The sequence below is a fragment of the Sphingomonas aerolata genome, assembly GCF_003046295.1.
In the GTDB taxonomy this organism is placed as follows: Bacteria; Pseudomonadota; Alphaproteobacteria; order Sphingomonadales; family Sphingomonadaceae; genus Sphingomonas; species Sphingomonas aerolata.
Genome location: NZ_PZZN01000001.1, coordinates 1,095,280 through 1,151,234, shown reverse-complemented (window position 1 = coordinate 1,151,234; position 55,955 = coordinate 1,095,280). Strand labels below are relative to the sequence as shown.

The 55,955-nt window shown below is 67.8% G+C and carries 53 protein-coding genes and 1 tRNA gene (2 of these 54 only partly in view); 30 read left to right on the top strand and 24 right to left on the bottom strand.

The genetic code is table 11. The features are described 5' to 3' along the window. Positions 1–678 carry the 5' portion of an aldo/keto reductase gene (locus C8J24_RS05270; protein ID WP_107930783.1) on the bottom strand. 315 nt of this gene lie to the left of the window's left edge, so 678 of the gene's 993 nt are visible here — the first part of the coding sequence; its start codon is at positions 676–678; its stop codon lies off the left edge, out of view. Beyond that, a complete protein-coding gene (locus tag C8J24_RS05265; RefSeq protein ID WP_056406869.1) occupies positions 653–1,927 on the bottom strand; it encodes a dicarboxylate/amino acid:cation symporter in 1,275 nt (424 codons plus the stop codon). The genes C8J24_RS05270 and C8J24_RS05265 overlap by 26 nt, the downstream gene beginning before the upstream one ends. Positions 1,928–1,996: 69 nt before the next feature. Between C8J24_RS05265 and glmM the strand changes: the two genes are divergently transcribed. From glmM to C8J24_RS05230, 7 genes are all read left to right on the top strand, one after another. Then, a complete protein-coding gene (gene glmM, locus C8J24_RS05260) occupies positions 1,997–3,337 on the top strand; it encodes a phosphoglucosamine mutase (RefSeq protein ID WP_056406872.1) in 1,341 nt (446 codons plus the stop codon). After that, a complete protein-coding gene (locus tag C8J24_RS05255; protein WP_031395385.1) occupies positions 3,337–3,552 on the top strand; it encodes a DUF1272 domain-containing protein in 216 nt (71 codons plus the stop codon). Before glmM ends, C8J24_RS05255 begins: the two co-directional genes overlap by 1 nt. Before the next feature lie 213 nt (positions 3,553–3,765). Further along, entirely contained in the window at positions 3,766–4,557 is a 792-nt protein-coding gene (gene thiD, locus C8J24_RS05250) for a bifunctional hydroxymethylpyrimidine kinase/phosphomethylpyrimidine kinase (protein WP_107930782.1), read from the top strand. Further along, positions 4,545–5,183, top strand: a complete 639-nt coding sequence (locus C8J24_RS05245) for a ribonuclease HII (protein ID WP_107930780.1) — start codon at positions 4,545–4,547, stop codon at positions 5,181–5,183. Before thiD ends, C8J24_RS05245 begins: the two co-directional genes overlap by 13 nt. A 177-nt stretch (positions 5,184–5,360) precedes the next feature. Continuing rightward, positions 5,361–6,503: a site-specific DNA-methyltransferase gene (locus C8J24_RS05240; RefSeq protein WP_037531642.1), complete on the top strand. Its 1,143-nt coding sequence runs from the start codon at positions 5,361–5,363 to the stop codon at positions 6,501–6,503. A 156-nt stretch (positions 6,504–6,659) separates the two neighbouring features. Further along, positions 6,660–7,718, top strand: coding sequence for a dihydropteroate synthase (gene folP, locus C8J24_RS05235; protein ID WP_107930778.1), 1,059 nt, complete (start codon positions 6,660–6,662; stop codon positions 7,716–7,718). Positions 7,719–7,822: 104 nt separating this feature from the next. Beyond that, positions 7,823–8,707, top strand: coding sequence for a bestrophin family protein (locus tag C8J24_RS05230; protein WP_031396098.1), 885 nt, complete (start codon positions 7,823–7,825; stop codon positions 8,705–8,707). Between the two features lie 42 nt (positions 8,708–8,749). Here the strand turns inward: C8J24_RS05230 and C8J24_RS05225 are convergent, their stop codons facing one another. Then, a complete protein-coding gene (locus tag C8J24_RS05225; RefSeq protein WP_031439238.1) occupies positions 8,750–10,165 on the bottom strand; it encodes a sigma-54-dependent transcriptional regulator in 1,416 nt (471 codons plus the stop codon). 207 nt (positions 10,166–10,372) lie between these two features. Between C8J24_RS05225 and C8J24_RS05220 the strand changes: the two genes are divergently transcribed. The 7 genes from C8J24_RS05220 to C8J24_RS05190 all read left to right on the top strand — a co-directional run bounded on the left by C8J24_RS05220 (position 10,373) and on the right by C8J24_RS05190 (position 16,034). Next, positions 10,373–10,495, top strand: a complete 123-nt coding sequence (locus C8J24_RS05220) for an aa3-type cytochrome c oxidase subunit IV (RefSeq protein ID WP_031396100.1) — start codon at positions 10,373–10,375, stop codon at positions 10,493–10,495. Between the two features lie 4 nt (positions 10,496–10,499). Continuing rightward, a complete protein-coding gene (locus tag C8J24_RS05215; protein ID WP_107930776.1) occupies positions 10,500–11,621 on the top strand; it encodes an NAD(P) transhydrogenase subunit alpha in 1,122 nt (373 codons plus the stop codon). A gap of 69 nt (positions 11,622–11,690) precedes the next feature. Next, the gene (locus C8J24_RS05210; protein WP_031394789.1) at positions 11,691–11,984 is read left to right on the top strand and encodes an NAD(P) transhydrogenase subunit alpha part 2; all 294 of its coding nucleotides are present in this window, start codon (positions 11,691–11,693) and stop codon (positions 11,982–11,984) included. Positions 11,985–12,012: 28 nt separating this feature from the next. Then, positions 12,013–13,446, top strand: a complete 1,434-nt coding sequence (locus C8J24_RS05205; protein ID WP_107930774.1) for an NAD(P)(+) transhydrogenase (Re/Si-specific) subunit beta — start codon at positions 12,013–12,015, stop codon at positions 13,444–13,446. 100 nt (positions 13,447–13,546) lie between these two features. Beyond that, a complete protein-coding gene (locus C8J24_RS05200; protein WP_107930772.1) occupies positions 13,547–14,497 on the top strand; it encodes a helix-turn-helix domain-containing protein in 951 nt (316 codons plus the stop codon). 75 nt (positions 14,498–14,572) lie between these two features. Next, positions 14,573–14,648 (top strand) — tRNA-Val (locus tag C8J24_RS05195). 66 nt (positions 14,649–14,714) lie between these two features. Then, positions 14,715–16,034, top strand: a complete 1,320-nt coding sequence (locus C8J24_RS05190; protein WP_107930770.1) for a M20/M25/M40 family metallo-hydrolase — start codon at positions 14,715–14,717, stop codon at positions 16,032–16,034. Positions 16,035–16,056: 22 nt separating this feature from the next. Here C8J24_RS05190 and C8J24_RS05185 read toward each other — a convergent pair whose 3' ends face one another. The 4 genes from C8J24_RS05185 to C8J24_RS05170 all read right to left on the bottom strand — a co-directional run bounded on the left by C8J24_RS05185 (position 16,057) and on the right by C8J24_RS05170 (position 20,951). Further along, positions 16,057–18,492, bottom strand: coding sequence for a hypothetical protein (locus tag C8J24_RS05185; RefSeq protein ID WP_107930768.1), 2,436 nt, complete (start codon positions 18,490–18,492; stop codon positions 16,057–16,059). 52 nt (positions 18,493–18,544) lie between these two features. After that, positions 18,545–19,849: a nicotinate phosphoribosyltransferase gene (pncB, locus tag C8J24_RS05180; protein WP_107930766.1), complete on the bottom strand. Its 1,305-nt coding sequence runs from the start codon at positions 19,847–19,849 to the stop codon at positions 18,545–18,547. A 21-nt stretch (positions 19,850–19,870) separates the two neighbouring features. After that, positions 19,871–20,530, bottom strand: coding sequence for a dTMP kinase (locus C8J24_RS05175; RefSeq protein WP_107930764.1), 660 nt, complete (start codon positions 20,528–20,530; stop codon positions 19,871–19,873). A 142-nt stretch (positions 20,531–20,672) separates the two neighbouring features. Then, a complete protein-coding gene (locus C8J24_RS05170) occupies positions 20,673–20,951 on the bottom strand; it encodes a chorismate mutase (protein WP_031439230.1) in 279 nt (92 codons plus the stop codon). A gap of 101 nt (positions 20,952–21,052) precedes the next feature. Here C8J24_RS05170 and C8J24_RS05165 point away from each other — a divergent pair, with 101 nt between their 5' ends. After that, positions 21,053–22,081, top strand: coding sequence for a polyprenyl synthetase family protein (locus tag C8J24_RS05165; RefSeq protein ID WP_056406890.1), 1,029 nt, complete (start codon positions 21,053–21,055; stop codon positions 22,079–22,081). A 78-nt stretch (positions 22,082–22,159) separates the two neighbouring features. Here C8J24_RS05165 and C8J24_RS05160 read toward each other — a convergent pair whose 3' ends face one another. From C8J24_RS05160 to mutS, 3 genes are all read right to left on the bottom strand, one after another. Further along, a complete protein-coding gene (locus C8J24_RS05160) occupies positions 22,160–22,588 on the bottom strand; it encodes a glycine zipper 2TM domain-containing protein (protein WP_107930762.1) in 429 nt (142 codons plus the stop codon). 52 nt (positions 22,589–22,640) lie between these two features. Continuing rightward, positions 22,641–23,609 (bottom strand): cation diffusion facilitator family transporter, encoded by a 969-nt coding sequence (locus C8J24_RS05155; RefSeq protein WP_244180424.1) that lies wholly within the window; start codon positions 23,607–23,609, stop codon positions 22,641–22,643. Positions 23,610–23,736: 127 nt separating this feature from the next. Further along, positions 23,737–26,316 carry a DNA mismatch repair protein MutS gene (gene mutS / locus C8J24_RS05150; protein WP_107930758.1) on the bottom strand — a complete coding sequence of 860 codons (2,580 nt, stop codon included), beginning with the start codon at positions 26,314–26,316 and terminating at the stop codon, positions 23,737–23,739. A 151-nt stretch (positions 26,317–26,467) separates the two neighbouring features. Here mutS and C8J24_RS05145 point away from each other — a divergent pair, with 151 nt between their 5' ends. Then, positions 26,468–28,726 (top strand): NADP-dependent malic enzyme, encoded by a 2,259-nt coding sequence (locus C8J24_RS05145; RefSeq protein ID WP_031394701.1) that lies wholly within the window; start codon positions 26,468–26,470, stop codon positions 28,724–28,726. Positions 28,727–28,863: 137 nt separating this feature from the next. Here C8J24_RS05145 and C8J24_RS05140 read toward each other — a convergent pair whose 3' ends face one another. After that, the gene (locus C8J24_RS05140) at positions 28,864–29,652 is read right to left on the bottom strand and encodes an SDR family NAD(P)-dependent oxidoreductase (protein WP_031392879.1); all 789 of its coding nucleotides are present in this window, start codon (positions 29,650–29,652) and stop codon (positions 28,864–28,866) included. Positions 29,653–29,996: 344 nt separating this feature from the next. On the opposite strand from C8J24_RS05140, the gene C8J24_RS05135 reads away from it, so the two are divergent. Next, positions 29,997–30,611 (top strand): CHAP domain-containing protein, encoded by a 615-nt coding sequence (locus C8J24_RS05135; protein ID WP_082451190.1) that lies wholly within the window; start codon positions 29,997–29,999, stop codon positions 30,609–30,611. Between the two features lie 13 nt (positions 30,612–30,624). Here C8J24_RS05135 and msrB read toward each other — a convergent pair whose 3' ends face one another. The 4 genes from msrB to C8J24_RS05115 form a co-directional block, all read right to left on the bottom strand. Continuing rightward, complete coding sequence (gene msrB / locus C8J24_RS05130) at positions 30,625–31,131, bottom strand: peptide-methionine (R)-S-oxide reductase MsrB (protein ID WP_107931465.1); 507 nt, start codon at positions 31,129–31,131, stop codon at positions 30,625–30,627. A gap of 62 nt (positions 31,132–31,193) precedes the next feature. Further along, positions 31,194–32,441, bottom strand: a complete 1,248-nt coding sequence (locus C8J24_RS05125) for a cytochrome P450 (RefSeq protein ID WP_107931464.1) — start codon at positions 32,439–32,441, stop codon at positions 31,194–31,196. A gap of 97 nt (positions 32,442–32,538) precedes the next feature. Beyond that, positions 32,539–33,768: an ABC transporter permease gene (locus C8J24_RS05120; RefSeq protein WP_107930756.1), complete on the bottom strand. Its 1,230-nt coding sequence runs from the start codon at positions 33,766–33,768 to the stop codon at positions 32,539–32,541. Beyond that, positions 33,765–34,682, bottom strand: a complete 918-nt coding sequence (locus C8J24_RS05115) for an ABC transporter ATP-binding protein (protein ID WP_107930754.1) — start codon at positions 34,680–34,682, stop codon at positions 33,765–33,767. The genes C8J24_RS05120 and C8J24_RS05115 overlap by 4 nt, the downstream gene beginning before the upstream one ends. Positions 34,683–34,720: 38 nt before the next feature. Between C8J24_RS05115 and queG the strand changes: the two genes are divergently transcribed. Further along, positions 34,721–35,872, top strand: a complete 1,152-nt coding sequence (gene queG / locus C8J24_RS05110; protein ID WP_107930752.1) for a tRNA epoxyqueuosine(34) reductase QueG — start codon at positions 34,721–34,723, stop codon at positions 35,870–35,872. Positions 35,873–35,997: 125 nt separating this feature from the next. Next, positions 35,998–36,984 carry an MlaA family lipoprotein gene (locus C8J24_RS05105; protein ID WP_244180420.1) on the top strand — a complete coding sequence of 329 codons (987 nt, stop codon included), beginning with the start codon at positions 35,998–36,000 and terminating at the stop codon, positions 36,982–36,984. Between the two features lie 5 nt (positions 36,985–36,989). On the opposite strand, the gene C8J24_RS05100 is transcribed toward C8J24_RS05105, so the two are convergent. The 3 genes from C8J24_RS05100 to C8J24_RS05090 all read right to left on the bottom strand — a co-directional run bounded on the left by C8J24_RS05100 (position 36,990) and on the right by C8J24_RS05090 (position 38,708). Beyond that, positions 36,990–37,331 (bottom strand): hypothetical protein, encoded by a 342-nt coding sequence (locus C8J24_RS05100; protein ID WP_183936195.1) that lies wholly within the window; start codon positions 37,329–37,331, stop codon positions 36,990–36,992. Positions 37,332–37,396: 65 nt separating this feature from the next. Continuing rightward, a complete protein-coding gene (locus tag C8J24_RS05095; RefSeq protein ID WP_056406908.1) occupies positions 37,397–38,095 on the bottom strand; it encodes an EI24 domain-containing protein in 699 nt (232 codons plus the stop codon). Between the two features lie 49 nt (positions 38,096–38,144). Next, complete coding sequence (locus tag C8J24_RS05090; RefSeq protein ID WP_107930744.1) at positions 38,145–38,708, bottom strand: helix-turn-helix domain-containing protein; 564 nt, start codon at positions 38,706–38,708, stop codon at positions 38,145–38,147. 144 nt (positions 38,709–38,852) lie between these two features. On the opposite strand from C8J24_RS05090, the gene C8J24_RS05085 reads away from it, so the two are divergent. From C8J24_RS05085 to C8J24_RS05075, 3 genes are all read left to right on the top strand, one after another. Continuing rightward, a complete protein-coding gene (locus tag C8J24_RS05085; RefSeq protein ID WP_244180532.1) occupies positions 38,853–39,428 on the top strand; it encodes a DUF6456 domain-containing protein in 576 nt (191 codons plus the stop codon). Further along, positions 39,413–40,360, top strand: coding sequence for a diaminopimelate epimerase (gene dapF / locus C8J24_RS05080; protein WP_107930742.1), 948 nt, complete (start codon positions 39,413–39,415; stop codon positions 40,358–40,360). Before C8J24_RS05085 ends, dapF begins: the two co-directional genes overlap by 16 nt. 84 nt (positions 40,361–40,444) lie before the next feature. Further along, positions 40,445–40,999, top strand: coding sequence for a fasciclin domain-containing protein (locus C8J24_RS05075; protein ID WP_031395557.1), 555 nt, complete (start codon positions 40,445–40,447; stop codon positions 40,997–40,999). 244 nt (positions 41,000–41,243) lie between these two features. Here the strand turns inward: C8J24_RS05075 and C8J24_RS05070 are convergent, their stop codons facing one another. Next, positions 41,244–42,509, bottom strand: coding sequence for a NupC/NupG family nucleoside CNT transporter (locus C8J24_RS05070; RefSeq protein WP_031440507.1), 1,266 nt, complete (start codon positions 42,507–42,509; stop codon positions 41,244–41,246). Between the two features lie 161 nt (positions 42,510–42,670). Here C8J24_RS05070 and C8J24_RS05065 point away from each other — a divergent pair, with 161 nt between their 5' ends. From C8J24_RS05065 to C8J24_RS05035, 6 genes are all read left to right on the top strand, one after another. After that, entirely contained in the window at positions 42,671–43,315 is a 645-nt protein-coding gene (locus C8J24_RS05065) for a queuosine precursor transporter (RefSeq protein WP_031440508.1), read from the top strand. A gap of 239 nt (positions 43,316–43,554) precedes the next feature. After that, on the top strand, positions 43,555–44,472 hold the full coding sequence (gene argB, locus C8J24_RS05060; protein WP_031440509.1) for an acetylglutamate kinase: 918 nt from the start codon (positions 43,555–43,557) through the stop codon (positions 44,470–44,472). A gap of 290 nt (positions 44,473–44,762) precedes the next feature. Further along, positions 44,763–45,065, top strand: a complete 303-nt coding sequence (locus tag C8J24_RS05050) for a YggT family protein (RefSeq protein WP_031395935.1) — start codon at positions 44,763–44,765, stop codon at positions 45,063–45,065. Continuing rightward, positions 45,062–45,358, top strand: a complete 297-nt coding sequence (locus C8J24_RS05045) for a DUF167 domain-containing protein (RefSeq protein WP_107930738.1) — start codon at positions 45,062–45,064, stop codon at positions 45,356–45,358. Before C8J24_RS05050 ends, C8J24_RS05045 begins: the two co-directional genes overlap by 4 nt. A 10-nt stretch (positions 45,359–45,368) precedes the next feature. Then, positions 45,369–46,259 (top strand): bifunctional methylenetetrahydrofolate dehydrogenase/methenyltetrahydrofolate cyclohydrolase FolD, encoded by an 891-nt coding sequence (gene folD / locus C8J24_RS05040; RefSeq protein ID WP_107930736.1) that lies wholly within the window; start codon positions 45,369–45,371, stop codon positions 46,257–46,259. Continuing rightward, positions 46,256–46,876, top strand: a complete 621-nt coding sequence (locus tag C8J24_RS05035; protein ID WP_031440980.1) for a MarC family protein — start codon at positions 46,256–46,258, stop codon at positions 46,874–46,876. Before folD ends, C8J24_RS05035 begins: the two co-directional genes overlap by 4 nt. A gap of 514 nt (positions 46,877–47,390) precedes the next feature. Here the strand turns inward: C8J24_RS05035 and C8J24_RS05030 are convergent. Next, the gene (locus C8J24_RS05030; RefSeq protein WP_107930734.1) at positions 47,391–49,181 is read right to left on the bottom strand and encodes a hypothetical protein; all 1,791 of its coding nucleotides are present in this window, start codon (positions 49,179–49,181) and stop codon (positions 47,391–47,393) included. Positions 49,182–49,272: 91 nt separating this feature from the next. On the opposite strand from C8J24_RS05030, the gene C8J24_RS05025 reads away from it, so the two are divergent. After that, positions 49,273–49,698, top strand: a complete 426-nt coding sequence (locus tag C8J24_RS05025; protein WP_192003263.1) for a GtrA family protein — start codon at positions 49,273–49,275, stop codon at positions 49,696–49,698. 16 nt (positions 49,699–49,714) lie between these two features. Next, the gene (locus C8J24_RS05020; protein WP_107930732.1) at positions 49,715–50,443 is read left to right on the top strand and encodes a class I SAM-dependent methyltransferase; all 729 of its coding nucleotides are present in this window, start codon (positions 49,715–49,717) and stop codon (positions 50,441–50,443) included. Positions 50,444–50,479: 36 nt separating this feature from the next. Here the strand turns inward: C8J24_RS05020 and C8J24_RS05015 are convergent, their stop codons facing one another. The 4 genes from C8J24_RS05015 to C8J24_RS05000 form a co-directional block, all read right to left on the bottom strand. Further along, the gene (locus C8J24_RS05015; RefSeq protein ID WP_056406931.1) at positions 50,480–50,719 is read right to left on the bottom strand and encodes a hypothetical protein; all 240 of its coding nucleotides are present in this window, start codon (positions 50,717–50,719) and stop codon (positions 50,480–50,482) included. Positions 50,720–51,574: 855 nt separating this feature from the next. Beyond that, positions 51,575–52,567: a glycosyltransferase family 2 protein gene (locus C8J24_RS05010; protein WP_107930730.1), complete on the bottom strand. Its 993-nt coding sequence runs from the start codon at positions 52,565–52,567 to the stop codon at positions 51,575–51,577. Positions 52,568–52,629: 62 nt separating this feature from the next. Next, a complete protein-coding gene (locus C8J24_RS05005) occupies positions 52,630–54,441 on the bottom strand; it encodes a DUF885 domain-containing protein (RefSeq protein ID WP_107930728.1) in 1,812 nt (603 codons plus the stop codon). 409 nt (positions 54,442–54,850) lie between these two features. Further along, positions 54,851–55,955: the 3' portion of a RelA/SpoT family protein gene (locus C8J24_RS05000; protein ID WP_031394869.1), read on the bottom strand. It continues 1,016 nt past the right edge of the window; the window shows 1,105 of its 2,121 coding nt (coding positions 1,017–2,121); the start codon falls outside the window, past its right edge; its stop codon occupies positions 54,851–54,853.

The window sequence follows — 55,955 nt, the reverse complement described above, 5'->3', positions numbered from 1 at the left end:
ATCGCCCTCGGGCAGGTCCGATCGCGCAGTGATCTGCCCGGTCAGGAACCCGCGCCCCAGCGGCGAATAGGGCACGAACCCGATCCCCAACTCGCGGCACAAAGGCAGGATTGCGTCCTCGACCCCGCGCTCCCACAGCGAATATTCGCTCTGCAGCGCCGCGATCGGATGCGTCGCCGCGGCGCGCCGGATCGTGTCGAGCCCCGCCTCCGACAGCCCCAGATGCCGCACCTTGCCCTCGCGGACGAGCTCGGCCATCGCGCCCACCGTCTCCTCGATCGGCACGCCCGGATCGACGCGGTGCTGGTAGAGCAGGTCGATCGTCTCGACGCCGAGCCGCTTGAGCGATCCCTCGCACGCGCGCCGCACATTGGCGGACGTGCTGTCGACGCCGGTCATGCCGTTCTCGTCATAGCGGAAGCCGAACTTGGTCGCGATCACGACGCCGTCGCGCTTGCCGCGGATCGCCTTGCCGAGCAGCTCCTCGTTGATCAGCGGACCATAGATTTCGGCGGTGTCGAACAGCGTCACGCCCAGCTCGATCGCGCGGTGGATCGTCGCGATGCTCTCGTCGGCGGGGGCGCTGCCGTACATGTCCTTGCCGACCCCGGCCATCGGCATGCAGCCGAGACCAAGCGCGGAAACCTCAAAATCAGGGCCGAGCGTGCGATACTTCATGCGGAATCTCCTCGGCGCCGCCGCCGTGATCGGACCGCGCCGCGACGGAGATAGTGACGGCGGTGTCCATCGTCACGTTCCCGACGGTGCGAAACAGGTCGGGAATGGTCTCCACCGCGATGAGCAGGCCGAGCACTTCGAGCGGGATGCCCATCGCCAGCGCGACCGGCGCGACCGAGGCGACGAAGCTGATCGTGCCGGGCAGCGAGATCGATCCCATCGTCGTGATCGCCGCGGTCGCGACGCCCGCGGCCATCTGCCCCGGCCCGATCGGCAGCCCCAGCCAGTGCGCGACATAGAGCGCAACCGCGAGGTTCATCGCCGGGCTGGTCGCGCGGAACACCGCGACCGACAGCGGCAGGACGATCCCGGCGGTGGCGGGCGACGCGCCGAGCTCGGTCGAGGCCTTCAGCATCGCCGGCAGCGAGGCGAGCGACGACTGGGTGCTGATCGCCACCGCCTGCGCCGGCGCGACCGCGCGCGCGAACCGGCCCAGGCTGACCCGGCCGCCGATCATCCCGATTGGATAGGCGCTCAGCAGGACGATGAAGCCGATCGCCGAGACGCAGACGATATAGTGCAGCAGCGCGCCGAACGCCGCCGTGCCGGTGCGCGCGCCGACCCCGTAGGCGAGTGCGAAGATGCCGATCGGTGCAAGCTTCAGCACCCATTTGATGATGATCAGCAAGGCGTCGACGACCGCCTGGAAGAAGCCGGTGAGCACGCGGCGGCGATCGTCGGGCAGCTTCGTCACGGCAAAGGCGAACGTCAGCGCGAAGACGGTGAGCGGCAGGAACGAATCGCTCGATGCCGCGGCGACGATGTTGGTCGGCACGATCGTGTCGAAGAACGCGCCGATCCCCGGCACCGGCCCGACCGGGGCGGCACCGGTCAGCGCGGCGCGCAGCGCAGCGCCGAGCCCGCGTGGCAGCGGGAAGGCATCGAGGATCAACGGCATGACCAGCGCGGACATGATCGTCGAACTCCACAGGATGACGACGATCATCACCATCGCCCGCATCGTGATCCGCCCGGCGCGTGCCGCCTCGGTCGTCGCGCCGATCCCGGTGACGAGCAGCCCGACGACGAGCGGCACGATCACCATCTGCAACCCGTGCAGCCAGGCCGCGCCGATCGGCTGGGTCACCGCCGTCGCCGCGAGCGCGTGGGCCGGCGACCAGGCGGCTGCGGCGATGCCGATCCCGATGCCGCCGAACAGCGCTGCGAGTATCCGTGTAGTCTGCGACATGCTCGCCCTTCGTGTTCCACCGCGCTATCAGCGATGCCAGAGACCGATACCGGACGGAAAGCATTGACGATGGCAAGGAAATATTTCGGCACCGACGGCATTCGCGGTGCCACCAACGCATCGCCGATGACCGCGGAGATGGCGATGAAGGTCGGCATGGCGGCGGGCGCCTATTTCCTGCGCGGCGATCATCGCCACCGCGTTGTGATCGGCAAGGACACGCGGCTGTCGGGCTATATGCTCGAATCCGCGCTGGTCGCAGGGTTCACCAGCGTCGGCATGGACGTGGTGATGGTCGGGCCGATGCCGACCCCCGCGGTCGCGATGCTGACCCAGTCGATGCGCGCGGATATCGGCGTGATGATCTCCGCCAGCCACAACCCCTATGCCGATAACGGGATCAAGCTGTTCGGCCCCGACGGCTTCAAGCTGTCCGACGAGGCCGAGACCGCGATCGAGGCGCTGATCGACGGCGACGTGCCGCTGGTCGCGTCGAGCAAGATCGGCCGCGCGCGCCGGATCGACGATGCGCAGGGGCGCTACATCCATTTCGCCAAGTCGACCTTCCCGGAAAATCTGCGGCTCGACGGGATGCGGATCGTGCTCGATTGCGCGAACGGCGCCGCCTACAAGGTCGCCCCCTCGGCGCTGTGGGAACTCGGCGCGGACGTCGTCGCGATCGGCGTCACGCCCGACGGCACCAACATCAATGATGGCGTCGGCTCGACCGCACCGCAGGCGCTCGCCGAGACGGTCGTCGCGAGCGGCGCGGATATCGGCATCGCGCTCGACGGCGACGCCGACCGGCTGATCGTCGTCGACGAGACCGGCACGATCGTCGACGGCGATCAGCTGATGGCGACGATCGCGGCAAGCTGGGCGCGGCAGGGGCGGCTCAAGGGCGGCGGCCTCGTCGCCACGGTGATGTCCAATCTCGGCCTCGAACGCCATCTCGCCGCGCAGGGGCTCGGGCTGGTCCGCACCCAGGTCGGCGATCGCCACGTGCTCGAAAAGATGCGCTCCAGCGGCTATAATGTCGGCGGCGAGCAGTCGGGGCACATCATCCTGAGCGACTATGCCACGACCGGCGACGGCCTGGTCGCAGCCCTCCAGATCCTCGCCGAGGTCAAGCGCTCGGGCGCGCGCGCGGGCGAGGTGCTCCACCGGTTCGAGCCCCTGCCGCAACTGTTGAAGAACGTCCGGTTCGGCGGCGGCAAGCCGCTCGACGACGAGGCGGTGAAAGCGGTGATCGCGCAGGCCGAGGCCGAGCTCGCCGGCAAGGGGCGCCTCGTCATCCGCCCGTCAGGCACCGAACCCGTCATCCGCGTGATGGCGGAAGGGGATGATCCGGGTCAGGTCGGGCGCGTCGTCGACCGGATCTGCGACGCCGTCCGCAAGGCGGCCGCCTGATGCTCGAGATGCGCCCTGCCTGCGAACGCTGCGCCGCCGAGCTTCCCGCCGACGCGCCCGGCGCGTTCATCTGCTCGTACGAATGCACCTTCTGCGCCTCCTGCGCGGACGCGCTCGACGAGCGCTGTCCTAATTGCGGCGGCGAACTCCTCGACCGTCCGACCCGGTTCGGCGACGCCCCGCCACAAAGGCCCGCCTCGGGCCGGCGGCACTAGACCCCGCTCCAAACCTCTACCACCCCGGCGAAGGCCGGGGCCCAGTTGGCAAGGTCGCAGTAACGAAGCGCTGCGCTCAGCCAGCAATGTTTCCCAACTGGGCCCCGGCCTCCGCCGGGGAGGATGCTCGCATATGTCGCGCTTCCCTGTCCCGCACCGCACCGACTATGCCATAGCCCAGCCCATGACCTCCAACCCCGCCCGGCACCGCCAATGACCGCGAGACTCCTCATCATCGCCGGCTCCGATTCAGGCGGCGGCGCCGGCATCCAGGCGGACATCAAGACCGTCACGATGCTCGGTGGCCACGCGATGACCGCCATCACCGCGATCACCGCGCAGAACACGCTCGGCGTGCAGGCGGTCCACCCGGTGCCCACCGACATCGTCCTCGCGCAGATCGACTCGGTCGTGTCCGACATCGGCGTCGACGCGGTGAAGATCGGCATGATCGGCTCGGCCCAGACCGCCAACGCCGTCGCCGACCGCCTGACGTCAATGTTCTCCCGCGAACCGATACCGATCATCTTCGACCCGGTCATGATCGCCAGCAGCGGCTCGGTGCTCGCCGACCCCGACACGATCGCCGCCTTCGCCCGCCTCATGCGGATCGCCACGCTCGTCACCCCCAACCTCCCCGAACTCGCAGCGCTGGGCGGCGAGGCGGCGGTACGCGCACTCGGGCCCGCCGTGCTCATCAAGGGCGGCCACGCCGAAGGCCCGCTTGTCACCGACCGCCTCGTCACCGACGCCGGCGAAACGCTGTGGACCAACCCCCGCATCGAAACCCGCCACGCGCACGGCACCGGCTGCACGCTCGCCAGCGGGATCGCCACCGGGCTCGGCCAGGGCATGCCGCTCGACGCAGCCATCGCGCGCGCGATCGCGTTCGTCCGCGCCGCGCTTGCGCAGCCGCCGGGGCTTGGCGCAGGGCACGGGCCGATGGGGCACGCGCTCGGCGTCAGCCCGTTCGACCAGCTGAAAGACCGCACATGCCCGGCATGAAACATGAAAAGCTCTGCGTTGGCCCCGTCGCCGGCGTCGACGAGGCCGGTCGCGGTCCGCTCGCCGGCCCGGTCGTCGCCGCCGCGGTGATCCTGCCGTCAAAGGGCGTGCCTCGCGGCATCGACGATTCGAAGAAGCTCTCCGCCTCCGAACGCGAACGGCTCTGCGCGCGCCTGAAAGGCTGCGCTATCGTCGGTATCGGCATCGTCGAGCCCGACGAGATCGACACGCTCAACATCTACTGGGCGACGATGAAGGCGATGACGCTCGCGGTCGACGCGCTCGCCACCGAACTCGGCCACGCGCCGGGCCACGTCCTCGTCGACGGCAACCGCCTGCCGCGCTGGACCTACCCCGCCACCCCGCTGGTCGGCGGCGATGCGAAATCGCTGTCGATCGCCGCCGCCTCGATCGTCGCCAAGCACACGCGCGACCTGATCATGATCGCCGCCGCCGACGTCCACCCCGAATATAACTGGCATTCGAACAAGGGCTATGGCTGCGCGCACCACATGAAGGCGCTGCGCGATCATGGCCCCACACCGATTCATCGCCGCAGTTTCGCCCCCGTCGCGGCGGCCTATCGGACGCGCGAGGGCCTTTTCGCGAAGGAAACGACGAGCTGAGTCTTTCGCGCCACACCCCAAGGGCTTGAGGCGCGAGTCTGTCACGACTCAACATCTGGGCGACGGCGACTCGTTTGGTCGCACCGACGGATTCGCGCCCGCGCGCCGTTCATCAAACTCTGCTTGACGGAGTCGGACAATTCCGCAGCTATGGGGGTCGACAAGGGGCGCAAAAACATGGGTTTGATCGACACGATCGCGCGGCCGCGCGCGGTAAAGAAGGGAACGGCGCCGGCCGTGCAGCCCGCGCTGCCGCTCGACCAGATCCTGCGCGGCGATTGTATCGAGCGCATGAAGGCGCTGCCGTCGAACTCGATCGACATGATCTTCGCCGATCCGCCGTACAATCTCCAGCTCGGCGGCGAGCTCTATCGCCCCGATGGCAGCCATGTCGACGCGGTCACCGACGAGTGGGACAAGTTCGACACCTTCGCCGCCTATGACCGCTTCACCCGCGCCTGGCTGAAGGAAGCGCGCCGGATCCTCAAGGACGATGGCAGCATCTGGGTCATCGGCAGCTATCACAACATCTTCCGTGTCGGCGCGGCGGTGCAGGATCTCGGCTACTGGATTCTCAACGACATCGTCTGGCGCAAGACCAACCCGATGCCCAATTTCCGCGGCACCCGCTTCACCAACGCGCACGAGACGCTGATCTGGGCGTCGAAGGGCGAGAAGGCGAAATACACCTTCAACTACCGCGCGATGAAGACGCTCAACGACGAGCTGCAGATGCGCAGCGACTGGGAATTCCCGATCTGCGGCGGCCCCGAGCGGCTCAAGAAGAACGGCACCAAGGTCCATCCGACGCAGAAGCCCGAGGCGCTGCTCTACCGGATCCTGCTCGCGTGCACCAAGCCCGGCGACGTGGTGCTCGATCCGTTCTTCGGCACCGGCACGACTGGCGCGGTCGCCAAGCGGTTGGGGCGTAGCTGGATCGGGATCGACCGCGAGGGCGAGTATATCGAGGCGGCGCAGGAGCGCATCGAGGCCGCACTGCCGCTCGACGAATCCGCGCTGGCGACGATGATGAGCCCGCGCGCGCAGCCCAAGGTCGCGTTCGGCGTGCTCGTCGAGAATGCGTATCTCGCGCCTGGCACGGTGCTGACCGACGGCAAGCGCCGCTGGCGCGCGACGATCCGCGCGGACGGCTCGCTGCTCAGCGATTGCGGCACGATCGGCTCGATCCACAAGCTCGGCTCGACGCTCCAGAACGCGCCCGCCTGCAATGGCTGGAGCTTCTGGCATTATGAGAGCGACAAGGGGCTGAAACCGATCGACGACCTCCGCCAGACCTATTTGCTGGCGACGACGGTCTAGCGAATTGCCGTTCGTGCCGAGTAGAGACCGAGCGTAGTCGAGGGCTCGTATCGAGGTACATGTCCCTCGATACGGCATCGCGACGTGCTCGATGCCTATACGGGACGAACGGGATTAGCCGTTTGAACGGCATGCGGATTTGGGGAAAAGGGGGGCATGACCAGCCTCCACCTCCGCCCCGTCCAGTTCGTCGACACCCCGATCGGCCATCCCGATGGCAGCGTCGCGCGGCTTGCGGGCGGGATGCAGTGGTTCGCCGCCTATGAGGTGATCGAGCGCGGGACCCGTCGCACGATCCCCGTCGCCGACGTCGCCACGCAGGGCGAGCGCGCGGCGCATCTTCACGCGCTGATCACCGCGCCGCGCGCGCCGCTCGCGCTCGGCGAGCGCATGCTGCGCTTCGACCAGCCGCTCGTCGCGGCTATTCTCAACGTCACCCCGGACAGCTTCTCCGATGGCGGCAAGCATGTCGACGACCCCGCCGCCGCCGCCGCCGCCGGGATCGACATGGCCGCGGCGGGCGCGACGATGATCGATGTCGGCGGCGAATCGACCCGCCCCGGCGCGGCGGCGGTCTGGGAAGGCGACGAGATCGCCCGGCTCGTCCCCGTCGTCGAGCGGCTTGCCCGCGCCGGCGCGATCGTCTCGGTCGACACGCGCAAGGCCGGCGTGATGGCGGCGACGCTCGCCGCCGGGGCGCACATCGTCAACGACGTCGCCGCCCTGCTGTGGGACGACCGCGCGCTCGAGGTCGTCGCCGCCAGCGGTTGTCCGGTCGTACTGATGCACTCGCCCGACCCCCGCGAGGGTGGCCACGGGCGGACCGGCTACGCAAACGTCGTCACCGACGTGTTCGACTGGCTCGAGGCGCGGATCGCCGCGGTCGTCGCGGGCGGGGTCGCTCGCACGCGGATCATCGTCGATCCCGGCATCGGCTTCGGCAAGACGCTCGCCGATAATCTCGCGCTGCTCAACGGCCTCGCGATGTTTCACGGGCTTGGCTGCCCGATCCTGCTCGGGGCGAGCCGCAAGCGGCTGATCGGCGCTTTGTCAAACGAGGCCCCGGTTGGCGACCGGCTCGCCGGATCGCTCGCGCTCGCGCTCAAGGGCGTCGAGGCGGGCGTCCAGATCCTGCGCGTCCACGACGTCGCCGAGACCGTCCAGGCGTTGCGCGTCTGGCGCGGGATGCGCGACCTCGCACTCGTCGGCGGCTGACCCGGCGCCGATCTTCTGGTCACATGTTCGGGGCGGAATATCGCCGCATTGCAGCGAAATGCGCGATCGCGCATTAGACAAGGCGTCAGCAAGGAGCCTTTCGTTTGATCGTTACCGCAACACCGCGCCTCAGCCAGATCCTCAGCGAAGTCTGGCGCCCGTTGCTCGGGCTCTTTGTCTGGGACGTCGTGGTGACCATCACCTATTATGTCCTGCCCTTTCATGCGCCGTCGCTGCCGCTGACGCTGTTCGGCACCGCGCTCGCGCTGTTCCTCGGCTTTCGCGACAATTCCGCTTATCAGCGCTGGTGGGAAAGCCGCGGCCTCTGGGGACTGATGACCAACGCCTCGCGCAGCCTTGCCCGCATGACGCGCAACCTGCTGCCCGAACCCGAAGGCCATGATCTCAAGCGCACGATCGTCCTGCGCCAGATCGCCTATGTGAACGCGCTGCGCTGTCAGTTGCGCCGCCAGCCGGTCGCGCCCGATGTCCTGCGGTTCCTGTCGGAGGACGAGGCGTCGTTCGCACTCGCGCGGACCAATCCCGCCAACGGCCTGCTCGACGGCACCGGACGGCGGATCGACATCGCCCGCCGCAATGGCTGGATCGACACGATCCAGCAGGCCTCGTTCGAACGGCTGCTGGTCGATATCGCCAATGCGCAGGGCGGGATGGAGCGGATCAAGAACACCCCGCTGCCCAACCAGTACCGCTTCTTCCCGACGCTCTTCACCCGGCTGTTCTGCATCCTGCTGCCGATCGGGCTGGTCGAGACGCTCGGCTTCGCAACCCCGATCGGCTCGACGATCGCAGGGCTGATGTTCCTCGCGGTGCTTCAGATCGGCGACGATCTCGTCGATCCGTTCGCGGACACGATCCACGACGTGCCGCTCAACGCGATGTGCCGGACGATCGAGATCGACCTGCTCCAGGCGATCGGTGACGAGGCCCCCGAGCCGTTGAAGCCGGTCAAGGGCGTGCTCTGGTAGGTCGCCGCCCCTGATCCGATTTTAAGGTAACGTCGCCCGGGGTCAGGCGACGTTGTCGATCCCGAGCTCCGCGAGCTTGCGGTACAGCGTCGACCGCCCGATCCCGAGCCGCCGCGCGACCTCGGTCATCCGCCCGCGATAATGACCGATGGCAAGCCGGATGAGGTCCGATTCGATCTCCTCCAGCGTGCGCAGATGCCCGTCGGCACTGAACAGCGTCACCCCGCCGCCACCGGCCGCGGTCGCGGGCTCGGGCCGGCGACGGCTGCCGAGCGCCGCGATCTGCGGGAAATCGGCGCGTGTCAGCGCGTCGCTTTCGCACAGCACCGCGGCGCGGAAGAGCGCATTCTGCATCTGCCGGACATTGCCCGGCCAATCATATTGGACCAGCAGCGCCAGCGCATCGTCGGTGATGCCGAGCGGACGCAGTCCCGGCTGCTGCGCGATCCGCGCGAGCAGGTGGCGGGCAAGCGCCGGGATGTCGCCGGTCCGCTCGCGCAGCGGCGGGATCGTCACCTGCACCGCGTTCAACCGGTAATAGAGGTCCTCGCGAAACCGGTCCGCCTCGACCTCGTCGATCAGCGTCGTGTTGCTCGCGGCGATCACCCGGACGTCGACCTGCTGCGGATGCCGCGCACCGAGTGCATGGACGTCGCCCGTATCGAGCAGATGGAGCAGCTTGATCTGCGCGTCGATCGGCATCGCCCCGATCTCGTCGAGGAACAATGTGCCGCCGTCCGCCTCGCGAAACCGGCCGATCTTGCGCTCGAACGCGCCGGTAAACGCGCCTTCTTCGTGCCCGAACAGCTCGCTCTCGACCAGATTGGCGGGGATCGCGCCGCAATTGACGCTGATCATCGGGCGTTTGGCGCGCGGCGACGCCGCATGGATCGCTTCGGCCACGACCTCCTTGCCGACCCCGCTTTCGCCTTCGAGCAGGATCGCGACGCGACCGCGCGCGGCCTTGGCGGCGATCGCCAGCGCGGCGCGAAAATCGGGCGACGAGCCGACGATCTCGTCGAACGCGAGCAGCGCGGGGATCTTCTCGGTCAGCGGGCGCAGCTCGCCCGCGGTCGTGCCGGCGACGACCGCGTCGAGCGAGGCGAGCAGCCGGTCGGGGGCGAGCGGCTTGACCAGAAAATCGGTCGCGCCCGCGCGCATCGCGTTCACCGCATGCTCGACCGATCCGTTCGCGGTCAGCATCAGGATCGGCAGCGCCGGGCGGCGATTGCGCAGCTCGGCGATCACCGCTGAGGCATCCTCGTGCGGTGCGGAATGGTCGAGAATGATCGCGTCGAGCTGCATCCCGTCCTGCGTGCCGAGCGTGGCGATCGCCATCTCGCCGTCGCTCGCGAACACGGTCCGCCAGCCGCCACGCGACGCCAGTGCGGACACCAGCCGCCGTTGTGCAGGCTCGTTGTCGATCAGTAGTAGCAGGCGCTGCCCGTTGCGCGTCATGGCGAATCCTGTCCCGTTTGCGGACAGTCTTTAGCGTTTTCAGGTAAAGGGCGACTTAAATATCGCTTTGAGGCGGTTGCGATGCGCTCCGACCGTGCCGCCGCGGCTGCACGACGGGGTGAAGCCGGGGTTTGGAAGCGCGGGGGTTGAGGCTGGGGCACCGGCCCGATAAGGTCGTACCGATAACAGAATGGCGAGGGACGGATCATGGCGGACGATGCAAACATCAAGGGTCATGCTGCGACCTATGACAGCGTCATCGGTGTGATGAAGATCGGCGCGATCGCCTGTGCGGTGATCGTCGCGATCGTCATCTGGCTGATTTCCTGATCCGATGAAGATCGCCGTCCTCAAGGAGCAGGTGGACGGCGAGCGGCGGGTTGCCGCGACGCCAGAAACCGTCCGCAAGTTCGTCGCGCTGGGCGCGACGCTCGCGGTCGAGGCGGGGGCCGGCCAGTCCGCGTCGATCGCCGACGCCGCCTATGCCGATGCGGGGGCGAGCGTCGCCGACCGGGCGGCGGCGATTTCGGGTGCGGACATCGTGCTCGGCGTGCAGGCGCCGGATCCGGCAACGCTGGCGGGCGCCGCGCCCGGCGCCTGGGTCGTCGCGAGCTTCAATCCTTTTGGCGAGCGCGCCCGGGTCGATGCCTATGCCGCGGCGGGCCTCGAGGCGCTGGCGATGGAGTTCATGCCGCGGATCACGCGCGCGCAGTCGATGGACATCCTGTCCTCGCAGTCGAACCTGTCGGGCTACAAGGCGGTGCTCGACGCCGCGGCCGAATATGGCCGGGCCTTTCCGATGATGATGACCGCGGCAGGGACGATCAGCGCCGCGCGCGTGTTCGTGATGGGGGTCGGCGTCGCCGGGCTCCAGGCGATCGCGACCGCGCGCCGGCTCGGGGCGCAGGTCTCTGCCACCGACGTCCGCGCCGCGACGCGCGAACAGATCCAGTCGCTCGGCGCGAAACCGATCTTCGTCGAAAGCGTCGCCGGGATCGAGGGCGAGGGCACGGGCGGCTATGCGGGCGAGATGAGCCCCGAATATCAGGCCGCGCAGGCCGAACTCGTCTCCGGGCACATCGCCAAGCAGGACATCGTCATCACCACCGCGCTGATTCCCGGCCGCCCCGCGCCGCGGCTGATCTCGGCCGCGCAGGTCGCGAGCATGAAGCCCGGCTCGGTGATCGTCGATCTCGCGGTCGAACAGGGCGGCAATGTTGAGGGTGCGGTCGCGGGCGAGATCGTCGAGGTGAACGGCGTCAGGATCGTCGGCCATCGCAACGTCCCCAGCCGCCTCGCCGCCGACGCCAGTGCACTGTTCAGCCGCAATTTATTCAACGTTCTCAGTGCCTTCTGGGACAAGGAGACGGGGCGGCCGGTGCTCGATGCGGAAATCGGCGACGCGATTCGCCTGACCCGCGACGGCGCGATCGTCAATCCGCGTTTGCAGCCATGACCCGGCACGATACAAAACCCCGTTTGCGTCTCAACATTCGCAACATTCGCGGGGCTCAGGAGGGCTGAGATGGACTTTATCGCGATCCTGTCGATCTTCGTCATGGCCTGTTTCGTCGGCTATTATGTCGTCTGGTCGGTGACGCCCGCACTCCACACGCCGCTGATGGCGGTGACCAACGCGATCTCCAGCGTGATCATCGTCGGCGCGCTGATCGCGTCCGCCGCGGCGGGATCGCCGGTCGCGAAATATCTCGGGCTGCTCGCGGTCGTGCTGGCGAGCGTCAACATCTTCGGCGGCTTTGCAGTCACCGCGCGGATGCTGGCGATGTACAAGAAAAAGGAACGGCCGGTCGCCAAGTGACCGTCACGGATCCGAGGGGAACTGAGTGATGCATGACGTAGCCGTGAACCCCTGGGTCGCGCTGGCCTATCTCGTCGCCGGCATGTGCTTCATCCTCGCGCTGCGCGGCCTGTCCAGCCCGGCGACGAGCCAGCGCGGCAACCGGTTTGGCATGATCGGCATGACGATCGCGGTCGTCACGACGCTGGTCACGCATCTCAACGTCGGCATCTGGGAGATCGTCGTCGCGATCGGCATCGGTGCCGCGATCGGGCTCGTGACTGCCCGGCGGATCGCGATGACCGCGATGCCGCAGCTCGTCGCTGCGTTCCATTCGCTGGTCGGGCTTGCCGCGGTGCTGGTCGGGGTTGCGGCCTATCTCAACCCGCAGGCATTCGGCATCTCGGACCTGATGATCCCGCTGCTTGGCGATCCGGTCGCGATCATCCGGCCGGTCAGCCGGATCGAGCTGGGGCTGGGCGTCGCGATCGGCGCGATCACCTTCTCGGGCTCGGTCATCGCCTTCCTTAAGCTCAACGGCAACATGGGCGGCAAGCCGATCATGCTGCCCGGGCGCCACGTCATCAACATCGCGCTGCTCGCCGCGATCCTCGGGCTGATCGCCTATTTCGTCACCAATCAGGAGCCGTGGATCTTCTGGACGATCACGGCCCTGAGCTTCGTGATCGGCTTCCTGCTGATCGTGCCGATCGGCGGCGCCGACATGCCGGTGGTCGTCAGCATGCTCAATTCCTATTCGGGCTGGGCGGCGGCGGCGATGGGCTTCACGCTGCACAACACCGCGATGATCATCACCGGCGCGCTGGTCGGCTCGTCGGGCGCAATCCTCAGCTACATCATGTGCCGGGCGATGAACCGCAGCTTCATCAGCGTGATCGCCGGCGGGTTCGGACAGTCCGCCGATGCCGGCGGCCCCGCGACCGCCACCGACCGCCCGTGGAAGCGCGGTTCGGCGGAGGACGCCGCCTTCCTGATGAGCCAGGCCGAACAGGTCGTCATCGTGCCCGGCTACGGCATGGCGGTCGCCCAGGCGCAACACGTCCTGCGCGAGATGGGCGACAAGCTGAAGGCGGAAGGGGTGCGCGTGAAATACGCGATCCACCCCGTCGCCGGGCGCATGCCAGGCCACATGAACGTCCTGCTTGCGGAGGCGAACGTGCCCTATGACGACGTGTTCGAGCTTGAGGACATCAACAGCGAATTCGCGCAGACCGACGTGGCTTTCGTGATCGGCGCGAACGACGTCACCAACCCGGCGGCAAAGACCGACAAATCATCGCCAATCTATGGCATGCCGGTCCTCGACGTCGAGAAGGCGAAGACGGTGCTGTTCATCAAGCGGTCGATGGGCGGGGTCGGCTATGCCGGGGTCGACAACGACCTGTTCTACCGCGACAATACGATGATGCTTCTGGCGGATGCGAAGAAGATGGTCGAAGACATCGTCAAGGCGCTCGACTGACGGCGTCTGCCTGTCCGCCGGATCCGCCGAGAACCGACCCATTTGGCGTGTAAATCCGGTACGATCCATGGCCTAATCGCGTCTGGCGGGGGATGCGGCAATGACGGCGATCGACGCGCTATCGGCGGACATACGCTATGATGGCGGTGCCGCTGCGGTTCTGATTGCGGACCTTGGCGGTGCGGGGGCAGGGGATCGGCTCGCGACCGCGCTGGACGCGCTGGGCGGGCGCCTGATGGCCCGGATCGACTGGCACGTCCCGCTCGATCGGTCCGCGACACCGCGTATCATTCTGGTCGATACGGTGGGGATCAACGCACCGCTGCTCGCCGAACGGATGGCGCAGATCGTGGCCTGGGCCGCCGATACCGATGCTGCGCTGGTGGTGGCGCTGCGGGCGGACCAGATCGACGCGGTCACCGCGCTGACGCTGGGCGGTGCGACATCGCTGCTCGTCGATCCCGGGATCGGCGAATGCGTGGCCGCGGTGGCGATCGCGATCGAACGATCGCGCCAGCCCGCCGGGGTCTTCGACGTCACGCGTGAGAGCGACGGGGCCCGGCTCGAGCGCCTGAGCGCGGAGGTCGGGCGCATCGCCGAGGCGCTTGCCCGGCTGACACAGGCAGATCATGATCGACCGTCCGATCCCCCGGCGATCGTCGGCGATCGATCGGTCGCCTATCAGGCGGCGCCCGGGGCGACGCAACACGACGCGACCGACATTCGACGCGCGATCCGCGCGCGGCGGCTTCGCGACCAATTTTTCGGCGGCACGCTGTTCGAGGATCCGGGTTGGGACATGCTGCTCGATCTCTACGCCGCCGATCTCGAGCGGCGCCGTGTGTCGGTATCGAGCCTGTGCATCGCCGCAGCCGTCGCGCCGACGACGGCGTTGCGCTGGATCGCGCGCATGACCGATAGCGGGCTGTTCGAACGTCAGCCCGATCCGCATGATCGCCGCCGCGCCTATATGGCGCTGTCGCCGCCCGCGCGCGACGCAATGCGCGGCTATTTCGGCGCAGTCTTGCGCAACGAGCTGCGGATCGCCTGAACGCATGCGCTTTGGGGCTTGCCCCGACGCCGCAGCTTTGGCATCGAACCCCGACCTCAGGGTTTCATCCCGGGAGGGCGCTTAGCTCAGCTGGTAGAGCGGCTCGTTTACACCGAGTAGGTCGGCGGTTCGAACCCGTCAGCGCCCACCATATCTCCCGACACTGGACGCGGCGGCCGAACCCCGCTTTCATGCTGCCAAGGGAGTTGAGACGCTTATGGCACGACAGAAATTCTGGTGGGTCGCGACGGTGGTCGGGAGTATCCTTCTCGCAGGGGCAGCGCAGGCGCGCCTCACGCCGGCAGAAATGCGGGCGGTTGCGACCGTCGACGCCGAGCATGAGCGCTCGATCGGGCTGCTCAAGACGGTCGTCGACCAGAACAGCGGCACGATGAATCTCGAAGGGGTCGCCAAGGTCGGTGCGATGGTCCGTGCTGAGCTCGAACCACTCGGCTTTGCGGTGACCTGGAAACCGATGCCACAGACGCAGCGGGCGGGACATCTGATAGCGCGGCACCCGGGCAAGCCTGGCGCCAAACGCCTGTTGCTCATCGGTCATCTCGACACCGTCTTCGAGCAGGATTCACCGTTTCAACGGTTCGAACGCGAAGGCGAGAGCGCGACGGGGCCAGGTGCGGGCGACGACAAGGGCGGGATCGTCGTGATGCTCTCGGCGCTGCGGGCGATGAAGGCCGCCGGCCTGCTGGACGCCGCCGATATTGAGATCGTGCTGACCGGCGATGAGGAAGATGCGGGCGACCCGGTGGCGATCGCGCGGGGCGATCTGATCGCAGCGGGCAAGCGCGCCGATGTCGCACTCGACTTCGAAGGCCTGTCGGTCGTCGAGGGTCGCGACATGGGATCGATCGCGCGACGGTCGTCGAACGGGTGGGTACTCACCACGTCGGGCAAGACCGGGCACTCGTCGCTGATCTTCTCGGACGCCTATGGTGACGGCGCCATCAACGAGATGGCCCGGATCCTGGCGGCATTTCGCAAGGATCTGCCCGAACCCAATCTGACCTTCAATACGGGCGTGGTCGCGGGCGGTGCGATGGCAGCGCTCGACAGCGACGGCGTCCGGGCGAGCGCGACGGGCAAGGGCAATATCATCCCTGCAACCGCGGTCGCCCGTGGCGACTTCCGAACCCTGAGCGAAGACCAGACCATGCGGGTCCGTGCGAAGATGGAGCGGATCGTCGCGGCGCATGCGCCCGGCACGAATGCGACGATCCGGTTCGAAAGCGGGTATCCCGCCATGCCACCGACGGCGGGAAATCGCGCGCTGCTCGACCGGTTGAATCTGGTCAATCGCGACATGGGGCTGCCCGAGATGGCAGCGCTCGATCCGCTCAAGCGGGGTGCGGGCGACATTGCGTTCGTTGCGGGCGATGTCGACGGGCTGATCGGGCTCGGAACCGCGAGCAGCGGCGATCATGCACCGGGGGAGACGGTCGACCTTGCGAGCATTCGCCGTCAGGCCAAGCGCGCCGCGATCCTGATGGCCCGCCTCTCACGCGAGCCAAAGGATCGGTGACAAGGCTCGACGCCTCGCTGGGCTAGCGGTCGACGACGTTCGGCTTGGCGGTTGCAACGACTGAATCGTCGTCGCGCAGCTTGAGGAACAGCGTGTCGGTCGGGCGCGGAATTGCGACCGTACTGGCGGTATAGCCGTCGGGAATTGCCGCAGCGCCGGTGAACTGCGCGTCTCCGCCAACCGCGGCGAGCAGATACAACGCGTCACCGTTCAGCAGGCAGCGCGGCGCGCCCTTGTCGCAAGTCACGCCCGTGAGTGTGGGCAGGCGGACGAGGGTGATGAGCGGCGCCCAATCGCTTTCCACACCGTCCTGCAGGAGGCGGTAGTGCAGCGGGCCATAGGCCGATACGCCTAGCGCCTTGGCCGGTTCGATCGTCGCAATCGCGACCTGTGCGCTCTGGACGCGGTAGCCGTTCGCTGCAGCGATGACCGTCGACGCGCGTCCGTCGACCGTGGCGATCTCGACCTGTTCGCGTCCGCTGAAACGAGTTGCCCCCGCGCCGCGGAGTGAAAAGGTCAGGCTGGCATCGAGCGGCATGACGGTGCTCGACGGCAATGTGATCGGCAGCGACGCCGCGTGCGCCGCCGGGGCGATGGTCTTGTCGATGAGCGTGACCGAAGGCCGCGCGGGAGCTACATGCACGGTGACCGGCAGCACGCGACCGTCTTTCAGCGTCGCCCGCCCGGATCGATCCTGGTCTGCGGTCCAGGCGGCGACCGGAGCAGGCGTGTCGACCGTCATGACGCGTTTGTCGGCCTTGCCGGTCCGTACCACCGCACCAGGGCTGAATACCGCGCCATCGACGCTCAGCGAGGCGACGGTGTCGAGGCGCGTGCCCGTCAGGACACCATGGAGATCGCCAGCGCGCAGCGTGAACGCGTCGATTCGCCCCGTCTCCGTCAAGGCCGTCAACGCGATAGTGTCGACATCTGCGATTCCTTGCTGGCGGATAAGCAGGTTGATTTGCCCCGCCGCGATCTGCGCCTTCGGGATCATTGCGGTGATCCGGCCATCCGGCAATGTGGCCCATTTGAGCGGCTCGGTCGTGCCGGAGGTGCGGGCGAGCGCGATGTCCTCGACACAGGCGGCGGCTCCGCCCTCGATCGTCAGGCTGTTATCGCGTCCGGCGATCACCGTGGTGCCCTCGATCGCGCGCCAGCTGTTCGCGCGCGGACTCTGGATGCGAAAGCGTGGACCGTCGAACGGGGTGAAGCCCCATACGCCATGAAGCGTGGCGTCAAAACCGGCTCGCACGTCGCCGCCGTCGCTGCCCGGGCCGGCGAGAAGGAAACCCCCGCGTTCGACATCGGCGCTGACTGGGAGATCGAGCGTGCTGCCGTCGGCACGCGTCACGCGCACCGCCATGGCATGCGCATAGCGCGTGGCATAGATCAGCGGCGCGCCTTCGACCGGAAGCAGCACACCCTCTCGTGCCCGACACAGCGCGCGACCGGGCGCGATCGTGCGCAGCGGCGGCGGCTCGGGCGCCTCGATCGCCGGAAGTGCCGCGACCATGACCGACTTGGGCTTTGCAAAGGAGGGGGCGGCGTTCAGCAACAGCGACAGGCGCGCCTCTGCCGCGCGGCCGAGGGCGGGAATATACTGGAACTGGGTCGACTGGAATGCGCCGAAAATCCGGGCAAGATCGCGAACGACGCCGATATAGGAGCTGTAATAGCCGTATCCGGCCTCGGGTGTTGCGGCGAGTTGCAAGGCCAGATCGGTGGGGGCGCCGACGAGGGTTTCGGTCAGCGATGCACTGTGGTTGTCAGCCAGCAGCAGCGAACTCCGGCTTTGCGTCAGGCAGGCCGCCTGGAGATCAATCGCCTGTTCGAGGCATTCGGCCTTGAGCGTGATCGAGAGGCTGCGGGTCAGAACCGGCGATACGGCCTCGATCTGTTCAGGATGCGTGCGCTCGAGGCGGTGGATCGAGTCCAGGAACGTGTCGAGCCGCGCGCGGTCGAGCGACGCCTGGTTGAGTTCCTGCGAGGCGCGGACGAACGCGCCGGGCTGTTTGCGGACGGCGTCGACGATCGAGTCATAACCCCCGCCGGTTTCCGGCGCGAGGAAGAGGATCAGCTGGCGTGCGCCCGCGGGCACGGTCAGGTCGAGGGTGTTCTTCTTCCGCTCCCACGTCTTGGCCTGCGTGAACCAGTCTTTGGGGGGCGGATTGGTCGCGCCGCGCAGGAATGCGGCCACCAGCAGGTAATGGACACCCTGATCGCGGGGTAAATCCGCACTCACGGTGATCCGGTCGCCTTCGCTGAGATTGGGCACCTGCCCGATCGGCAACGTCGTCGCGCCGTGTGTCACCGTCACGTTCAGCGCCGGACCAGACAGGTCGAAGGCCGCGGGGTCGGCCTGTGCCGGGGTCAGCGGCAGCAGCGCGGCGAAGAGCAGCGCGATGCGTCCCGACCGGGTAATCGACGCGCCGAGGGGGAATCGCGAAACAGCCATGGGCGCTACCCGTGGCGGCAGGGCATGGCCATTTTAGGGCGGTGGCACGGGTCTAAACCGCGACCTTCGCCTTCGTGCGGCCCTCGTCACCGAAGATTTTCAGGTACCGGGCAATCTCGCGCGGATCGCCGGTCGCCTTGGCTGGATTGTCCGACAGCTTGACCGCCGGGCGTCCATTGGCCTGCGTGACCTTGGCGACCAGCGAGATCGGCTCGAGTCCGGCCATGCCATCGGGGTCGCACCCTCGGAAGTCGTTGGTCAGATTGGTCCCCCAGCCAAAACTCATCCGCACCCGGCCGTGAAAATGCCGATAGGTCTCTTCGATCGTGTCGACATCCATGCCGTCCGAGAAGATCAAGAGTCTCGTTTTCGGGTCGCGACCCTGTGCCTTCCACCAAGCAATGATCGCCTCACCACCGGCGATCGGGGGTGCACTGTCGGGGCGGAAGCCCGTCCAGTCGGCAACCCAGTCGGGCGCGTTCGCGAGGAACGCGCTCGTTCCGAACGCGTCGGGCAACGCGATCAGCAGATTGCCGCCATAATGGCGTCGCCAGTCATCGAGCACCCGGTAGGGGGCATCCGCTATCCCCCGGTCGTCGTCGGCCAATGCGGCATAGACCATCGGCAATTCATGCGCGTTGGTGCCGATGGCTTCCAGATCGTTATCCATCGCCAGCAAGACGTTCGACGTACCGATGAAACGGCTGCCAAGCCCTTCCTTGAGCGCCTCGACGCACCAGCGTTGCCACAGGAAGCCATGGCGGCGGCGCGTGCCAAAGTCGGACAGGACCAGATCGGGCAGATCCCTCAGCCGTTCGACCTTGTCCCATAATTTGGCCTTCGCGCGCGCATAGATCACGTCGAGCGCGAAACGTCCGCGATCGCGGACCGCCGCGCGCGCGCGCAATTCATTTATGATCGCGAGGGCGGGGATTTCCCACATCGTCGTTTCCGCCCAGCAGCCCTCGAAGCGCAGCTCGAACTGTCCGTCGACGGTCTGCAGCTCGTATTCGGGCAGCCGGAAGGCGGCGAGCCACTGCAGGAATTCGGGCGCAAACATGCGATCCTGGCCGTAGAAGCTGTTCCCCGCGAGCCAGATCAACTCCTTCTTGCCGAATCGTACCGTGCGCGCATGGTCGAGCTGTGCGCGCAGCTCGCCTTCGTCGATGATATCCGCCAGCCGCACGCTCGTTGTGCGGTTGATCAGGGTAAAGGTCGTCTGCACCTTGGGGTGAAGGTGACGGATCATCTGCAACATCAGCAGCTTGTAGAAGTCGGTATCGAGCAGGCTGCGGACGATCGGGTCGAGCCTGAAGCCGTGATCATAGGTACGCGTGGCAATATCGGTGACGGCCATGCCGATCTCCTTCCGGGGCGTTCAGCGCAGCAATGCAACGATATCGCGTGCAATGTCCGCTGGCAGTCGCGAAGCGCCGGCCTCGACCGTCGATACGGTCGCCCAGCGGCCAAGCAGCCCTGCCGCCGCCATCGCGGCATAGTTGATGCGGACGCGGTCCTGGAGCCCGGTATCCGCTTCGTAAGCGTCGAACGCATCGTCGGTATAGGATCGCTTGCGCTTCTGACGGATCAACCCGCGTGCAATGTCTGCCGGCGTATCGAGATAGACGGACAGATCAGGCGTCGGCAGGGCAAAGCTGCCCGTTTCGAGATCCGCGATCCAAGCCATCATCGTATCCGCTTCGACGACGGGCACCTGCGCCGCCTGATACGCCATGTTCGACGCGATATAGCGGTCAAACACGACGACGTCGTTCGCCGCCATCGTCGCCATCAGGTGATCGCGCGATTCCATCCGGTCGAGCGCGTAGAGCACGGCGGCGGCCTTTGGCGACGTGCCGCGTGGCAGCGTGCCCGCGAGCATCGCCCCTAGCGCCCAGCCGCCGACCGTGTCCGTATAGCGCGGGAACGAGATGACCGCGGCGCTGCGCCCGGCGGCCTGCAACTGCTCGACGACCAATGCGGAGGCCGTGGCCTTACCGGCGCCGTCGGCGCCTTCGATAGCGAGGAGGAAGCTCATCGCGCTCCCCTAACCGACCGGCGCGTGCAGGTCGATAAAGCTGTGCTGTAGCAAATTATACGGGGCCGTGCGGTCTGGCGGAGACGCCGCGCCGCCTTGGCGATGCCGTGAAGCGCTCAAGCTGCTGTGACCGCCCAGCGTGTCATTCGCAAAGTTTCTGGTGGTGGCGGATCACCTCGTCGATGATGAACCGTAAAAACTTTTCGGAGAATTCCGGATCGAGCTGGGCTTCCTCGGCGAGCCGACGCAACCGCGCAATCTGACGCTCTTCACGTCCGGGATCGGCGGCCGGCAGCCCGTGCTCCGCCTTGTGCCGGCCAACCGCCTGCGTCACCTTAAACCGCTCGGCAAGCATGTGAATCAGTGCCGCATCGATGTTGTCGATGCTCTGGCGATAGCCGCTCAGCAGGTCGTCGGGCATCGTGTAACCTCCACCTATTGCCGTCGCCTGCCTTTTGGTGAGGGTTTGCCGAGCCGGCAAGGGTTGCTTTGCGAGGCCGTAGCCGTCAGAGGCACGGGCAGATGAGCGCCACCGTCCACCGCCTCGACTCCCCTCGTTCGAATCCCGGGCCACAGCCTTCGCTGGACCCGATGGTCAAGCTCGTCACCACCGACATGGACCAGGTCAATGCGGTGATCGTCGCGCGCATGACCTCCGATATTCCGTTGATCCCAGAATTGGCGGGTCATCTGATCGCGGGCGGGGGCAAGCGGATGCGTCCCATGCTGACGCTCGCGAGTGCACAGCTGCTGGACTATGCCGGGACGCAGCATCACCTGCTCGCGGCGGCCGTCGAATTCATCCACACCGCGACGTTGCTGCATGACGATGTCGTCGATGGCTCCGACCTGCGGCGTGGGAACCGCACCGCGAACATCATCTGGGGCAATCCTGCGAGCGTATTGGTCGGCGACTTTCTGTTCAGCCGCAGCTTCGAACTCATGGTCGAGGCGGGCAGCCTGAAGGCCCTCAAGATCCTCTCATCGACCAGCGCGGTCATCGCCGAGGGCGAGGTCAACCAGCTGACGGCGGCCCGCCGCGTCGATCTGGGCGAGGAGCGCTATCTCGACATCATCGGCGCAAAGACCGCGGCGCTGTTCGCTGCCGCCTGCCGAATCGCTGCCGTCGTGGCTGATCGGCCCGAGAATGAAGAGGCGGCACTCGACGCCTATGGCCGCAACCTTGGGATCGCCTTCCAGCTTGTCGACGACGCGATCGACTATGTTTCGGATGCGGATACGATGGGCAAGGATGCGGGCGACGATTTCCGCGAAGGCAAGATGACTCTGCCGGTGATCCTCGCCTATGCGCGCGGGTCGGCCGAGGATCGTCAATTCTGGAAGGATGCGGTCGAGGGGCGTCGCGACACCGACGCCGACCTGCAGCATGCCGTGCGTCTGATCCGAGCCACCCGCGCGATCGACGATACGTTTGCACGTGCGCGGCATTATGGTCAGCGGGCGATCGATTCGATCGCGGGCTTTGCCAATGGCGAGGCGAAGGACGCGATGATCGAAGCGGTCGAGTTTGCGGTGGCTCGCGCTTATTAAGTTCAACCGGCTGAGGCAGACACAATAACGGCGGCCGATCGCTCGGCCGCCGTATCTTCATTTACCGAGCAAAAAAGCTCAGCGGCACTTGACGTTACCGCGGTCGACCGACCGTCCGAGCAGTGCACCGCCACCGGCACCCGCCAGCGTTCCGAGCGTGCCGCCGCCGATCAGATTGGCAAGAACGCCACCGCCGAGCGCGCCGATCACGAGCCCGGTCGTGCCATCGTTGCGCTTGCAATAGGCCCGGCCATCGTTGCCGCGATAGATCCGGTCGTTGCGACCGAGACGACGCTCGCGGTAGTTGCCGTTCTGATAGCTGCGCGAAGGATCCCAGTTGCGATCGTCACCGCGCCAGTTGCGGTCGTTGCCGCGGCGCGAATCGTTGTTCCGGCGGTCGTCATGGCCCCGGCGGTCGTCATGGCGCTGTGCAACCGCTTCAACGGGCACCATTCCGGGGGCGACCACGGCGATGGACATCAGCGCGGCGATAAAATGCTTCTTCATCGGGTATTACTCCAGAACTATACTAGGATAACCCGCGCAACGCCCCAAAGGTTCATATCACTGCGTGGCGCGTCATCGAGCATGGCTGACCGTCGCCCGTCTCGACCTGCAACGTGGCATGGCCGATCCCGAAACGCTCCTGCAGCATCGTGCGGGTCGAGGTGAGGAACGGATCGCCGGGATGGCCGCCCGGCATGACCAGGTGCGCGGTCAGGACGGGCTCCGTCGTGCTCATCGGCCAGATGTGCAGATCATGGATCGCGGTCACGCCGGGGAGGGTGCATAGCGCCTCGTCGACCTGGTCGAAATCGATCCCGCGCGGCACCGCGGACAACGCCATTTCGACGGTCTCACGCAGCAATCCCCAGGTTTGCCAGAAGATCAGGACCGCGATGACGATGGAGACCGCCGGGTCGATCCAGGAGATCCCGGTCTGCCAGATCAGCACGCCCGCGATCACGACCCCCGCCGATACCAGCGCGTCCGCGGCCATGTGCAGATAGGCGCCACGGATGTTGACGTCCCCCTTGCGACCGCGCGCGAACATCCAGGCGGTGATCGCATTCACCGCGATGCCGATCCCGGCCACCATCGATACGGTCAGGCCCGCCGTGGGCGTTGGGTCTGCGAAACGCTGTGTCGCCTCGAGCAGGATAGCCCCGAGCGCGACGAGCAACAGCAGCGCATTGGTCAACGCGGCAAGGATTGTCGATCCCTTCAGCCCATAGGTAAAGCGCTTGGTCGGCTCGGTTCGCGCGAGCATCGTCCCCCCCCAGGCGACGACCAAGCCAAGTACATCGGATAGATTATGCCCGGCGTCCGCGAGCAGCGAAACCGAGTTGATCCGCAATCCCACCAAGGCCTCGACCGCGACAAACGCCACGTTGAGCCCGATCCCGATCGCAAACGCGCGGTCGAACGATGCCGGAGCATGGCTGTGTGCATGTCCGTGCCCATGTCCCGCATGCCCGTGTGCATGCCCGTGCCCGTGTCCCGCATGCCCGTGCCCGTGTCCGCTCAAAGCCCATGCTCCAATGATTCGGCCGGCGCGTAGCATCCGTCTTGCATGTGATACTAGGACGCCGCACGATGGGATTGCAGGCCGGGGGCAAGTATCTGCGATACAGTGGTTTTCGCCGGGTTTGCGCTCAGCCCTCGGTCGCGAGCGCCTTCAATCGGTAGAGCGCGTCGAGCGCGTCGCGTGGGCTCATCGCATCGATGTCGAGCTTCGCCAGGTCTTCGCGCAGCACGTCGCAGGCCACCTCCTCGATCTGTGCGGCGGCCGCGAACAGCGGAAGATCATCCAGCCCCGCCGCCAGACCGCCGGTTTTGGCACGCCCGGCTTCCAGCTTGGCAAGCACCGCTTTCGCACGCTGCACGGTGATCGGCGGCATGCCGGCGAGGCGCGCGACGGCGAGGCCGTAGCTGCGATCCGCGGGCCCGTCGGCGAGCTCGTGGAGCAGGACGAGTTCGCCCTTCCACTCGCGCGCGCGCACATGATGCAGCGACAGCGCCTCGCAGCGTTCGGCGAGCCGGGTCAGCTCATGATAATGCGTCGCGAACAGGCAGCGGCACCGATTGTCCTCATGGATAGCCTCGACCACGGCCCAGGCAATTGCGAGGCCGTCATAGGTGGAGGTGCCGCGACCGACCTCGTCGAGGATCACGAAGCTGCGCGGCGTCGCCTGTGCGAGGATCGCGGCGGTTTCGACCATTTCGACCATGAAGGTCGAACGGCCGCGCGCGAGATTGTCCGACGCGCCGACGCGACTGAACAATCGGTCGACGAGACCCAGCGTGGCCTTGGTCGCCGGCACATAGCTTCCGGCCTGCGCCAGGACCGCGATCAGTGCATTCTGGCGCAGGAAGGTCGATTTGCCGCCCATGTTCGGGCCCGTGACGAGCCACAGTCGCGAGGATTCCGACAGGTTGCAGTCGTTGGCGACGAACCGGTCGCCCGACTTGGCGACAGCGGCCTCGACGACCGGGTGTCGGCCTCCTTCGATCTCGAAACAGGCATGGTCGACCAGGATCGGGCGCGACCACTGCCCCTCGGCCGCGCGCTCGGCGAGACCGGCGGCGACATCGAGCCGGGCAAGCGCATCGGCGGTCGCGGCAATCGCCTCGCGGCCGGCAAGCGCCCGTGCGGTAAGATCCTCGAGATGGGCCGACTCCGCCGCCGTGGCATGCGCACCCGCCTGCGACACTTTCGTTGCGACATCGTGCAGCGCGGGCGTGTTGAAGCGTACGACACCTGCGAGCGTCTGGCGGTGTGTGAAACCGCTGTCGGGCTTCATCAGCGAATCGGCAGCCCGTGCAGGGACTTCGACATGATAGCCGAGCACGCCATTGTGCCGGATCTTCAGCGCGGACACGCCAGTCGAGGTGCGGAACTCGGCCTCCAGTGCGGCGATCGCGCGGCGTCCCCCAGCGCCGGTATCGCGCAGGTCGTCGAGAGCGGCGTCATATCCCGCCGCGATATACCCCCCGTCAGAGGCTTCGATCGGTGGCGATGGTACCAGCGCGCGCTTCAACAGGGCGATCAGGCTGCCATGCCCGCGCAACAGCGGTGCGACGTCGCTGAGCAGGCGCGGCGGATCGGTAAGTGCATCGAGCCGCTCCCCCAGGTTCCAGGCGCCGTCGAGACCGTCGCGCAACTGGCCCAGATCGCGCGGTGATCCTCGACCCGCGGCGAGGCGGCCAAGCGCCCGGCCGATGTCCGGCAGCGCGCGCAGCGTCGCGCGCAACCGTTCGCGCAGGGCCTGGTCGTCATGGAACAACCGGACGAGGTCGAGCCGCGCGTCGATCGCGGCCTTGTCCATCAGGGGCGCGCCGAGATCGGCACCGAGAAGGCGTGCGCCGGCACCGGTGACGGTGCGATCGACCGCGTCGAGCAGGCTCCCCTTGCGGACGCCCCCGGTGGTGCAGGTCAGTTCGAGGCTTTCCCGCGTCGCGGCGTCGATCGCCATCACCTGGGCTGCCCGCCCGATTCGTGGCGGGCGCAGGAAGGGCAGCGCGCCCTTCGCGTTATGTTCGAGATACGCGACCAGACCGCCCGCCGCTGCCAGCGCGGCCCGCCCGAACTGCCCGAAGCCGTCGAGGGTCGCGACGCCGTAGATCCGCTTGAGCCGTGCCTCGCCCGCACCGCTATCGAAATCGCTCCTGGGGCGCAGCGTCGTGCCGGCCTCTGCGAAACCGCTCGCCTCGGCGACGACGATCTCGGCCGCGGCAAGTCGCGCAAGTTCGGCCCCGATCGCGTCATCGGCGACGTCGATGACCTCGAACCGGCCGGTGGACACGTCGGCCGCGGCAATCGCGACGGATCCCCCGGCTTCACCGATCGCCACGCACCAATTGTCGCTGCGCGCGTCGAGCAAGGCTTCCTCGGTCAGCGTGCCCGCGGTCACGACGCGCACGATCGCGCGGGCGACCAGCGCCTTCGATCCGCCGCGCGCCTTCGCCTCGGCCGGGCTCTCGACCTGTTCGGCGATCGCGACGCGGTGCCCGGCCTTGATCAGTCGCTGGAGATAGGCGGTGGCCGCGTGGACTGGTACGCCGCACATCGGGATCGGCTTGCCCTCATGCTCGCCGCGGGCGGTCAGCGCGATGTCGAGCACCGCCGCGGCGATGCGCGCATCGTCCATGAACAGCTCGAAAAAATCGCCCATGCGGTAGAACAGCAGGCAATCCTGCGCCTCGGCCTTGAGGCCGAGATACTGCGTCATCATCGGGGTAGCGGCGGGAGTGGACATCGGCGCGGGGTAGCGAAAACCGTCCGCACGTCCAATAGCACTGCGAAGGGTTCCCAAGGGGTGACGAACAGCCACGCGTTCCGTAAAGGCAGGGGCTCCCCCTGCAGATACCCCCGAGGCCCCGCTTATGTCCGACGACAATAATCTCCAGTTCTCCGAACGCGAAGCGCTGCTGTTCCATTCGGAAGGCCGTCCCGGGAAGCTCGAGATCATTGCGTCCAAACCGATGGCGACGCAGCGCGACCTCGCGCTCGCCTATTCGCCCGGCGTGGCGATTCCGGTGCAGGCGATCGCCGATGACCCCTCGACCGCCTATGACTATACCGCCAAGGGCAATCTGGTCGCGGTGATCTCGAACGGGACCGCGATCCTCGGCATGGGCAATCTCGGCGCGCTCGCGTCGAAGCCGGTGATGGAGGGCAAGGCGGTGCTCTTCAAGCGCTTCGCCGACGTCGACTCGATCGACATCGAGCTGAAGACCGAGGATGTCGATCGCTTCATCGATGCGGTCGAGCTGATGGAACCGACGTTCGGCGGCATCAACCTCGAGGACATCAAGGCGCCCGAGTGCTTCATCATCGAGCAGACGCTGCGCGAGCGGATGAATATCCCCGTATTTCATGACGATCAGCACGGCACCGCGATCATCTGTGCGGCCGGGCTGATCAACGCCTGCCTCGTGACCGGGCGCAAGCTTGGCGACATCAAGCTGGTCGTCAACGGCGCGGGCGCGGCGGCGATCGCGTGCACCGAGCTGATGAAGGCGATGGGCGTGCGGCCCGACAACGTCATCATGTGCGACCGTACCGGCGTGATCTACCAGGGTCGCGACGACGTGAACCAGTGGCAGTCGGCGCATGCCACGACGAGCAGCGCGCGGACGCTGACCGAGGCGCTGGTCGGCGCGGACGTGTTCCTCGGCCTGTCGGCGGCAGGCGCGCTCAAGCCCGAGATGGTCAAGGACATGGCGGCTGCGCCGATCATCTTCGCGATGGCCAATCCCGAGCCGGAAATCCGCCCGGAGCTGGCGATGGCCGCGCGCCCCGACGCGATCGTCGCGACGGGCCGGTCGGATTATCCGAACCAGGTCAACAACGTGCTGTGCTTCCCGTTCATCTTCCGCGGTGCGCTCGACGTCCGCGCGACGGGGATCAACGACGCGATGAAGATCGCCGCGGCCAATGCGATCGCCGAGCTCGCGCGCGAGCGTGTGCCCGAGGAGGTCGCGCTGGCCTATGGCGTCAGCCACAGCTTCGGCCCCGCCTATATCATCCCCGCGCCGTTCGATCCGCGGCTGATGGAGGTCGTTCCGGTCGCGGTCGCCAAGGCGGCGATGGCATCGGGCGTCGCGACCAAGCCGATCCTCGACATCGAGGCGTATCGCCAGTCGCTGCGCGCACGTCTCAACCCGACCACCTCGGTGCTGTCGATGGCCTATGAGGGCGCGCGGGCGCATCCCAAGCGCGTGATCTTCGCCGAGGGCGAGGAAGAGGTCGTGCTGCGGGCGGCGATCGCGTTCAAGGAGGGCGGCTATGGTACGCCGGTGCTGGTCGGCCGTGACGACGTGCCGGACCGGTTGCGCGCGCTGGGCGTCACCGACCCCGAGAGCTTCGAGCTGCACAACAGCCGCGTCTCGCCGCTGGTGCCGAAGATGGTCGAGCTGCTCTATGCCCGCCTCCAGCGTCGCGGCTATCTGCGGCGCGACTGCGAGCGGATGGTGAACCAGGATCGCAACATCTTCGGTGCGCTGCTGCTGCAGCTCGGCGAGGGCGATGCGATGATTACCGGCATCACGCGCACCTATGGCGAGACGATGCGCCAGATCTACCGCGTGATCGATCCGGCCGCGGGCAAGACGCCGTTCGGCATCCATCTGCTCGTCGGGCAGAGCCACACGGTGTTCATCGCCGACACCACGGTCAACGAACGTCCGACCGCCGAACAGCTCGCCGATTTCGCCGAGCAGACCGCGGCGGTCGCACGTCGCATGGGGCATGAGCCGCGCGTCGCGTTCCTGAGCTATTCGAACTTCGGCAATCCGAAGGGCGAGTGGCTCGACAATATCCGCGATGCGGTGACGGTGCTCGACGGTCGTCAGGTCGGGTTCGAATATGAGGGCGAGATGGCGCCGGACGTGGCGCTCAACCCGAAGCAGCTGGCGAATTATCCGTTCGCGCGGCTGTCGGGGCCGGCGAACGTGCTGATCATGCCGGGTCTTCAGTCCGCGCATATCTCGGCCAAGCTGCTGCGCGAGCTCGGTGGCGATTCGGTGATCGGGCCGATGCTGATCGGCATGGAGAAGCCGGTGCAGGTCGCGCCGATGACGAGCACGGCGAGCGAGCTGGTGACGCTGGCGGTGCTCGCCGCGGGTGGGATTGCCCGCTGACAGGCAAACCCTCTCCCCGGCGGGGAGAGGGAGCGAGCGGAGGTGAGGGCAAGGGCGGGAATGCGGCGCGTGCCCTCACCCTCCCACCGCTTCGCGGCGGGCCCCTCCCTCTCCCCCCGGGGGGAGAGGGGTTTTGCTTAGGCGTCGATGCTGGTGCCTAGTGAGGCGTGGACGAGGCCGCCGTCGACGGTGATGGTCTCGCCGATCACGTAATCGCCGGCGCGGCTGGCGAGGTAGATCGCGGCGCCGGCCATGTCTTCGTCGACGCCGACCCGCTTGGCCGGGATCCCTTGCGCGACAGCGTCGCCGTGATCGCGGGCGGCCTTGTTCATGTCGCTGGCGAACGCGCCGGGGGCGATCGAGGTGACGTTGATCGAATCGGTCACCAGCCGCGCGGCCATGCGCTTGGTCAGGTAGATCAGCGCCGATTTCGACGCGTGATAGCTGTAGGTTTCCCACGGGTTGAGCCGCTGGCCGTCGATCGAGGTGATGTTGATGACCTTGGCCGGCCGATCGCGCGAGCCCGAGGCCTTGAGCGCCGCGTGCAGCGCCTGGGTCAGGAAGAAGGGCGATTTGACGTTAAGGTCCATGACCTTGTCCCAGCCGACCTCCGAAAACTCCTCGAACGGAACGCCCCAGGCCGCGCCTGCATTGTTGACGAGGATGTCGAGCCGGCTCTCGTGCTCGGCGAACTGCGCCGCGAGCGCCTTGCAACCGGCGACGGTCGAGACGTCCTGCGGCAGCGCGATGCAGTTGGGGCCAAGTTCGGCCGCCGCGGCTTCGCAGGCATCGGCCTTGCGCGACGAGATATAGACCTTCGCGCCCTGCGCGATGAAGCCCGCCGCGATCATCTTGCCGATGCCGCGGCTGCCGCCGGTGATCAGCGCGACGCGGCCGTCGAGACGGAACAGGGTGGTCGTATCCATGCGGCATCCTCCAGAGATTTTTGCGACTGGTATCGCCGCGCGGCGTGCGTAGCAAACCCGTTTTTCGAATCGCCGTGGTTTGACGAGGCGGTGCGCCGTACTGTCATCGCAAAGCCGGCCATACTTCGCTCCTTTGATACATGCGGGACAGGGATCCCTCCCCGGATGCGCTTGTCCGCTGCGTCAACGGCAGAACTTCGGACAAGGGGCCGCGTGGACGGCGCAAAAAGGGGCTCGTCGGCGCGGCAACACGCTTCGTCGGATATGGTTCCGCGACGCCTTTCAATTAAATCCGCACTCCCGTAGCCAGACTGTGACGAACGGGTTTTGACCGGGGGGTCTCGATGAATTTCAAGGCGTTAGCAGCGCGTTTTGCGCTGGTGGTATCGTGCGGCCTGATGACGGCCACACCGGCAGCGGCCCAGTTCTGGCAGTGCGTGACCTTTGCCCGCTCGGTGTCGGGCATCGAGATCCGTGGCAATGCGAACACCTGGTGGAGCCAGGCCGAGGGCCGTTACGAGCGTGGCCATGCACCAAAGGCCGGTGCCGTCCTTGCCTTCTCGCCGACCTCGCGGATGCGCGTCGGCCATGTCGCGATGGTCTCGAAGGTCGTCAGCGACCGCGAAGTGCTCCTGACCCATGCCAACTGGTCGCGTCGCGGGGCGATCGAAACCAATGTCCGCGCGATCGACGTGTCCGACGCGGGTGACTGGAGCATGGTCAAGGTCTGGTACGGGCCGCAGGGCGATCTCGGCACCTCGGCCTATCCGACCAAGGGCTTCATCTATTCAGGCCATGCACCGCGCGGCGAGATGCTTGACGCTCCCGCGCAGCCGTCGCTCCAGATGGTCAGCGCGCCCAGCGCGACGCAGCGCGCCAACGCCGCCCAGCTCGCCACGGTGCAGCATGGCCCGACTGACCCGCGCGGCATCTTCACGCTCGTAAACGACGCGGGCTGAACCAGTTAAGCGATTACCGGGCCGCCATCGCCCGGAACGTCAGCGCATCGCCGTTCATGCAATAGCGCTTTCCCGTCGGCTTGGGGCCGTCGTCGAACACATGGCCGAGATGCCCGCCGCAGCGTCGGCAATGCACCTCGGTCCGCGCCATCCCGAGCGTCGAATCGACCCGGGTCCGCACGGCATTGGGCAAGGGCTGCCAGAAGCTCGGCCATCCCGTCCCGCTCTCGAACTTGGTCTTCGACGAGAACGCAGGCAGCGCGCAGCCGGCACAGGAAAAGATCCCCGCGCGATGTTCGCCGTTGAGCGGGCTTGAATAGGGTCGCTCGGTTCCTTCCTTGCGCAGCACGTCATACGCGTCGGGCGACAGCTTCTTGCGCCATTGTGCATCGCTCAGCGTGACCTCGAAGCGTTCGGCAGCCTGAGCGGACTGCGACGAGCAGCCCCAGAGGGCAAAGCCCGCCGCGCCGGCGCCGGCGAGCGTGAGGAACGTGCGGCGATCGGGCGGTGTGTGTGTCATGGTCATGATATAAGTACGAACCTTGCCGCGAACAGGATGCGCGCAGAGGCGGGCGATGAAAGTCAGTAGCGGCTGATCTCGACGGGGAGCGTGCGATAGCCGTGGACGAAACACGCGGCGACGCGGGTCGGCGGGCCGACCACGTTGATCCGCATGCGGCGCTTCGCCATCTCCTCGAGCAGGATCGCGAGCTGCATCTCGGCGAGCCTGGCCCCGACGCAGCGGTGGATGCCGTGGCCGAAGGCGAGATGGCGCCGCGCATTGGGACGGTCGACGCGGATCGCGTCGGCATCGTCGCCGAACACGCTCTCGTCGCGGTTCGCCGAGAGATACCACAGGGCCAGCTTGTCGCCGGCCTTGATCGACTGGCCCTGCAATATGGTATCCTGCGTTGCGGTGCGCCGCATGTGCGCGAGCGGCGTCTGCCAGCGGAGGATCTCGCTCACGGCGTTGGGAATGAGCGCCGGATCCGCTTCGAGCATGGCGCGGGCGTCGGGAAACGCGTCGAGGCCATAGGCGAGGGCTGACATCGAATTGCGCGTCGTGTCGTTGCCCCCGACGATCAGGAGGATCAGGTTTCCGATGAATTCGTGATGCTCCATATGCGCCATCGCATCCGAATGGATCATCATCGAGATCAGGTCGGGGGTCGGCGGCCGGTCGATCTTGGCGTTCCACAGCGTCTGGAAATAAGCCCCGCAATCAAACATATGCGCGAGCCGCTGCTTGCGCGTTTCCTCGTTTTTGACGAGTTCGATGTCGCCGGCCCAGTCCGACCACAGGGTCAGCTTGCGCCGATCCTCCCACGGGAAATCGAACAGGATCGCCAGCATCTGCGTCGTCAGTTCGATTGCGACGCGGTCGACCCAGTCGAACGGCGTGTTCCAGTCGAGCCCGTCGAGGATCTCCGCGGTGCGCCGGCGGATGTCGGGCGCCATGCGGGTCATCTCGCTCGGGGTGAAGGCGGGCGCCACCGTGCGGCGCTGGCTGGTGTGGATCGGGCGATCGCGCGCGATGAACATCGGCATGCGAACGTCGCGATCGCGATCGAAATCGGCGAGCGTGATGCCGCCGGCTTCGGAGGAGTAGAGGTCGGGCAGCGACTCGACCTCGACGATCCCCCGGTAGTTCGAGACTGACCAATAGGGGCCGTAATCCGAGCTCGCGACATGGTGGACCGGCCCATGCGCGCGAAGGTGGCGGAAGGGCGCGTGCCAGACATCGTCGCGGTAGAGGTCCGCGCGACTCACATCGAGCGGGTCGATCGGGGGTTTTCCGGTTGCCGCCCCGTTGGTTACGCGCTCGCTGATCGGAGCCGTCGTGATTTCGCCTGCAAGCGTCGCCACCCATCACTCTCCTGTTTTCGGGCAGGAGACCAAGTACTGACAGCGATGTCAACAACCTGTGTCAGTGCGGTTTCGCGCGGCGCCAGAAGGGCCGCGCGCTGCCCGACTGGAGCACGCCGCGGCGGAACAGTCGTGCGCCAACAACGATGAAGATCGTCACCCACAGGGCCTGCCAGGCCAGCGCCGCGACGTGCGGCCAGAGTTCGGGCGCGTTGGCGGCATGCCCGGCCATCGCAAAGGGCGAGGAGAGCGGGAAGAGCTCGGCGAGCGTCGCGATCCAGGTGCCGGGGCGCGAGACCGCGGCGGACGAGAGACCGAACATCGCGACCTGAAGGATCGTGATCGGCAGCGACAGCATCTGGATCTCGCGCATCGTCGAGGCCTGCGCGCCGACGCCGAGAAACACCGATCCCAGAAGCAGATAGGCCATGGTGAAATAGCCGGCGAACAGCAGCGCGAACATCGGTCCGCCGACTGCGGGACGGAGATCGCCGATCGCCGCCGCCGCGCCTGCGGGAAGCAATGTCGTGACCTGTCCGACGACGGTTCCCCAGAAGGCGACGAACAGCACCGCGACGCCGAACATGCCGATCAGCTTGCCGAAGAACACCGATTCGAGCGGGACCGCGGCGGCGAGCACCTCGATCACCTTGTTGTTGCGTTCCTCGGCCATCGTCCCGACGACCTGGCCCGAGAGGAACAACGTCAGGAAGAAGATCCCGAACACCGCGAAGAAGGCCGACTGATGCTGGCCGCCGACCGATCCGCGCGACCGCGTGATCCGGGTCTTGGTCACGTCGATCGGGGGCAGCGTGCCGCCTGCCTGTTGCGCCGCCAGCGTCGTCTGCGCGAGCGTCGCGAGATAGCCCGCGGCGCGGTCGCCGCGGGGACCATAGAGGATCTGTGGCGCCGCGAGCGGGCCGTAAAGGACTGCGGCGGCGTCGATATCGTTGCGGTCGAAGGCATTGCGCGCCTGTGCCGCCGGATCGGCGGAGGCCGGCTGCGTGGTCAGGTCGGGCGGTCCCTCGCCTGGCCGGAAGATGCCGCGCAGCTGCGTGTCGGCCTCGGCCATCATACGCGACTCGGCGGCGGGGAGGATCGCGATGATCTGCGCCTTGTCCTGCGCGCCGTCGGTGACGCTGGCCGCGCCGAGCCCGCCGACCGCCCCGAATGCGCCCATGATCAGCGGCGCGAACAGGAAGAGCAGGAAGATCGGGGTGAAGACGGTCGCGGTGAAATCGCGGCGGGCGATGGTGAAGGTCTGGCGCAGCGTGCGGCGGAAGCGGGTCATGGCTGCGCCTCCTGCTGGCCGACGATTCGCACGAACGCCTCGTGCAGCCCGGGGCGTTCGATCGAGAGTCCGGAAATCCCGTATCCCGCGTCGATCAGCCGCACCAGCAGCGTCTCGATCCCGCCGCCTGGCAGTTCGAACCGCCAGCCGTCGCGATCGGGCAGCGCATCGGGGGGCAGCACGCCGCGGATCGCGGGGTCGGGGCGGTGCGGGGTGTAGTGCACGCGCTGGGGCAGGACGCCGCGCGCGTCGTCGACGGTGCCTTCGAACCGGCGCTTGCCGCCGGCGATGATCGCCAGCCGGTCGCACAGCCGTTCCGCATGGCTCATGATATGCGTCGAGAACAGGATCGACGCGCCGCGATCTCGCTCGACAAGGATAAGCTTTTCAAGACGTTCCTGGTTGACCGGATCAAGTCCGGAAAAGGGTTCGTCGAGCACGAGCAGATCGGGCTGATGCACGACCGAGCCGAGCAGCTGGACGAGCTGCGCCATGCCCTTCGACAATTTGCGGATCTTCTCGTCGACCGCATGGCCGAGCCCCGCCCCCTCCATCAGCGTCACCGCGCGCGCACGCCCGGTCTTCCAGTCGAGACCGCGCAGCGCGCCCATGAACGCGATCGCCTCGCGTGCCTTCATCGCGGGATAAAGTCCCCGTTCTTCCGGCAGATAGCCGACATGATCCGAGGCGTCGCGCGGGCTGTCGAAGCCCAGCAGCGTGCGATGGCCTTCATCGGGCTCGATGATCCCGAGCAGCATGCGCAGCGTCGTGGTCTTGCCCGCGCCGTTCGGCCCGAGCACGCCGTAGATCGCGCCGGTCGGCACGGCGATGTCGACGCCGTCGACGACCCGCCGGTCGCCGAAGCGCTTGACCAGCCCGCTGGCCTTGACCGCCCATTCCTCGCCCACGCGCAAACTTCCTTCAAGCCGAGCGGCTGTGGTAGCGGGCGGACGTGCCCGACGACAAGCCATCCGACCTCGAATCGCGCGTGAAGGCCAAGGCGGCCGAACTGGGCTTTGCGGCGTGCGGGATCGCGCGCGCGGATGCGGCGCCGCTGGCGGGCGAACGGCTGCACCAGTGGCTGGCCGAAGGGCGGCATGGCGACATGATCTGGATGGAGGAGCGGCGCGATCAGCGGGCGAGCCCCGCCGGGCTGTGGCCCGCGGTGCGCAGCGTGATCGCGCTGGGCATGAGCTATGCGCCGAAGGACGATCCGCTGCGGCTGGCGGAGCAGGGCGAGGTCGGCCGGATCTCGGTCTATGCGCAGGGCGCGGATTATCACGACGTCATCAAGCGGCAGCTGAAGGCGCTCGGCCGGTGGCTGGCGAGCGATGCAGTTGGTGTCGAATATCTGTTCGATCTCAAGGTGTTCGTCGATACCGCCCCGGTGATGGAGAAGCCGCTCGCGGAGGCGGCGGGGCTGGGGTGGCAGGGCAAGCACACCAATCTGGTCAGCCGGACAGAGGGCAGTTGGCTGTTCCTCGGTGCGATCTACACGACGCTCGAACTGAAGGGCGATACCGCGGGTCGGGATCTGTGCGGGAGCTGTGACGCGTGCCAGCGCGCATGCCCGACCGATGCGTTTCCGGCGCCCTACAGGCTCGATGCGCGGCGCTGCATCTCGTATCTGACGATCGAGCATGCGGGGGTGATTCCTGAGGAATTCCGGGCGGGTATCGGCAACCGCATCTATGGCTGCGACGATTGCCTGGCGGTGTGCCCGTGGAACAAGTTCGCCGCGGCCGCGAACGCCAATCTCGCCTTTGCGCCGCGCGCCGAGTTGGTCGCGCCCGAGATCGCCGACCTGATCGCGCTCGACGATGCGGGATTCCGTCAGGTCTTTGCGGGATCGCCGATCAAGCGGATCGGGCGCGACAAGATGGTCCGCAACGCGTTGATCGCGGCGGGGAATAGCGGCGATCCGGCCTTGTCGGAGGGTGTCGCGGCGTTGCTGGGCGATCCGGCGCCGGTGGTGCGCGGGACGGCGGTGTGGGCCTTGTCGCGACTCGACGCGGCGCGATTCGCGGCCGAGAAAGCGCAGCGTCGCGGCAGCGAAAATGACGACGGCGTCCGCGTGGAATGGGATCGGGCGAACTTAAGCTGACGCGGGCCAAGTGACGCGCGACAGGGGAAATTATTCACAAACGCCGGTGTAGGGGCGCGCATTCGAGACTTGCCTTGCGGGGGCAATGCGGACAGCGGTGGCGGTCCAAGGGGCGATGATTGCATATGTTGGCATTTTCCACTGCTACGATGGTCGCCGCGCTGGCGGTGCAGGCCGTCGACCCGCTGCCCGTCGCGCCGGTCCCGGTCGCGCCGTCAGCGGTGGTCGCGGACGAGCAGCGCGTGCCCGAATCGCCCGTCGTGCCGGTATCGCCGCCCGTGGTGCCCGTAGCGCCGGTTGCAGCGCCCCAGACCGCCCCGGTTCCAGCGCCCGTTCCCGCCGAGCCGAACGCGCAGAAGGACATCGTCGTCGTCGGGCAGTCGCGTGATGCGGGGGATCCGCTCCGCGGCGTCAATGCCCAGGCGTTCGGGGCGACGCAGGCGGTCGACAGCGCGGTCGTGGGGCCGGTGGCGCGGGTCTACAAGCGCAAGGTCCCGAGCCCGATCCGCAAGGGTATTCACAACTTTCTCTATAACTTGCGCGAGCCGATCGTGTTCGTGAACTTCCTGCTGCAGTTCAAGCCGGGCAAGGCGGCCGAGACGGTCGGGCGGTTCGTGATCAATTCGACGGTCGGCGCAGCGGGGGTCATCGACGTCGCCAAGAAGCGGCCGTTCCGGCTGCCGCGCCGGTCGAACGGCTTTGCCAACACATTGGGGTATCACGGCATCGGCAACGGGCCGTTCCTGTTCCTGCCGCTGGTCGGGCCGACGACGGTGCGCGACCTGATCGGCGGGACGCTCGACCGGTTGCTGCTGCCGACTGCGATCGGGTCGCCGTTCACCGATGCGAGCTACACGGTGCCGGCCGGCGTACTCGGCGCGCTCGACCACCGCGCCGATTTCGACGAGACTCTCAAGTGTTTGCATGACGATGTGGGCGATCCCTATGCATCGTCGCGCGCCTTCTACCTGCACCGGCGGCAGGCAGAGATCGATCATCTCCACCGCCGGCCGCCGGCACCGCCGCCCGAATGCCAGGCGGCGCTGCCCGCGACGCGGATCCCCGTCGGCGCGGCGGGCGCGACCGAAACGGTGCCGCCGCCCGGGCCCTGAGCTGCCTAGCGGCCGCCGTCGCGGCGGGTGAGCGCGGCGACGCAGCTCGCGCGGTCGATCGTGCTGCCGTCGAGCTCGCGCGCGTCGATATAGGTGACCTTGGGTTCGCCCGATCCGGCGGGGTAGAGATAGGCGTCGAGCACGCAAATTCCGCTCTGGAACTGGAGCTTGCGCGCCACGCCCTCGCGGACATCGGCGTCGGGATCGCCGAACAGCCGGGTCAGCCCGGCGGCGGTCTGGCCGATCACGCGCTCGAGCCCGACGCTGGTATAGGGGATGGCGGGACGGCCGACCGGCGCGGTCGCGACGGGCGCGGCGCAGCCCGCGAGCGCGAGGCCGAGGGCCATCGCCAGGCCCGGGGCGGACCGCGAGATTGCGAAGCCTTTCAACGCGTTGACACGTGATCTCGTCATCAGCTGGTCCCCCGGGCGCGCACCGCTGCGCGCGTCCCGTGATAAAAATGCGTCGCCATCGCCGCGCCCAGCACGGGGGCGGCAATGTTGAGGATCGGAACCACGAACAGCGCGGTGTTCGCAAGACCCAGCACGAACCGCGACGCCCGCGTCGTCGCACGCCAGCCCCGCATCGCCGCGGCGTCCATGTGGCGCGCCGCCACCATGTCGCCGAGATCGCGCCCGAGCAGCCAGCCATTGACCACGAAAAACGCCGCCGCGGTCCCCACACCGGTGACGAGCAGGCCGATATAGACCGGCACCATCAACAGGTTGACGAGCAGCACGCGGAACGCCGAGCGCAACCCCATGGCGAGGCTGCGCGCGAACGGCACGGGCCGCGCGGTGGCGAGACTGGCGGGATAATGCCGCGCCTCGACCGCGGCGACGACGTCGTCGGCGAAGATCCCGACGACCGCGATGGCGACCGCGCGAAACAGGATCCAGACCGCGAGGATGGTCAGGAACAGCGCGACCGCGGCGGCGATCCCGGCCTGGTCGCTGCCCAGCCAGGCGGCGAAAATCGCCTTTGCGCCCAACCACATGAGCAGGCCGAGCGCGGCGAAGACGAGCAATGTCACCGCCATCGACTTGGCAAAGACGCGCAGCACCGGCGGATCGCCGAGCTGGCCGAGCGAGAGGAAGAAGCCGCGGATCATGCGGCAGCGATGGCCCGCCGCCTCCGGGCCGTCAATGCAGGGTTCCGACTCAGAGCGTGCGGATCAGGCGGACCGCGCGGGCGATCCAGACGGGGCGCTCGATCTGCTGGGGTGCGGCATCGTCGCCGACCGGAATAAGCGTGGGACTGCCGTCGGTTAGCGCGACCAGACGGCCAAAGGCGAAGCGGCCGGCGGGGCGGGGGACGAGCACGTCGCGGTAGAGCGCGCTCTCGAAGTCGTCGGGGCCGAGCGTGGTGCACCAGAGCACGTCGCCCGTGCGGTAGTCGCCGACGCCGGCGGCCACCGTCACTGCGACCTGACCCGGCTCGACCTGCGGCGGGGTGGCGAGGTTTGGGCGGGTAGGGGCTTGAATTCCGGTCGAATCCAGGATCGCGACGACGGGCAGATCGGCGCGTTCGGGCATCGTCACGAGATCGACCGCGGCGACGTCGAGCGCGGCGGCGATCCGGTTGAGCCAGCCGACCGACACGGTCCGCGTCCCCGTCTCAAGCCGGCCGATCGTCTGCGCGGTTGTCGGGGGATCACAACGCCTTGCGACGTCGTCGAGCGTCAGTCCCTTGGCGCGGCGGACGGCACGGATTGCAGTGATCATAGACAGGCTCCGTCGCTTGCACAAACCAGATAGGTTAGTTTCTCTTGCAATTTCTGGTCGAATATGGCAAGACAAACGGGACTCGGCAAATGGAAAGGGCGGCGTATGCAGGATCTGATCGAGGTCGCGATCGACGGGCGGGGCATGCGGCGGGAGCCTGACAGGGAAGGTGAGCGGGAAGCTGACAGGGTCGGTGAGCGGGAGGTGCAGCGGGAAGGTGTCGCGCGCGGCGGGCGGATCGGCGGGCGGAGCGTGACGGTCAATCGCGCGGAGTCGCCGCTGACCTGGCTGCGGTCGCGCGGGCTGATCGATGCGCGGCAGTTTGCGGCGGGCGAGCGGTTGCGCGCGGCGTACGAGACCGCGTCGATCGCGCCGAGCGTGACGATGCGCTGGACGCCGCGGGTCGATGGCGGCGGGCAGGACGCGCTCGACCCGACCGTCGCGCAGATCGCGGCGAAGCGGCGGTTCGATGCGGCGATCGCGGCGGCGGGGCCGGGGCTCGCGGATATCGTGTGGCGGGTGGTGTGCGCGGGCGAGGGGCTGCCCGCGGCGGAGCGCGCGCTGTCCTGGCCGGCGCGCGCGGGGCGGCTCGTGCTGACGCTCGCGCTCGACCGGCTGGCGACACATTATGAGGGCGGGGATGTTAGAGGACGCGAGGGGGGCGGCGGCTCGCCTTTGCGCGGCGACGCGGGTAAGGGCGCGGCATGCGCTTCGAACTGATCAAATGTCATGGCTCCGGCAACGATTTCCCGCTGATCGACGCGCGTGGGCTGTCGCTGGGCGATGCGGACTGGGCGCGCGTCGCACGCGCGCTGGCGGATCGCGCGGGGCCGGTCGGGGGTGACGGGCTGCTGCTGCTGACGGGCGGCGACGCGCAGGGGCGGGCGTTCGGGATGCGGATGTTCAATTCGGACGGGAGCGAATCGGAGACGTGCCTCAACGGGCTGCGCTGCGTCGCGCGCGCGGGGTTCGCCGCGACCGGACTGACGCGCGCGACCGCACGGCTGAAGACGAGCGATGCGCTGGTCGTGCGCGACGCGGAGATTGCGCCGGGCGTGTTCACGGTGCGCGAGACCGCGGGGCCGGCGTCGCTCGACGTGGCCGCCTGGCCGATGCATGTTGATGCGGACCAGATCGTCGAGACGCCGCTCGCCGGGCTGCCCTCGACGCGCGCGTTCACCGCGGTGGCGATGCCCAATCCGCATCTGGTGGCGTTCGTCGAGGCGGTCGACGATGCCGAGCTGGTCCGCGTCGGCGAGGCCTGCGAGGCGGCGCCCGACTGGCTGCCCAACCGCGCCAATGTGAGCTTTGTCGAGGTGCGCGGGACCGACCTGTTCGTCCGCACGCATGAGCGCGGGGTCGGGCTGACCGACAGTTGCGGCAGCGCGATGGCGGCGTCGACCTTTGCCGCGTGTCTGACGGGGCGGATCGCGTACGACACGCCGACGACGGTGTTCAACCGCGGCGGGCTGGTCCGCGCCGAGGCGGGGGCGGACGGCATGGTGACGCTGTCGGGCAATGCGACGGTCGAATGGACCGGGTCGGTGACGGTCGATCTGGATCCGGGCGAGCCGGGTGCGCGCGACCTGGTGATCGCGCGGCGGCATGACGAAGAGATTGCCGCCTGGGAAACATTGCGCACCGGAATGTAAAAAAGCGTGTGCATCGTTGCGGCCGGGGTGGCCGTATCTTCGCCGCGGCAGCCGGATCATCGGCGCCGATCAGGAGAGACTGTCATGACCCCCCTGTTTCGTACCACGATCATTGCCGCCGCTGTCGCCGTCAGCGGCACCGCGCTGGTCGCCGCGCAGACCAACCCGATGGTCGGCGGCGCCGCGATGTACCCGACCAAGACGATCGTCGAGAATGCGGTCAATTCGAAGGATCACACGACGCTGGTCGCCGCGGTCAAGGCCGCCGACCTGGTCGAGACGCTGTCGGGACCGGGGCCGTTCACGGTCTTCGCGCCGACCAATGCCGCGTTTGCGAAGCTGCCCGCGGGGACGGTCGACACGCTGCTCAAGCCCGAGAACAAGGCGCAGCTGGCGGGCGTGCTGACCTATCATGTCGTGCCGGGGACGATCATGGCCGCCGACATCGCCGCCAAGGCGAAGGCGGATGGCGGGACGGCCAGCTACACCACCGTGCAGGGTGAGCCGCTGATGTTCATGAAGTCGGGCAGCGGCTGGGGCATCATGGACGGCAAGGGGCACAAGGGGCGGATCACGATCGCCGATGTGCGCCAGTCGAACGGGCTGATCCATGTGATCGATACGGTGATGCTGCCGTGAGGGGGTGAGGGTTTCTAGCCTCTCATGCCCTCACCCTCCCACGCTTTGCGTGGGCCCCTCCCTCTCCCCCGGGGGGAGAGGGGTTTTGGGGTCCCTCTCCCCTTGGGGGAGAGGGAAGGAGGAGCCTTTAGGCGACGGGAGGGTGAGGGGTGGTTGGGATGAGCGGTCTCGAGCCTCTCGTGCCCTCACCCTCCCACGCTTTGCGTGGGCCCCTCCCTCTCCCCCGGGGGGAGAGGGGTATTTTTTAGCTGATCAGGAGGCCGGCCAGGGCGGCGGACATGAGGTTGGCCAGGCTGCCGGCGGCGAGGGCGCGGAGGCCGAGTTTGGCGATCATCGGGCGCTGGTTGGGGGCGAGGCTGCCGGTCACCGCCATCTGGATCGCGATCGATGAGAAATTGGCGAAGCCGCACAGCGAGAAGGTGATCACCGCGATCGTCCGCGGGCTGAGCCCGGGTTGCGTGCCGAGCGAGATATAGGCGACGAATTCGTTCAGCACGATCTTCTGTCCGAACAGCCCGCCGGCGATCCCCGCCTCGCTCCACGGCACGTTCAAGAGGAACATGATCGGCGCAAAGACATAGCCGAGCAGCCCCTGGAAGCTCAGCCCCGGCAGCCCGATCATGTTGCCGAGCCCGCCGAGCAGGCCGTTGGCGAGCGCGACCAGCGCGACGAAGGCGAGCACCATCGCGCCGACCGCGACCGCGAGGCGGACGCCGGTCTGTGCGCCCTGCGCCGCGGCCATGATCAGGTTGGCGGGCTTTTCCTCGTCATGCGTCGCCTGCGGCATGGGTTCGCCCGCGGAGGATTCGCCGGGCAGGTCGCCGAGCGCGAGCTCGCCCTCGGGCGGCGTGACGCGGTCGGGCATGATGATCTTCGCCATCAGGATCCCGCCGGGTGCGGCCATGAAGCTGGCGGCGAGGAGATAGTCGATGCGGATCCCCATCGAGGCATAGGCCGCGAGGATCGTCCCCGCGACGCCCGCCATGCCGCTGGTCATCACGGTGAAGAGCTGGGCGGGGGTGAGCCCGGCGAGATAGGGGCGGATGACGAGCGGCGATTCGCTCTGGCCGACGAAGATGTTCGCGGCCGCGCAGAGCGATTCGACCTTCGACACGCCGATCACCTTCTCGATGCCGCCGCCGACCCAGCGCACCACGAACTGCATGATGCCGAGATAATAGAGGATCGAGACGAGGCTGGCGAAGAAGATGATGACGGGGAGGGCGGCGATCGCGAAGCTCTGGCCGCCGATCTCGGGGGTCGCCATCTTGCCGAACAGGAATTCGGTGCCCTTTTGCGAATAGCCGAGCAGATTGGCGACGCCGCCCGACATGCTGCCGAGCACGACCTTGCCGAAGCTCGAATAGAGCACGAGGATCGCGATGCCCGCCTGGAGCGCGAAGGCGGCGCCGACGATCCGCAGCCGGATCGCGCGGCGGTCGCTCGACAGCAGCACCGCGATGCCGAGGATGACGGCGATGCCTGCAAGGCCGATGATCAGTCTTTCCATGGACGCCCTGCGTTTTGGTACGGTGACACACGCGGCCCCCCGGCTGCGCAAGCGGCCGACATGACACGGGTACGCCGTGCTCGCCAGTCATTTGACGCCTGCACGCTTTCAGAAGGGCTAGGCATTTGACGGCGCGCGGCATTTCGCTAGCGTCCGGCGCGATGACCACAGACCTTCCCGCGTTCCCGCGTTCGCTCTTCATTTTCTCTGTCCTCTATGGCGGCATGGTGTGCATCGCCGGCGTGCTGGGGGTGAAACAGGTCGCGCTCGGGCCGCTCGCGGTCGAGGCGGGGATCTTCGCGTTCCTGCTGCTGGTGGTGATCAGCAGCGCGATTTCGGAGCTGCACGGGCAGAAGACCGCGACGTTCCTGGTGCGGCTGGGGTTCATCCCGCTGCTGGTGTCGGCGGCGCTGATCCAGCTGGTGCTCGCGCTGCCGCATGATCCGGGGATGTACCCGCCCGCGGTCGACGCCTTCCCGGTCGTCGTCGGGCAGGGCGCGCGGATGATGATGGCGGGGCTGATCTCCTACGGGATCTCGCAGACGCTCAACGTGCTGATCTTCGCGCGGCTGGCGGGGCCGGTCGGCGGCGAGGGGCGGCTGGTGTGGCTGCGCGGCATGATCGCGAGCATCGTGTCGCAGGTGATCGACACGGTGCTGTTCATCACCATCTCGTTCCTCGGCGCGCGGCCGATCGTCGAGCTGATGGCGGGGCAGATGCTGACCAAGGTGGTGCTGTCGGTGGTGCTGGTGCCGTTTGCGATCACCTTCTTCGTGCGGCTGGGGCGGCGGCTGGACCGGGTTTGACGGAAGGGGGTGCGTCCCCCTCTTTGTCATTCCCGCGGAGGCGGGGATCCATAGTCTCGGACGCCGGTGAGTCCGACGCGAGGCCAGCCAGTCTGGATTCCCGCCTGCGCGGGAATGACGGGTTGGGTGAGCGCGATGACGGGTTGGGTGATGCCCGGTGACGGTGGGTGAGCGGGAATGACGGGGGGGAGGTGGCAGCGCGGCTTTCGCTAACCCGTCGCACTGGCTAAGGGGGCGGGATGACCGATCATACGCCCGATCCCGCCCTGCTCGCCAAGGCCGAGACGCTGACCGAGGCGCTGCCCTATCTGCAGCGTTATGCCGGCAAGACCTTCGTCGTGAAATATGGCGGGCACGCGATGGGCGATCCCGAGCTGCAGCGCGATTTCGCCGAGGACATGGTGCTGTTGAAGGCGGTCGGGATCAACCCGGTCGTGGTGCATGGCGGGGGGCCGCAGATCGGCTCGATGCTGAAGCGGCTGGGGGTCGAATCGCGGTTCGTCGACGGGCTGCGCGTGACCGACAAGGAGACCGCGCAGATCGCCGAAATGGTGCTGGCGGGATCGATCAACAAGGAAATCGTCGGCTGGATCGGCCAGGCGGGCGGCCGCGCGGTCGGGATTTCGGGGAAGGACGCCGGCCTCGTCCTCGCGCAGAAGGTCGGGCATGGCCGCGAGCCCGACAAGCTGCAGGGGATCGAGCGGCATGTCGACCTGGGGTTCGTCGGCGAGCCGATCGCGGTCGACCGGACGATCCTCGACACGCTGATCGCCGCGGACATCATCCCGGTGATCGCGCCGATCGGGATCGGTGCGGACGGGCATACCTACAACATCAACGCCGACACGATGGCGGGCGCGATCGCCGCCGCGATGGGCGCGGCGCGGTTCTTCCTGCTGACCGACGTGGTCGGCGTGCTCGACAAGCAGGGCGAGTTGCTGACCGATCTGGATCCGGCGAAGATCGCCGAGCTGCGCGCCGACGGGACGATCACCGGGGGGATGATCCCCAAGCTCGAGACGTGTGTCGCGGCGGTCGGGTCGGGCGTCGACGCGGCGGTGATCATCGACGGGCGCGTGCCGCATGCGATGCTGCTGGAGATTTTCACGCGGCAGGGTGCCGGGACGCTGGTGAGTGCGCGGGGCGGGGCGCGGTAGGGATTCTTCTCCCGTCATCCTGGGCTTGATCCGGGATCCAGGGTTATGGGGGATGACGCTGCTTGGCTCTGGATCCTGACTTTCGTCAGGATGACGGAGTTGGGGCAGGGTTGCCCCCTTTTTCGTCATCCTGGGCTTGACCCAGGATCCAGGGTTACGGGGGCTGACGCTGCTTGGCTCTGGGTCCTGACTTTCGTCAGGATGTCGGGTGGGGGTTGTTTGGAGGGGGCGGGGTTCTCGTTGTCGGTCCGCTGCCTTATATAAGGCATACACCAGCGGAGACCCTTGCCTTGCTCGCCCTTCTTCAGATCGTCCAGTTGCTGCTCAACCTCGTCTGGTGGGTCATCATGATCCAGGCGGTGATGTCGTGGCTCATCGCGTTCAACATCATCAACACGCAGAGCAATGTCGTCCGGTCGGTATGGGAGGCGCTGCAGCGGATCACCGAGCCGCTCTATCGGCCGATCCGGCGGATCCTGCCCGATTTCGGCACGCTCGACCTGTCGCCGCTCGTCGTGCTGCTGATCCTGTACATCCTGACCAACATCGTCGTGCCCAACATCGCACAGAGCCTGCTCGCCCCCGGGCTGTGAGCGAGCCGGCCGCCTGGCGGGCGGTGGACGGCGGTCTGGCGATCGCGGTCCGCGTGACGCCGCGCGGCGGGCGGGATGCGCTGGCGGCGGGGACGCCCGCGCATCTGGCCGCAAGGCTCGCGGCGGCGCCGGTCGATGGCGCTGCGAATGCCGCGCTGATCGCGCTGGTCGCCAAGAGCTTCGGCGTGCCCAAACGCGCGGTGAGGATCGTCGCGGGCGAGACCGCGCGGCTGAAACGGCTGCATGTCGCGGGCGACACGCCTGCGCTGGCGGAAATCGCCGCCGCGCTTTAGGACGGCGGGCATGAGTGCGACCATCATCGACGGCAAGGCCTTCGCCGCCGGCCTCCGGGCCCGTATCGCCACCGGCGTCACCGCCTTTGCCGCAGCGGCGGGCCGCGCGCCCGGGCTCGCGGTGGTGCTGGTCGGCGAGGACCCCGCGTCCAACGTCTATGTCCGGTCCAAGGGCAAGGCGACGCGCGAGGCGGGGATGGTGAGCGTCGAGCACCGCCTGCCCGCCGATGTCGGGGCCGAGGCGCTGCTCGCGCTGGTCGCCGATCTCAATGCCGATCCGACGATCGACGGGATCCTCGTCCAGCTGCCGCTCCCCAAACATATCGACGAGCAGGCGGTGATCGCGGCGATCGATCCCGACAAGGATGTCGACGGCTTCCACCCGATCAATGCGGGGCGGCTGGCGACGGGCTCGGCGGGGTTCGTGCCGTGCACGCCGCTCGGCTGCGTGATGCTGCTCAAAAGCGTCGTGCCGAACCTGAGCGGGATGGAGGCGGTGGTCGTCGGCCGGTCGAACATCGTCGGCAAGCCGATGGCGCAATTGCTGCTGCGCGAGAGCTGCACGGTGACCGTGGTGCACAGCCGGACGCGCGACGTGCGCGCGCATGTCGGCGCCGCGGACATCGTCGTCGCGGCGGTCGGGATTCCCGAGATGATCAAGGGCGACTGGCTGAAGCCCGGCGCGACCGTCATCGACGTCGGCATCAACCGGACCGAGGCGGGGCTGGTCGGCGATGTCGATTTCGCGAGCGCGGTCGGGGTCGCGGGCGCGATCACGCCGGTGCCGGGCGGCGTCGGGCCGATGACGATCGCGTGCCTGTTGCGCAATACGCTCGTCTCGGCCGGGCGGCGCGAAGGCGTCGCGATCGACGAGGCGGCGCTCGACCGGGCCGGCGCATGATCGAGCTTTATATCTCGTCGCTGATCACCTTCTTCGTGGTGATCGATCCGCCGGGCTGCGCGCCGATTTATGCCGGGCTGTCGGCGAGCGCGTCGGCGGCACAGAAGCGCGCGATGGCGTTCCGCGCGGTCGGCGTGTCGGCGGCGATCCTGTTCGTGTTCGCGCTGTTCGGCGAGGCGTTGCTCAAAGGGCTGGGGATCAGTCTGGCGAGTTTCCGGATCGCGGGCGGGATCATGCTGTTCCTGATCGCGCTCGAGATGGTGTTCGAGAAGCGCACCGAACGCCGCGAGGACCGCGCCGCCAAGGTCGCGAGCGATCCCGAAGCCGACGACGTGTCGATCTTCCCGATGGCGATGCCGATGATCGCCGGGCCGGGGTCGATCGCGTCGGTGATGCTGCTGATGAGCCGCAACAGCGGGATCGAGCGCTCGGCGGTGGTGCTGGCGGCGATGGTGACGATCCTGTTGCTGACGCTGGTCGCGCTGCTCGCGGCGGGGCCGATCATGCGGATCCTGGGCGCGAAGATCGAGGCGGTGATCACGCGGCTGCTCGGCGTGCTGCTGGCGGCGCTGGCGGTGCAGTTCGTGCTCGATGGGTTGTCGGTGGTGTTGCGGTAGGCTGGGGTCGGCGTGCGCGGTGCGCCGATTGCCGTCATCCTGACGAAAGTCAGGATCCAGAGCCAATACCGATACCGCACGTAACTCTGGATCCTGACTTTCGTCAGGATGACGGGGGAGGTGAGGAGACGGTGTGCCCACCCCTGCTACGTCATCCCCGCGGAGGCGGGGATCCATAGGCTATGCATTTGTTGATGGCTCGCAGCGTTTGCCGGTCTGGATCCCCGCCTTCGCGGGGATGACGGGCTAGGTAGGTGCGCGTCCGCCCTTCTTCGTCATCCCGGGCTTGACCCGGGACCCAGGGTTGCGGGCGGTGGTGCTGTTTGGCTCTGGGTCCTGACTTTCGTCAGGATGACGGGGGGTGGTGACGGTGTCGCAGCCCCCTTCGTCATCCCCGCGGAGGCGGGGATCCATAGGCTGTGCGGTTGTTGATGAATCGCGGCGGTTGCCAGTCTGGATCCCCGCCTTCGCGGGGATGACGGTTGGTGGCGGGGATGACGGTTGGGGGGCGGGGTCAGTCGACCTTGAAGAGGCGGAGGGGGGATTTTGCCGGGAGGGGGAGCGGGGTCAGCCACGCGGGGACCTGGTTCTTCGCCATCTGCGCGTAGAAGCCGTTGGGGCTGCGGGCCTTGTAGTTGGTCGACTCCGCCGCGTTGGGGCAGAGCAGCAGCATGGTCGCGCCGTGGCGCTTGATGATCGCGTGGGCTTCGTCGGGGGTGCGGGCGAAGGCGTGCTGGACGTCGAGGATCGCGGCGCCGTTGCGGTGATAGGGGCCGGCGATCGCGTTGTGGTGCGTGATCGTGATCAGCCGCGGACCCATGTCGACGAAGGTGAAAATAGTCTGAGCGGGATATTTGTTGAGCGCGAGCAGCACGGTGGTGCGCAGGCAGTTGCCGGTCGCCATGTTGACGCGCTTTTCATAGCCCTTGGGCTTGCCCACGGGGACGTATTTCAGCGCGATGCCGACGAAGAAGCCCGAGACGATCACCAGCGCGCCCGCGGTGCCGAGCACGCGGACCAGCATCGAGCGGTGGCCGAGCAGCCGGGGGACGATCGCCCAGGCGAGCGCGACGCCGCCGGGGACCGCGAGCATCTGCGCTGCGGGACCCGCGCGGACCTGCCACAACAGCATCAGCACCGCGAAGGTGGTGAACAGCGCGACCGCGACCCAGCCGATCGCGCTCGGGCGGCGGCGTGCGCGCCATGCGGCGAACAGCGCGCCGAGCAGGCCGATCACCGGCAGTGTCGCGATCGCGACGCCGGTGCGCCAGCTGTGCTTGTAGATCGGTTTGGCCTCACGGACATTGTTCAGCCAGTTGCGCTGAAGCTCGGGCGAGACGCCCTCGGGCCGGGCGAGGCATTGCGGGAACATCAGCGCGAAGCCGATCACGATCGCCGCGCCCGCCGCGACCGCGAGCGCCAGACGCACCCCGCGCGATGCAGGGCCGAAGCGCGCGAGCAGGAAGAGGAGCATTCCGGCGGCGATCATCACGCTGAGCCAGACGGGCGTCAGCGCGTCGCAGCGCATCGCCTGGTTCGCGTTCGAGGCGAAGAGCGCGAAACCGAGCGTGCTGCCGCCACCCAAGGTCAGCGCATAGACCGCGAGCCGCGGCGCCTCGGCGCGGTCCCAGACCCAGCGCAGGGCGATGATCGCGCCGGCCATCGCGGCATAGGGGAGGAGTTCGAGCCCGATCGACAGCGACACCGCGCTGGCGATCCCGACCAGCGCGCCGCCGCGTCTCGCGCGCGGGTCGCACAGGCCGGCGAGCGTGAGGCTGAGCATCGCGAGCTGCCAGCCGTGATGGTCGATGCGTTCGGGCATGTACATCAGCATCGTCGCGGTTGCGCCGACGAGGAACAGGATCGCGAGCGGCCAGGCGAGCGGGTGGATCAGCCGCCGCACGGTCGCGCCGATGCCGAGCATCGCGATCGACAGCGGCAGCAAGGGCGCGATCCCGCAGGCGAGCCGTTCGGCCCAGCTGTTGCTGGTGAACAGGCGGAAGAACAGGATCAGCCCGGCGATCGGCAGGTCGACGATCCGGCTCCAGTGGATGTCGAAGCCCGCGGGCGGGTTCATCCGGTACTGGCGCAGATCGTACCAGCCCTGGCCGTCCAGCCACGCGCGGACCTGCATCAGGCGCATATTGTCGTCGGTGTCGCCGAGCGACAGCCAGCGGACCTGACCCCAGCGGTCGGCCAGCGACCAGGCGGCGACGCCGAGCCATGCCAGCAGCGTCAACGCGACCCAGTGGCGATCGAGCAGGTCGCGCCCCCGCTGCCATGGGGACTGGTGGGGCTGATCCAAAACGCTTTCCTCCTGACCGCGCGCGGACTAATGCGCGGGGCGTGACGTTGAGCGCCGCTGTATCGACGCGCGTGTAAAGAACAAGGCGGGCATGCAGGCGATCAGGCGACAGATGGACCAGATGCGGGCGAGCGGCGTGCTCGGCCAGCTCTTCCGCTTCGGGATTGCGGGCGGGCTGTCGAGCGTGATCTATTCGCTCGTCTATCTGCCGCTCACCAAATTCGTGTTTCCGCCCGAGCAGGCGGTCGCGGCGGTGCCGTTCGCCTTTGCGGTGGCGGTGACCGCGGGCTATTTCCTGCACAGCCGGTGGAGCTTCAAGGGGCATGCCGCCGAGCCGGGCGGGGCCAAGCACGTCAAGTTCGTGCTGGTGCAGGGCACGGGGCTCGCGCTCAACGCGCTGATCACCTGGGTCGGGACCGCGTTCCTCCATCTGCATCCCTGGGTGCCGCTGGTCCCTGCGGTGTTCCTTGCCGCGATCGTGACGTTCGTGCTCAACCGCTTCTGGGTATTCTCTTGATTATGGCCGATTGCTGATGGACCGCATCGTTTACGACCGGATGGCCGCGCATGATTCCACGCATTGGTGGTACCGCGCGCGCCGCGACATCCTGGCGGATTATCTGACGCGCTATGGCGGCCTGCCGGCGAATGCGAAGATCCTCGAGATCGGCTGCGGGACCGGGCACAATTTGCCGATGCTGGCGGGGTTCGGCGAGATCGACGCGATCGAGATCGATCCGGCGGCGCGCGAGATCGCGAGTGCACGGCTCGGCAAGCCGGTCGGGGCGGCGCCCTTGCCGGAGCTTCCGGGGGTGCCGCGCGGGCATTACGACCTGATCGCGGTGCTCGACGTGGTCGAGCATATCGCGGACGACGTCGCGGCGCTGAAGGCGATGGCGCAGTGCCTCGCGCCCGGGGGCAAGATCCTGATCGCGGTCCCGGCCCACCAGTGGCTGTGGAGCGCGCACGACACGGTCAACCATCACCACCGGCGCTATTCGAAGGCGACGCTGAAGACGGCGATCGCGGCGGCGGGGCTGAAGCCCGACAAGCTCGGCTATTTCAATTCGCTGCTGTTTCCGCTGGCGGCGGCGGCGCGGATCGCGGGGCGGCTGTCGGGCCGCGACGACAGCGACGATTCCCCGCCCGCCAAGCCGCTGAACGCGCTGTTCGAGCGGATCTTCCGGCTGGAGCGGCATCTGGTCGGGCGCGTGCCGATGACGCCGGGGGTGTCGATCGTGACGCTGGCGGTGCCGGGGTAGGCTAGGGGGAGCGCGACACTGTGTCTGCGCTCTTCATCACTCTTGCTGGTCCGGTGATTGCCGATATCTGTCCGGGATCGGACGGACGAACGCCGCCAGGACGCACCCGACGATCAGCGCGCCGAGCTTCACCAGGTCGAAAGAGTCGCCGTTCTGCACGGTCTCGATCAGGCCGGTCAGGGCGAGCCAACCGATCGCGAACGACAGAAATGGCGTCATGGCCATACGCAGCCGCGGGGGCAGCCTGTTCGCCAACCGTGCCGTTACCGTCGCCATCCCAATCTCCTCTGCGCGAAGACATGTCACGACCGTCTTCTGTCCGCAATCTGGCCAGGCGCGACGGCCCATGTTCGTTTGCCCTGAGCGCAGTCGAAGGGTGGGTGCCGTGGGGGCGGTGCTTCGACTTCGCTCAGCACGAACGGGGGGGTGGTGCTGCGGTTGGGTTTGGTTCGCACGTGACGTCTCTCCAATTCCTCCCCGGCGGAGGCCGGGGTCCAGTTGGGGGACGGTGCTGACGGGCGTTGCGCTTGGTTACTCTGGCTTTCCCATCTGGGCCCCGGCCTTCGCCGGGGAGGGGGCTCAGGTGAAGGGTGCGTGCCGGGCGGTGCTTCGACTTCGCTCAGCACGAACGGGGGTGGGGGCGGTGCTGCGGTTGGGTGTGGTTCGCCCGTGACGTCTCGCCAATTCCTCCCCGGCGGAGGCCGGGGTCGAGTTGGGAGACGGTGCTGACGGGCGTTGCGCTTCGTTACTCTGGCTTTCCCAGCTGGGCCCCGGCCTTCGCCGGGGTGGGGGCTCAAGTTTTAGGGTGAGTGCCGGGGGGTGCTTCGACTTCGCTCAGCACGAACGGGGGGTGGGGGCGGTGCTGCGGTTGGGTGTGGTTCGCCCGTGACGTCTCGCCAATTCCTCCCCGGCGTAGGCCGGGGTCCAGTTGGGGGACGGTGCTGACGGGCGTTGCGCTTCGTTACTCTGGCTTTCCCACCTGGGCCCCGGCCTTCGTCGGGGTGGGGGCTCAGGTGTAGGGTGCGTGCCGGGGGGTGCTTCGACTTCGCTCAGCACGAACGGGGACTTTGCGAGCCGGTGCTTGCGGGGTGGGGCCCCACCCCAACCCCTCCCCTGAAGGGAGGGGCTTTTTTAAGTAACGGGGGTTTCGGTCGGTTCGGCGCGGAAGCCCAGCGTGGCCTTGCCCTGGATCGGGCCGGCGATGTCGGCGACGATGTAGAGGGGGCGGCGTTTGGATTCGACGTACAGCCGGCCGAGATATTCGCCGATCATGCCGAGCACGAACATCTGCACTGCGCCCAAAAACACCGTCACCAGCATCGTCGAGGTCCAGCCCTGCACCGCGCTGCCCGAGAGCCAGCCGATCGCGATGTAGACGAACAGCAGCAGCGAGACGCCGGTGAGCGCGAGGCCGGCGTGGCTGGCGAAGCGCAACGGGGCGGTCGAGAAGCCGGTGACCGCGTCGAAGGCGAGGCGCATCATCTTGGCGAGCGGATAGTTGGTCTCGCCCGCATGCCGCTCGGCGCGGTCATAGGCGAAGGGGATCTGGCGGAAGCCGATCCAGGCGACCATGCCGCGGATGAAGCGCGCCTGTTCGGGGAGCGACAGGAACGCGTCCAATGCGCGCCGGCTCATCAGCCGGAAATCGCCGGTGTCGACCGGGATCGGCGTGTCGGTCATCTTGGTCAGCAGCCGGTAGAAGGCGGCGGCGGTGGCTTTCTTGAACACGGTCTCGCCCGCGCGCTGGCGGCGGACCGCGTAGACGACGTCGGCCTGCTGCTCGGCCATCGCGGCGCGCATCTGGGGGAGGAGCTCGGGGGGATCCTGGAGATCGGCGTCGATGATCAGGATCTGTTCGCCCGCGCACAGGTCGAGCCCGGCGGTGAGCGCGAGCTGATGCCCGTGGTTGCGCGACAGGTTGATCGCGACGAGCCGCGGATCGGCGGCGGCGAGACGCTGCATCACCGACCAGCTGTCGTCGCGCGAGCCGTCGTTGATGAGGACGATCTCGTAATCCTCGCCGACCGCGCTCTGCGCCGCGCCCGATATGCGCGCGTGGAGGAGGTCGAGGCAGGCGGCCTCGTTGTAGCAGGGGACGACGACGGAGAGCGCGGGACGGTGCATCCCCGCTCTCTAGCCGCCCCCGCGCGCGGCGTCATCGTTTGTTCTTGGGGGAGGATTATGCGTCAGGCCTTGGCCAGCGCGGTCGCGCGGGCTTCGACGAGGCGTTCGAGGATCGTGAGGGGGACGGCGCCGTCGCGCAGGACTTCGTGGAACTGCTTCACGTCGAATTTGTCGCCCAAAATCTTCTTCGCGGTGTCGCGGGCGCGGAGCCAGCTGATGTGGCCGAGCTTGTAGCTGCAGGCCTGGCCGGGCAATGTGCAGTAGCGCTCGATCTCGCGCTGCGAGCGGGGGCGGGCGAAGCCGACGGTGTCGACGAAATAGTCGGTAGCCTGTTCGCGCGTCCAGCGCTTGGTGTGGAGGCCGGTGTCGGCGACGAGGCGCGCCGCGCGGAAGAGGAAGGACTGGAGATAGCCGGCGCGTTCGATCCCGCCGGCATAGCCGCCGAGCTCGTCGGCGAGCTGTTCGGCATAGAGCGCCCAGCCCTCGACATAGGCGCCGAAGAACGAGAATTTGCGCAGCAGCGGCGTGTCGAGCCCGGCGACGAGGCTGAGCTGGAGATGATGCCCCGGCACGCCCTCGTGATAGGTGAGCGAGGGGAGCGTGTATTTGGGCCAGTCGGCGACGCTTTTCAGGTTGATGAAGTAGATGGCGGGGCGCGAGCCGTCGAGCGCGGCGAGCCGGTAATAGCCGTTCGAGGCGCCGTCCTGGATATCGGTCGGGACCGCGCGGATCTGGAGCGGGGCGGACGGCGGGTTTATGAACGCCTGGGGGAGCTTGGCCTGCATCGCGGCGAGCCCGGTGTTGAGCCCGGCGATGAGGTCGGTGCGGCCGGCGGGCGTGTCGGGATAGAGCTGTGCCGGGGTGGCGTTGAAGGCGGCGAGGCGTGCGCCGATGCTGCCCTTGGTCAGGCCTTGCGCCTTGAGGATGGTGTCGAGTTCGGCGCCGATCTGCGCGACCTGGTCGAGGCCGAGCTTGTGGACCTCGTCGGGGGTGAAGTTGGTGGTGGTCGCCTGGGCGAGCGCGGCGGCGTAGATCGCGTCGCCGCCGGGGACCGCCCAGAGCCCGGCCTCGGCGCGGGCCGTGGTCCGGAGCTGCTTGACCAGCGCGATCTGACGGTCGAGCGCGGGATAGACCTTGTCTGTCACGAGCGCGGTGGCGCGGCGGTCCCAGTCGCCGGTCAGCCCCGCGGCCCTGGTGCGCGTCGCGACCGAGGTGACGAGGCCGCTCTGCGCGGGCGCGGGGGCGCGCAGCGCCGCCATCTGGCCGAGCGCGAGGTCGAGCGAGAAACCGGGGGCGACGAGGCCGCGTTTCGCGCGCTCGGCCTGCGTCGCGGTGTCGCCGTCGAGCGCGGTCGCGAACGCGTCGAGGCGCGCGCAATAGGCGTCGGCGTCCGCGGCGGTCGTGATGACGTGCGCGCTGTCGAGGAAGTCGGGGACGTCGAAATAGGCGCCGTCCTGCTGGCTGATGACATAGGGGTTGGTGGGGGAGCCGAGCCCGAATTTTTCGGCGGCGGTCCGCTGCTGGTTTTGCGAATAGAGCACGACCTCGCGGTTGAGGCGGCCGGCGTCGGAGAGGGTGGCGGGGGGCACGGCCTCGATCTGCGCGATCGTGCGGGTGGTGCGCGCGAGGTTCGCCCTGACCGCGCCGGGGGTGTAATCGCCGAGCCGGCTTTTCAGCGCGGCGTTGGCGCCCTTGTCGAGCCCGAGCTGGGTGGCGAATTCGGGGGCGTATTTGAGGTTCGCGTCGAAGATCGAGGTGAGGAGCGCGTCGAGCTTCGCGTCGCCGGGGGTGGCGCCGGCGGCGAGGGCGGCGCGGGGGACGAGGGCGAGCGTGGCGAGCATGCTCGCGGACGAGAGGAAGGCGCGACGGTTCATGTGATGGTCCCCCGGGGTGTTGGGGGGATAGTAGCCGGGGAATTGTGCGGGGCAAGCGGGGGGGGGGCGTGTGGGGGGTGCGGGGCGTGTCCTGCCGCGTCGTCATTCCCGCGGAGGCGGGGATCCATAGCCTATGCGGGTGCTGCCGGATCGCGGGCGTTCGCCAGTCTGGATCCCCGCCTGCGCGGGGATGACGGGGAGGGGGTGTGGGCTCCCTTCCGTCATCCCGGGCTTGACCCGGGACCCAGAGCCGCGGGCGGTGGTGTTGCTGGGCTCTGGGTCCCGACTTTCGTCGGGATGACGGAAAGGGGGAGGATGGGGCGGGGGACGACGGAACGGGGGATGACGGAAAGGGGGGATGGCGGGACGGGGAGGACGGCGGACGGCGCGGGGGGCGGGCCGCTTTCCCCTACACGCGTTCGACGGTGTTGACGGCGTCGGCGGCGCGGAGGCCGGCCATGAGGCGCATGAGTTGCTGGATGTCGTGGACCTCGACGTCGATCTCGTTGGTGTGGAAGCTGGTGTCGCGCGTGTCGAGGCGGAGGTTGATGATGTTGGCCATGTGCGTGCCGATGATCGACGCGACCACGCCGAGCGAGCCGGGCTCGTTCTTGACCATCACCGAGATGCGCGCGACCGCGCCTTCGGTCTTTTCGCCCCAGGCGACGTCGACCCAGTCGGTCTCGTTCTCGGTCCGCTCAGCGAGTTCGGCGAGCACGCGGCAGTCGATCGCATGGACCTCGATCCCCGCATCGGGGCGGCGCAGCCCGACGATGCGGTCGCCCGGCACCGGGTGGCAGCAGGTGGCGAGGTCATAGGCGACGCCCGGCGTCAGCCCCTTGATCGAGATCGCGCTCGACTGCGGGGCGACCGCATGGCCGAGATCGGCGCCGGTCGAGCCGGGCATCAGCGCCTCCATTACCTGTTCGTCGGACACGGTGCGGCGCGCGATCGCGACCATCAGCGCGCCCTCGTCGGCGAATTTGAGCCGCTTGAGCGCGGGCTCGGTCGCGTCGGGGCCGATCGGGGCTGGGAGGCGCGAGGCGATGTCGTCGAACAGCGTGCGGCCGAGCGCCTCCTGCTCGACGCGCTCCTTGTGGCGCAGATGGCGGCGGATCGCGGCGAGCGCCTTGCCGGTGGTCGCGACGTTGAGCCAGTGCGGTTGCGGCGACTGGCCCTTCGAGCGCAGGATCTGCACCTGGTTGCCGTTTTCGATCACGGTCGAGAGCGGCACGACGCGGCCGTCGATCTTCGCGCCGACCGCCTGGTCGCCGAGATCGGTGTGGACCGCATAGGCGAAGTCGATCGGCGTCGCGCCCTTGGGCAGCTGGATCAGCTCGCCCTTGGGGGTGAAGGCGAAGATGCGGTCGGCGTACATCGCCATCCGCGTGTGTTCGAGCAGCTCCTCGGGGCTTTCGGCGGTGTCGAGGATCTCGACCAGGTCGCGGATCCAGCTGACCTGATGCTCGCCGCCGCCGATCGTCTGGCCGCCGCTCTTCTGCTTGTACGCCCAG

What these genes read in the sequence shown, in the direction of transcription:
- C8J24_RS05095 (WP_056406908.1), bottom strand. Translation starts at nt 38,095, where the DNA reads ATGATCCGCGGCTTCTTCCTCTCGCTCGGCCAGCTCGGCGATCCGCCG.
- C8J24_RS05165 (WP_056406890.1), top strand. Translation starts at nt 21,053, where the DNA reads ATGAGCGCCACCGTCCACCGCCTCGACTCCCCTCGTTCGAATCCCGGG.
- C8J24_RS05170 (WP_031439230.1), bottom strand. Translation starts at nt 20,951, where the DNA reads ATGCCCGACGACCTGCTGAGCGGCTATCGCCAGAGCATCGACAACATC.
- dapF (WP_107930742.1), top strand. Translation starts at nt 39,413, where the DNA reads ATGCGCTTCGAACTGATCAAATGTCATGGCTCCGGCAACGATTTCCCG.
- pncB (WP_107930766.1), bottom strand. Translation starts at nt 19,849, where the DNA reads ATGGCCGTCACCGATATTGCCACGCGTACCTATGATCACGGCTTCAGG.
- C8J24_RS05145 (WP_031394701.1), top strand. Translation starts at nt 26,468, where the DNA reads ATGTCCGACGACAATAATCTCCAGTTCTCCGAACGCGAAGCGCTGCTG.
- C8J24_RS05185 (WP_107930768.1), bottom strand. Translation starts at nt 18,492, where the DNA reads ATGGCTGTTTCGCGATTCCCCCTCGGCGCGTCGATTACCCGGTCGGGA.
- C8J24_RS05190 (WP_107930770.1), top strand. Translation starts at nt 14,715, where the DNA reads ATGGCACGACAGAAATTCTGGTGGGTCGCGACGGTGGTCGGGAGTATC.
- C8J24_RS05035 (WP_031440980.1), top strand. Translation starts at nt 46,256, where the DNA reads ATGATCGAGCTTTATATCTCGTCGCTGATCACCTTCTTCGTGGTGATC.
- C8J24_RS05265 (WP_056406869.1), bottom strand. Translation starts at nt 1,927, where the DNA reads ATGTCGCAGACTACACGGATACTCGCAGCGCTGTTCGGCGGCATCGGG.
- C8J24_RS05020 (WP_107930732.1), top strand. Translation starts at nt 49,715, where the DNA reads ATGGACCGCATCGTTTACGACCGGATGGCCGCGCATGATTCCACGCAT.
- C8J24_RS05075 (WP_031395557.1), top strand. Translation starts at nt 40,445, where the DNA reads ATGACCCCCCTGTTTCGTACCACGATCATTGCCGCCGCTGTCGCCGTC.
- thiD (WP_107930782.1), top strand. Translation starts at nt 3,766, where the DNA reads ATGACCGCGAGACTCCTCATCATCGCCGGCTCCGATTCAGGCGGCGGC.
- argB (WP_031440509.1), top strand. Translation starts at nt 43,555, where the DNA reads ATGACCGATCATACGCCCGATCCCGCCCTGCTCGCCAAGGCCGAGACG.
- C8J24_RS05070 (WP_031440507.1), bottom strand. Translation starts at nt 42,509, where the DNA reads ATGGAAAGACTGATCATCGGCCTTGCAGGCATCGCCGTCATCCTCGGC.
- folD (WP_107930736.1), top strand. Translation starts at nt 45,369, where the DNA reads ATGAGTGCGACCATCATCGACGGCAAGGCCTTCGCCGCCGGCCTCCGG.
- C8J24_RS05015 (WP_056406931.1), bottom strand. Translation starts at nt 50,719, where the DNA reads ATGGCGACGGTAACGGCACGGTTGGCGAACAGGCTGCCCCCGCGGCTG.
- C8J24_RS05200 (WP_107930772.1), top strand. Translation starts at nt 13,547, where the DNA reads ATGACGGCGATCGACGCGCTATCGGCGGACATACGCTATGATGGCGGT.
- folP (WP_107930778.1), top strand. Translation starts at nt 6,660, where the DNA reads ATGACCAGCCTCCACCTCCGCCCCGTCCAGTTCGTCGACACCCCGATC.
- glmM (WP_056406872.1), top strand. Translation starts at nt 1,997, where the DNA reads ATGGCAAGGAAATATTTCGGCACCGACGGCATTCGCGGTGCCACCAAC.
- C8J24_RS05120 (WP_107930756.1), bottom strand. Translation starts at nt 33,768, where the DNA reads ATGACCCGCTTCCGCCGCACGCTGCGCCAGACCTTCACCATCGCCCGC.
- C8J24_RS05210 (WP_031394789.1), top strand. Translation starts at nt 11,691, where the DNA reads ATGGACTTTATCGCGATCCTGTCGATCTTCGTCATGGCCTGTTTCGTC.
- C8J24_RS05160 (WP_107930762.1), bottom strand. Translation starts at nt 22,588, where the DNA reads ATGAAGAAGCATTTTATCGCCGCGCTGATGTCCATCGCCGTGGTCGCC.
- C8J24_RS05090 (WP_107930744.1), bottom strand. Translation starts at nt 38,708, where the DNA reads ATGATCACTGCAATCCGTGCCGTCCGCCGCGCCAAGGGACTGACGCTC.
- mutS (WP_107930758.1), bottom strand. Translation starts at nt 26,316, where the DNA reads ATGATGACGCAGTATCTCGGCCTCAAGGCCGAGGCGCAGGATTGCCTG.
- C8J24_RS05100 (WP_183936195.1), bottom strand. Translation starts at nt 37,331, where the DNA reads ATGGCCCTCGGCCTCGCGCTCGCGGGCTGCGCCGCGCCCGTCGCGACC.
- C8J24_RS05010 (WP_107930730.1), bottom strand. Translation starts at nt 52,567, where the DNA reads ATGCACCGTCCCGCGCTCTCCGTCGTCGTCCCCTGCTACAACGAGGCC.
- C8J24_RS05065 (WP_031440508.1), top strand. Translation starts at nt 42,671, where the DNA reads ATGACCACAGACCTTCCCGCGTTCCCGCGTTCGCTCTTCATTTTCTCT.
- C8J24_RS05240 (WP_037531642.1), top strand. Translation starts at nt 5,361, where the DNA reads ATGGGTTTGATCGACACGATCGCGCGGCCGCGCGCGGTAAAGAAGGGA.
- C8J24_RS05135 (WP_082451190.1), top strand. Translation starts at nt 29,997, where the DNA reads ATGAATTTCAAGGCGTTAGCAGCGCGTTTTGCGCTGGTGGTATCGTGC.
- C8J24_RS05255 (WP_031395385.1), top strand. Translation starts at nt 3,337, where the DNA reads ATGCTCGAGATGCGCCCTGCCTGCGAACGCTGCGCCGCCGAGCTTCCC.
- C8J24_RS05140 (WP_031392879.1), bottom strand. Translation starts at nt 29,652, where the DNA reads ATGGATACGACCACCCTGTTCCGTCTCGACGGCCGCGTCGCGCTGATC.
- C8J24_RS05105 (WP_244180420.1), top strand. Translation starts at nt 35,998, where the DNA reads ATGTTGGCATTTTCCACTGCTACGATGGTCGCCGCGCTGGCGGTGCAG.
- msrB (WP_107931465.1), bottom strand. Translation starts at nt 31,131, where the DNA reads ATGACACACACACCGCCCGATCGCCGCACGTTCCTCACGCTCGCCGGC.
- C8J24_RS05245 (WP_107930780.1), top strand. Translation starts at nt 4,545, where the DNA reads ATGCCCGGCATGAAACATGAAAAGCTCTGCGTTGGCCCCGTCGCCGGC.
- C8J24_RS05205 (WP_107930774.1), top strand. Translation starts at nt 12,013, where the DNA reads ATGCATGACGTAGCCGTGAACCCCTGGGTCGCGCTGGCCTATCTCGTC.
- C8J24_RS05175 (WP_107930764.1), bottom strand. Translation starts at nt 20,530, where the DNA reads ATGAGCTTCCTCCTCGCTATCGAAGGCGCCGACGGCGCCGGTAAGGCC.
- C8J24_RS05225 (WP_031439238.1), bottom strand. Translation starts at nt 10,165, where the DNA reads ATGACGCGCAACGGGCAGCGCCTGCTACTACTGATCGACAACGAGCCT.
- C8J24_RS05215 (WP_107930776.1), top strand. Translation starts at nt 10,500, where the DNA reads ATGAAGATCGCCGTCCTCAAGGAGCAGGTGGACGGCGAGCGGCGGGTT.
- C8J24_RS05005 (WP_107930728.1), bottom strand. Translation starts at nt 54,441, where the DNA reads ATGAACCGTCGCGCCTTCCTCTCGTCCGCGAGCATGCTCGCCACGCTC.
- C8J24_RS05220 (WP_031396100.1), top strand. Translation starts at nt 10,373, where the DNA reads ATGGCGGACGATGCAAACATCAAGGGTCATGCTGCGACCTATGACAGC.
- C8J24_RS05025 (WP_192003263.1), top strand. Translation starts at nt 49,273, where the DNA reads ATGCAGGCGATCAGGCGACAGATGGACCAGATGCGGGCGAGCGGCGTG.
- C8J24_RS05085 (WP_244180532.1), top strand. Translation starts at nt 38,853, where the DNA reads ATGCGGCGGGAGCCTGACAGGGAAGGTGAGCGGGAAGCTGACAGGGTC.